Consider the following 57,671-nt stretch of genomic DNA (forward strand, 5'->3'; position numbering starts at 1 on the left):
AATTGGACATAATCAGGTAAGCTGACTATCTAAGGTTGATAAATGCTATTTGTGATACAACCTCGTATGAGACTTTCTATCCGTTCTACTCTTCGTACAGCTACGGGTTTACCCGGATGTTTTTTCAAGTTTTTTACAAAGCCCTAAAGCCTTGCCCTATAAGCATTTGAAGTTTTAAGTATAAAGATATACTGAGGTTTTTGCAGAATCACTGAAAGTTTCTTGACGTGAACGCGCAAGCAATTCTTTACAGGGGGCTGATATTGAAAGATTGTAGTTCACTGGTTCCCCGTTGAACCATCTCACAGTTTCAGCGCATCTTAACTATGAAAGGACCGGTTGGATATCCAGCCGGTCCTTTCATGGGAATGGTTTAGGGTTCAATCAATCATGCCCTAGCGAAAAGCTAGATAGTGGAAAATCGAACAACAACATCATCAAAGTCTCGATCACCAAGACCCGCTTGATCTTCGATGCCAAAGGCGTTGTCACCCAGATGTTTAATGTGGTCGTTATTGCCAGTATTAGCACCACTGTGACTAAATACGACTTCGTCCACAGTTGGGTCTATGCCATCAATAATGACAAAGATGCCCAGGTGCAGACCGCCAGTGAGGGATGCTTCAAAGGTATTTGTCTGACCGTTAGTACCCGATAGGTTGATGTTTAATCGGTTTGCGATCGCAGCCTCTTCATACCCTACATCTCCAGGCATCAAGGTTTGTCCTGTGAAGGTATCGATAATTCCACCATTGGCAAAGTCAGTGGTGTAAAAATCAATCGTATTATCCATTGCAGCCTCTCGATATACCGAGAAGCTCATGGCAAGTTCGGAGGATTGAGCGGTTAAATCAATAGACTGAGCATCGTTAACCAGCAGGTTTGTATTCACAGTTGCAGTGGCCAACTCAACACTCAAGCTGACACCATTGCTAAAGTCTAGTAGTACTTCAGAATCAGACACTGAGCTTGATGTTGCAAACAGAGTCTGACCATTATCTCGAATAGCAAACTGGAGCTGTTCACCGGGATCAATGCGATCGCTATCGACCGTAAACAGAGGCAGCGTATTCATGGCTAGCTCGTTATAGTTCAGTAACGAAAACTGGCCAATGGGCTCTCCAAAGTCCGTAGGCGATGTCCCAACACCAAAAACCATAACATCCTTAACCTCAGTTATCGTCCCCTGGAGAAACGTTAACCGAATAGTGTTGTCATTACCTAGTTCCGTCACTTCCACCCCGTTGGTGGACGGCAAGACCGTGAGTAAGCCGTTCAATGGAGGAGAATCATCATTGCCATTGTCAGGACCAGCCGTGGGCGGCTCTTCTGAAGGCTCTTCAGGGTCTGGCTTAATGACTGGTACCTCGGGATCAGGCACAGGCGGCTCCGGCACCACAGGCTCTTCTTCTTCCTCCACAGGGTCCGGGAGTTCCGGCTCAGTAATTGTATACACCTCGTCAATGGTCGGTTCGCGCAAAGTTAACCCATTGCCCACAATATCCGTAATGTCTGGATTCCCAGCCAAGTCAATGCCAACGATATTGTTAGGTGGGGCACTCGCATTAACCGTAACAGAAATTTCATAGCGAGTGCTGTCTATGGCAGTCACGGAATCGATGGTGGCTGTTGGATCCCCATTAATCACAAAATCTTCTAGGCCAACGTTAGTCACCGCCTCACTAAATGTGACCTCAAAGACCACTGTATCGCCGCTAACAACTTCATCGGTAGGAGCCTTGCGACGAATGCTCTCTAGTACAGGCGCAATCTCATCAACAACCTCGGGTGGTTCTCCCAACCGTTTCACAACAGCACCTTTAACAATAGCTCCCTCAGCATCAAAAGTCTCTCGATAGAGAACATAGGGAATATTGTTAACATCAAATTCAAGATCGGGAAAGTTCATTGGTCCAATGGAAAACCCACTGTCCCCCAGATAAACCCAAGTGTCATTCTCTAGAACTCTGACCGAAACCTTATCTTTCTTGGCTTGATCAACAATGGCCAGATGTAAAACATTATTGTTGTCAAACTCGATATCAGGGTGAAATCCACCTGCGGTGGAGGCATTATTGTTGCCAACCTGCACCCAATCAGTGCCGTTAAACCTTTCTACAATGGCTTTATTCCCTTCACCATTGCCCCGGGCGCGATAAACCACATAGGGCACATTGTTGTTATCAAACTCGATGTCGGGCGCGTAGGACTCTGCCCCAATCGAAAATGCCTCTGTGCCAACAACGCTCCATTGCCCATTGATAAACCGTTGTACAGTTACCCTATTGGTGCGGCCACTGGCCGAAAGATACGCAATGTAAGGAACACCATTACCATCCACATTCAGATCAGCGGCCTCAATTTCACCACTCGAAAATCCAGGCTGGCCAACATTTACCCAAGTAGTACCGTTAAACGTTTGAACAGTGGCTCGTCCATCCTGGTTCCTATCGGTGTAAGCAATGTAGGCCCTATCCCCATCAAAGGTGAGGCTAATATCCTTCAAACCACCTGCAGAAAACCCAGGTCTGCCGACATAGACCCAGTCATTCCCGTCAAACTTCATGACAGAGGCCCGGTTTCTGTTAGCGCTATCTTTGAAGACAACATAGGGCGTATCGTTAGAGTCAAACTCTAACCCTGCAAAACTTGCATTACCGCCAGGAAACCCTGGTGTTCCCACAGTTACCCAGTCGACACCATTAAACTGCTTGACCGTAAGTTTTAAGTCGTTGCCACCATCCTGAAAAATGATGTAGGGCCTACCTTGACTATCCAGTTCAATATCAAAGTCATTGGCAATGTCTTGAGAAATGGCACCAGATCCCACCTGAGTCCATGCCAGCGTGCCTTGATAGCCCTGTAGTGTTTCTGGTGTAAACAACGAGTTAGCAACAGGTAACCATTCACCATTACCGAGCACTTTGGCGCTAGCAATAATTGTAGCTGACGTGATCTCGGTAAGGCGCTGGATAAAGTCTTGACCCACATTGTCCTGGGCAACATTACAGGCCATCAGGGTAAGCTTAGCCTGGTTAGTCGAGGCAAACCACCGCTCTAACTGTTGTGCATAATCGTCTAAGTTCTGTAGCTCTAGTGTGGCCGATCCAAGACCCATGCCACCAGGGAAGCCATGGCCAATTAGGGTGAGATCGTGGGTTGGATTTTGCTGTAGAAATGTTGTAATTTGCTCTATGCCATCACGCTCTTTCGTCAGCACATAGGCTTGAACATTGGCCTGTAAACCATCTAACAGTAAGTTTAGGTTATCAATGTGTGGATCAAAAATAACAGTCTTTGGAGTAATAGATGTTTTTCCACGGCGGCAGGCCACCGATACGCGTGGGTTGACCACATCAACAATACGAGTGTGGGTCAGCACATTTAGTAGTGGCATAGATTAAAAACTTGGGTTAGTATTGAGTTGAACCGTCTTTGAAAATGAAAAACATAAAGCATAAAAATAAAGCATGAAAAGACTGTTTTGATGTGCAAAAACACACCACCTTTACCCAAGGTAGATAGAGCTTTTCACGTGCTTCATGTTTGGAGATGCTGATCCTTGTGCTTTGAAATTAAGAATAAAAACAGAATTTATATCTGAGAACCCGGTAGTAACAAGTTCTACAGCGTCTTAATATAAAGACATAATTATTGTGAATTTAATATTTAAAGCCAGGACATCTACAAGTAGAAAAACTTGATGAAATCTTTTAGATCAAGGCACAATAAGGCAGTAGCGGATTTTTGTGTTGTGTTTTTGGTCCTATAGTCGCTAAAGTTAACAACATGGCTCGGTAGATTTTTGCTGGTGTTTACCATGGAGTGCTAAGGGGTTTCAGGTAGAGTCATGGCATGCCATGACTCTACTACACGCCGAATTCCCTGTACTACATCCAGAAAGGCTTCGTCCTGATCATCCCATCGAGTCACTGGCTTTGCATCTTTGGGTAACGCCTGTAGCTTCTCAAATGGTGTTCCTTTAAAGTCCACCGGCTTCAAAATGATAGGAATCACCCGCGCAGTCCCAGCCTTGTGACGTTCCATGGCCTGCGCCAGTTCAATATCATGGATATAGTTTGATGCCATAAACCGAGGTGTCACCAACAACAAAATAATCTGCGCAACTTCTAATTCAGATTTGATCGCATCATCCCATTCTGTTCCTGCTTCAATCGCCCGATCTTGCCAGGGCTTAATCTTCTTTTGTCGCGTTAGTGCCGACAAGTGAATCTCTAGTTCTTCTTTAAGGCCCTCATCCTTATGGGAATAGGAAATAAATACACCTAGCGGTTCATTTAGATCAGGATTGGTCACGGGTGGAGATGCTGGTGGAGACGCTGGCTGAGTTTTGGTTTTCACATTCCCCTTCAACAATACTGGCACATCCTCATCCCCCGTACTATTGAGCGCCATTGCCACCTTGCCTGACTCAAACGCAAAGTCCACCGACTCCCCAGCCCCCAGCGCATCATAAAACCCTACTGCAAACTCAATCGCAGCACGGTCACCCATAGCGTCACTCATGCCTATCACATAGGGTATATGCTCCACAATTGCCTGTGCCTGCGCCTGCGAGTAACACCCATTTAGTAGCACACAGTTAATCGGCGATTTCTGCCCGATCAGCTGAAACAAACCTGCTAAAGCAGCTCCCGACACCAGCTGACTATTACCCGACACATCCTCAAAATACAGGCCTGCATCGCCAGCACCATGCCCAGAAAAATGAACGATCTGCGGCGATTCTTCTAGCATCGCCCGCTGCAAATCACGAGGACGTACAGCCCAGCGTTGCACAATCTCAAACTCATCACGATGACTAGCCCGTTGCAGTCCCTCACTAATATCCCGAACTTCTTCACCTATCCGTAAACGTGCAGTATCATTCGGATTCGCCGCAAGCATCAGGATTTTAGGCATTGATAGAGCATGGAGTAAGTCGCTCTTAATATAGCCTGTTAGTTTTAGCCAGTCAGTTACTAGATACAGAAATTCGGAATTTTAGCCAAAAAAAATCTGCAGAGGTCAAGTCTATCTGCAGATTTTCCCTCCTCGGAGGGGGCTGTAATCGGGGGGGTTAAACGCCTGTTCCCGTCATTTTTCTCTCATAAACAGCCATCTGTTCACCATCATTTGGACCCTTCGGAGGCTTAAACTGTTCGCTTAAACTCTTCACGATGATGTACAAAATCGGCACCACAAACAAACTCAAGAAGGTTGCCACAAACATGCCACCAAATACCGCTGTCCCCAACGACTGACGGCTGCCCGCGCCCGCACCTGTTGCAATTACCAGTGGGAAAATACTACTCAGTGTGGAAATTGCGGTCATCAAAATTGGTCGCATCCTTGACTGAGCGGCTTCTAACGACGCCTTGACAATGGGTAACCCCTGGTCGCGCAGCTGATTGGCAAACTCCACAATCAAAATCGAGTTCTTACTGGCTAAACCAATCAACATTACCAAACCAATCTGGCAATATACATCGTTCGGTAATCCCCGCATCGACTGAGCCAGCAACGCCCCAAATACCGCTAGCGGTACCGCAAAGAGAATAATCACCGGGTCCACATAGCTCTCGTACTGGGCTGCCAATACCAGGAATACAAAGATAATCCCCAAGCCAAAGATAATCGGAGCCTGACTACCCGATTCAATCTCTTCTAATGCACTGCCCGTCCACTCATAGCCAAGGCTGGCTGGCAATACCTGAGCGGCGACCTCTTCCATGGTGTCAATGGCCGCACCAGAACTGACACCAGGTGCCGCCGCGCCATTAATTTCAATAGAGCGGAAGAGGTTGTAATGGTTAATCGTTTGGGCTCCAGTGGTCTCACTCAGACTCACCAGACTACCCATGGGAATCATCACGTCATTGTTAGAACGGACATAGAGTTTGTTGATATCGTCTGGAGCTGAACGATATTGCTGATCGGCCTGAACATATACCCGATAGGTGCGTCCCTGCAACGTAAAGTCGTTAACGTAACGCGACCCGAGATATGTCTGCAATGTGCCAAAGACTTCGTCGATGTCCACATCCAGTGCTTTAGCCTTATCGCGATCGACATCAATCTCAATCAGAGGAGAGTTCGCTGCATAGGTGCTAAACACTGCATTGAGATTAGGGTGTTGATTGGCTGCGCCCAACAGGCCAAACATGTTTTGCACCAGGGTATCGATGGTCAGATTGCCACGTCGATCCTGTAGTTGAAACTGGAAACCGCTAAAGCTGCTTAAACCTTGAATAGAGGGTGGGTTTACCGGAAAGACACGCGCTTCAGTAATGCTGCTAAATTCGCCAAAAAGCTGACCAATCAAACTAAAGGATGTTATGCCCGGTGGTCGCTCTTCCCAAGGTTCTAGTGTCGTGAAGACGACACCGTTGTTAGCAGTGTTACCGTTAAAGCTAAATCCACCCACAGCAAATGTGGCTCGTACACCGTCCTGGGCCAAAATGGTTTCTTCCACCTGACGCATGACCTTACTGGTCTGGTTTAGGGAAGACCCCTCTGGACCCTGGATCAAGGTAATGAAATACCCCTGGTCTTCATCGGGTAAAAACGCTGATGGCACACTGTTATATAGCCAGCCGGTCAATACCAAAGATGCTACAAATGCTGCTAAAACAAAGACTTTGAACCGGTTGAGAATCTGTAGGGCACCGCCATACTGGGCGCGTATATTGTCAAGTAAACGGTTAAAGGGATTGAAGATAATGTCTAGCCAGCCGTGGCTGCCGGTATGTTGGCGCAGCAGCAAACCGGCCAGGGTGGGGGTGAGGGTCAGGGCGTTGAAAGTGGAAAGTGCGATCGCAAACGCAATGGTCAGTGCAAACTGCCGATATAGCGCCCCCGTAGTCCCTGGGAAAAACGCCACCGGAATAAACACCGCCATCAGCACTAGGGATGTGGCAATGACCGCCCCGGTCAGCTCCCGCATCGCCTCCACCGCCGCCAGCCTCGGCGACATGCCCCGATTCTGAATCTTCGAGGCAATATCTTCCACCACCACAATGGCATCATCCACCACCATCCCTGTGGCCAGGGTGAGACCAAACAGCGTCAGACTGTTGATGGAAAAGCCAAAGATTTTAACAATGGCAAAGGTACCGATCAGAGCCACCGGAATGGTAATCGCCGGAATAAGCGTCGTTCGCCAGTCCTGGAGGAAGAGGTAAATCACCAGCACCACCAGACCCACTGCCTGAACCAGCGTCCAGACTACGCGAGCAAGAGACTGGCGGACAAACTCTGTCGTGTCGAAACCAACACCGTACTCCATGCCCTGGGGAAACTCGTCCGCCAGCTCTGCCATCACATCTCGTATACCCTGGGCCACCTGCAAGGCATTACTGCCCGGCAGTTGGAAAATACCAAGACCTACCGATTCATTGCCATTAAATCGCAGGAATGTGTTATAGCTTTCTGCCCCCAGCTCAGCTCGTCCCACATCCTTGAGTTTTACCAAAGCGCCATTCTCTCCGGTTTGAATGACCAGTTCTTCAAACTCAGAGACTTCCTGTAAACGGCTGACAGCCCGCAGGTCAATCTGGAAGGTTTGGTCTTCCGGTGAGGGAGGCTGACCAATTTGACCCGCACCCACCTGAATATTCTGTTCTTGCAAAGCCTGGACTACATCATCAGCCGTCAGCTCTCGTCTGGCCAAACGCTGCGGATCTAACCACAGGCGCATCGCATAGGTACGTTCGCCAAAGATAACCACATCCCCAACACCGGGCACCCGTCGCAGGGCATCCACAATGTATAAATCGGCGTAGTTACTTAAAAACACACTGTCAAACGTGCCATCCTCTGAAAACAAACTCATGCCCAGCAGAATATTGCTGTTCTGCTTGGACACGACCACACCGGTCTGCCGCACTTCTTCCGGTAGCTGGGGCTCTGCCAGCGACACCCGGTTTTGCACGTCGACGGCTGCAATATCCTTGTCGCGGCTGGCGTCAAAGGTGACGACAATATTGCTAATGCCGCTATTACTACTGTTGGAAGAAATATAGCGCATCCCTTCCACCCCGTTAATCTCCCGCTCTAACACGGTGGTGACGGCTTTCTCAACGGTTTCGGCATCGGCACCAATATAGGTGGCCGTTACATTAACTTGGGTGGGACTAATGTCTGGATACTGGGCAATGGGCAGTGTAGGAATGCTCACCGCACCAATCAACAGAATGATAATGGCGCAGACGGTGGCAAAAACAGGCCGCTTAATAAAATAGTTGACCATGGAAAGATGCCAATAGGGTGGGGGGTAGGGGCTGGTCTTGTATTGTTAATTGCTTAGGCAAAAAAGGCAACGTAGGGGCTGGTCTTGTACCTACCCTAGACGTATGGGGTAGTCCTGTACTTCCCCTGGGCGGAAGAGGAATTGAAATGATCCAACAACAGACTTAAGGAGATACACCGGCCTCAGCCGCTTCTTCCTGGGGAGTAATCGGCACACCGTCCTGCAAATTTAATAGACCAGTGGTCACAATCTCTTCTCCGGCGGAGAGACCCTCTAGCACTTGAAAGTTGTTGCCCTGCATAGCGCCCAATGTAACTGGTCGTAGCTGAGCAACCGGTCCCTCAATGGGGGGCTGCCCATCTTCTGGCGGTGGTGCATCAGCTGCTACATAAACAAAGGATTGTCCCCCTAAACGGGTAATGGCCGTCGCTGGAATCAATAGACCAGGACGTTCATCTAAAATAACGCGCACGTCTACGCGCTGGTTATCCTGTAAATTGCCTGCTAAATTCGAAAACCGAGCCTTTGCCAATACGGTTTGGGTTGAGACATCTGTTTGAGGTGAAATGAAACTTAGAGCACCAGTAGCCACGGGTTCGCCAGCACCAAAGGTCAGTAGCTCCACCGGCATGCCCAGTTGAATTTCACCGAGCTGTTCAGCAGGAATATCTATCTCCAGCTCCAGCACTTCATTTTGGGTGATGGTGGTCAATGTCCCCCCCACTTGCACATAATCCCCCAGTTCCACTGGAATATCGCCAACCACACCGGCAATCGGTGCGGTCACCGTTTTATCCAGCAAGTCTTCACGGGTGGCCTCTGCTGTGGCTTGGGACTGTTCTAGAAATGCCTCGGCTTGGCTCAGACTTGCCTGAGCCGCCTCAATTTCCTCTGTGGCAGCCTCTAAAGACGCAATGGCCGCGTCGCGATCGCGTTCTACCTCATCCAGTTCCTGCTGAGACTGAGCCCCTGCCTCCACAAGACGTTGTGTACGCCCAAATTCAGTGTTTTGTAACTTCACATCTGCTTCTATGCGAATACGCTGCGCCACCAACGATTGCAGTTGAGCCCGAGAGTTATCCCGAGCCGATTGCGCTGCACTGACACTGGCCAACGCTGCACTCAGCTCAGCTTGAGAGCGATCGGCACTCAGCTCCATAATGGGATCACCTGCCGCTATCTGGTCACCGGATGAAACATAGATGCGAGTAATCCGACCATCGGCTTCCGGCTGCAGCACCACCCCCGCTTGGGCGTCTAACGTGCCAACAAACGTAGCCTGATCGCGTAAAGTTTCTGGCCGCATCTGTTCTATTGTGACAGGAACAGCACCCCCCATGGGCATACCCGATGGTCCGCCACCTCTACCTAACAATAGCCACAGTGCAAAGCCTCCTCCAGCCAACACAATCAAAGTTGCCAGCCAAATCAACCAGTTACGCTGACTTGGGACCTGAGATGACACAGAGGAGGACTGCATGGAGGATGTCTCTAATGCTGTTGAAGAACCAGAGTGTGAAGTCATAAAAGCTAAAAAACTGACAGGAGCCGCTAGCAGCGATCCTTGGTCGATAGTTCCATATTATCGAACTTTGACAGATTCAAACCGAAGTTCGGATAATGTTCAGACAATAAACAGGTGGAAAAACAATTGGATCACCTAAGGACCAAAAGACAAACCATCGTTGAATTTAACGGATGCCCCATGGCATTGAACAATTACAACAACGTTGTGTTTAAATTCTCTTGTGGGACTAAAAATAGGCTAGAAAGTAACTCTCAAAAAACTCCGTACAACAAAAAACGCGACTGGTGCAGGTTGAATAAGTCAAACGCCTAGTAAACGCTGTACTAGGGCCTGATATGGTCCACCATAGCGCATATCTATTTTTTTATGGGGCGTGTTTTTTTGATGGAATCCCATGAGTGGCATTCATGATCAGGATTGTATTCAGTCAATGCTGGTGGGCCAGGGATATTAGCGATCTCACAGTTAATTTTCAGGCAGTCAGGGCCGATTTTTTAGGTGTGTATCATGTATTACCGATATTCCCCTGACAACATCTGCTGCTAGACCCCCTCAATTTATAGTGGACTCTAGCTACTCAAAAGAAGATGCCTATTCCTCTGGTGATTATTACTTTCTCGATGAGCGTCATTTAGTGCAAAAACGTTCAAGACAGGCCTAGTTAAGCCGATCTAAGCTTTGGGTGATCTTGCATTAGATATTCCCATGACTATGGTCTCTAAGCTGACCCAGCGTCCCTGGCATGAGTTTTGGGCGGGGGCTCGGCAAACTATCCCCCTGATCGTCGGCGCAATTCCGTTTGGCATTATCTTTGGTACCCTGGCTCAGTCCAGCGGACTCTCCTTTGGGGGGGCGATGGGTATGTCAGCCGTTGTCTTTGCTGGTTCGTCCCAGTTTATTGCCTTGGGGCTGTTGGCAGCGGATACCCCCATCGGTATTATCATTCTGACGACCTGGGTGGTCAATCTGCGACATCTGCTCTACGCCGTTAGCCTTGTTCCCTATGTCAAACACCTTAGCCAGACATGGAAGTTACCGTTGGGGTTTTGGCTGACTGATGAAAATTTTATGGTGGCCATCCAACGCTATCGCCAGGATGATCCATCCCCTCACAAACATTGGTTTCAGTTTGGCTCAGCCCTGGCCATGTATGTTAATTGGCAACTGTGCACCCTGCTGGGGCTGACACTGGGTCAAAGCATTCCCAATGCCAGTGCCTGGGGGTTGGACTTTGCCATGGTCGCCACCTTTATTGGCATGACAATTCCCTATTTAACGAATCGACCCATGGTGGCTACGGTTGTCACGGCAGGCGTTACGGCTCTGCTCGCCCGAGGCTTGCCCCATCAATTGGGTCTGATGGTCGCTGCGATCGCAGGCATCCTTGTGGGTGTCCTACTCGAAAACTACTCAAAGAAGCTCAAAGAAGAACTATGACGAACGAAGTACTACTGCTGGGCGGCATGACCCTTGTCACCTTCTTGATCCGCTACCCGCTCCTCGCCATGAGTGGTCACATTACCTTGCCACCTCGACTACTGCAGGCCCTAACCTATGTCCCTCCGGCGGTATTAACTGCCATTATTGTCCCCAGCGTCCTCATAGAAGGCGGTAACCTTTGGCTCGGGGTGGGTAATCCGCGTCTGATGGGTGCTCTAGCTGCGTTAGGGGTGGGGCTTTGGAAAAAGAATCTGCTGCTAACAATTCTTGTCGGCATGGGAGTCTTTTTGGTGTGGCAAACTCTTTTTAGTTGACATCGCAGCATAGGCGTATGTTATCTCTGGGCAGGCACAAGGCACTGCCCCTACAGGGTTTTCGGGGTGGGTCTCCTCTCAACTCGCTCTAATTTCACAACTTCAGCTATGCCATTTTTCACGGTCCAAAAGACGCTGTAATGGCTGACCTGCATATTCCAGCGCTGCCCCTCTCGGCCATCTTTTCCACGTTCATATCCTGGACGTGGATCCTGCGCTAGGGTCTCTTCAATTAAACGGCGTAGTTTCTCTGGTTCAGGCTCTAGGCTTTCAATTAAAACTGATTCAGCGTTGTTATTCCAGCGCACTGGCAACAATATTTGCTGCTCCACCGTCCAGGCTCCATCAGCTGTGGGAATTGCATCTGCATAGGGCACATAGGGTTTGACATCAATAACCGGCGTACCATCTAAAAAGTCTCCTCCCTGCACCTGCAAACGCAATTTTCTCTTCTTTTCAGTCATTCCCAACAGTTTGACAGCACTCATGCCAATGGCATTGGGGCGGTTGGGGCTACGGGTGGCATAGACGCCAACACTCTTATTACCCCCTAAGCGTGGGGGTCTCACCAGGGGCTTAAAATCACCGTAGGATTGCCCATGGAATATAAACAAAACCCACAGATGAGAAAACTCCTGGATGCCCCGCAGTGCTAATTTATTCTCTTCTGTAGCCTCAAAAACAATATCTGCGTAGGCCGACTCTACCAACCCCGCCTGCCGAGGAATGCCAAATCGATCGGGATAACAAGATTGAATATAAGCTATGGGGGTAAACGTAACCTCGGCAACCATCAGACAGCGGCATCAAACACCTCCCAAGCATAATCGATGTAGGGGCGTTGCATGTAACGCCCCTACATTGCCTAAGTTCACGCCCTTAAATTGCCCCCGTCATTACCCGCACACCCGAAGGGTCAGGGTCCGTTTGACGGCCATCAATGGTGACAAATAACTCTGTGGTTTTTACCCCCTCCGGTGGTGTTTCATTGGGGGTAAATCTGACAAATATAGAACCATCGTCTCCCGTATTAAACTCACCACAGTAAATAACTGTTCCGTTCTCTAACGCTAACCACATCCGATAAACCTCGTCTGGTGGCAGCGGTGGCAAATCGCCTAATGAGACAATCACCTCTTGCCAATTACCGGGGGTAAATAATAGTGTGCCAGCCGCGTTGGTGCCATTGCCCGTCAACGCAATTAGCCGACTGTTGGGCTGTTGTAAAATGGCAGCCACTCGATCTTCTTCGAGCTGTTGGGCCAGTTGCTGCCGTAGTCTTAGATTGTCAGTGGCTAGGGCTAGGGTTGCGATCGCAACCAGCCCCACCAAAATTTTCCAAATAACTCCCTTAGAACCCTGGGGCAAAACAGGTGCCGTTTCAAGTGACTTAGAGGGTACTAAAAACCGCTCCCGTAAACTTTCCGGTGGCGATATCTGCGTTAATCCTTGGGGCAGCAGCTCAAAACTCGCCTCCAGAGAATGCAATTCTTTCAAAACTGCCGGATCATCAAGGGCCAGCTGCTCCACCTGCGCCACCTCTTCCGAGGTTAAGTCCCCCAGCACATAACCTGAGAGCAACATATATTTTTCTTCTGGCAACGGACCGGGCCTGTTGTTGCTCATCATTCAACCACATCCCCTAATCGCTTCCTCAGTTCAATGAGCCCCTGACGCGCTCGCGTTTTTACAGTTCCCAAAGGCATATTTAACTGTCGAGCAATATCTGCATGGCTAATGCCCTGATAAAAGTTCATTTCTAGAACCTGACGCTGCTGATCTTTAAGTTGTGAGAGGGCTTGTCGCAAGGTTTCTTGCTGTTCTGATAAGGTGGCATTTTCCAGGGGCGTTATGGTGCGATCCGGTAAGGATTTTAATTGCTGTAGAGAACGCTTTTGGGTACTGCGCTTAGCAATTCGATCTAAGGCTCGCGAGCGAGTCACCAGGCTTAGATACGTACTTAAGACAGACCGATTAGGGTCATACTTATCCTGTTTCCAAAAATTAAAAAATATTTCCTGGGTGAGGTCTTCAGCTTCAGCGGGTTGTTTTAAAAATCTCAAGGCAACCGTATAAACTAAGCCACCATAGCGATCGTAGAGAACAGTAAGTGCTTCCTGGTGTCCAGCTCTCAAGCTACGAATTAACTCACTATCAGAAGCATCTGTAGAAAAACGAGCCATGTATTAGGGTACTGGGGTAATTGACCGCCTACCTAACGAGTATATAAAAAGGACCACACCCCAAGGGACATGATCCTCATCTCAGTTTAAACCAATCCAAATAAAGGACTAGCCCACTGAATTAGCCCAATCCTTAGCCCAGTTCAAGTGCTTGTGCACTTCTTCAAGGGTGGCTGCTTCGGAATAGAGACGCAGTACTGGCTCGGTGCCACTAAAGCGAATCAATAACCAGCTGCCATCCGCCAGGGTGAACTTATAACCATCAATGGAAAGCACATCACCTACGACCTTACCGGCAACTTCAGTCGGTGTAGCATTTTGGAGTTGTTCCAGCAGCTTAGCCCGCACATCCATATTGGCCAGGGGCAAGTCAATCCGATCATAGGCTCCTGTGAAACCAGTCTGCTGGCGTAAAGCCTGGTGCAGCTGACCAAAATCTTTACCACTTTTCACCACAGCCTCTAGCAGATACAGCGCCGATAACAACGCATCTCGCTCAGGAATGTGATGGCCATAGCCAATGCCGCCAGATTCTTCACCGCCGATTAACACCTTAGTTTCTAGCATGCGATCGGCAATGTACTTATAGCCAATGGGCGTTTCATGCACCGATAGGCCATGGAGCTCAGCGACCTTTTGCATCAGGTTAGAGCCGCTAATGGTTTTGATCACTTCACCCTCAAAACTACGGCGTTCCTTCAGGTGCTCAATCAAAATAGGAATGAGTACCTGGGAGCTCAAAAACTCGCCCTGGCCATCCATGCCAGCTACCCGGTCACTGTCACCATCGAAGATAATACCGACCGTCAAACCTTTGCCACCAGACTGGTAACGCTCTTTGATGGCCTTGTAGAGCTTGGGAATATACTTGGGCAAGGGCTCAGGAGCCCCCCCTTCAAACAGAGGGTCTGCGTCGCCATTAATTTCATGGATGGGCATGCCAAGGATTTTTTCAAACCCGCCTGCAGCAGAACCATGCATCACATCTGCAAACAGCGTTAGCTGGCCATCAGCAATGGCAGAGCGAATAGCGTCGATGTCCACCATGCCCTGAAGTGCTTGACAGTAACTAGGCCAGGGATCAAAAGATGTAATTGTGCCCGGCTTATCAGCCACGGGCTTCCCCTGGGGCAGCATCGACTCTACTTTCTTAGTGACATCGGGGGAAACGGAACCGCCAAATGCACCTTTAACCTTTAAGCCAGAGTAGGCAGCGGGGTTGTGACTAGCCGTGATCACAATGGCACCCAACGCGCTTTTTTCGTGAGCCGCCCAGCTAAAGGCAGGGGTGGGTGCAAAACATTCAGATAACAATACGTCGTAACCAGCCTGGGCAATTGCCTCAGCGGCATGGCCTGCAAATTCAGGGGATAGAAAACGGCGGTCGTAACCCACAATCACTGTACGGCTGCCGTTGCTGCCGAAACAGTCTTCGAGAACTTTAGCGGACAGAGCGGCCACTAGCTCAACACGCTCAAAGGTAAAGTCGGCGGCAATCATGCCACGCCAACCATCTGTACCAAACTTAATCGATTTACCTACAAATACCGATGGAGATAATGCGGTTGCCATAATGATTTCAGTAATGCCACATCTAAGGAATTCACAGATGCTAAGGGAGATCCTGATCCCCTCAGCAGTTTAAACAGTGCCCTTAGCAAATGCCAGAGGGGAAAGCCCCATAACACAGTATTTTTCGAACCTAGCCTTACTGAAATAGACTGACGAGTGCTCTGAAGAGTTGCCTAGACAGCAAATTTGAGCAAATGCCGCAACCACGGCAGCATTAGTAGGTATAGCTCGCTACACAGAGCGTCCTTATACAGAAAGTCCTTCAATGGTAAATGGCGCATCGGCAAAGAGCTCGATCATGGCGATATTACTCATATTCTCTAGTTTTAGAATCTGGAGAGGTAGCAGGGCCGTTTCTGAGCTATTGGGCCACCGGAAGGCCTTATCGCTGTGGATTTGCAGCACCTTGCCGCCACTTTCTAATACCTTGAGCACCATGGGTTGTGTGCAACGACCCCAGAGGCAGAAGGAGTCGACGTCGTCGTCTAGGGCGATGGACAAGCGGTTGTCATTACCCGTTGGCATGATTATCCGCTCTCCTACTCGTGCCACAAACCTGGGGTTAGAAGGGATCAGTGCGATCGCACATCCAAAACTCACCCCGGCAAACTGGCTTGTTACCATTTCCAATGGCTTCAAAACTTGAAAATCAAACCCCGTAGGGACATTAGTTATGTTCAGTACATCTGCCTCTAATGCATCGGCAGTGGGTGAACAGTCAATATTGAGAGCAAACACGGATGGTCTCCTAAGCGGTTAACTTTCGCTACATTGGCAGACTCAGTAATTCCTTACCTGTCTGTATCAAATCGCAGCGCATAGCAACAGCAACATGAATAGTGTGTCAGTAAAGTGGGAACAACTCACACCCTTAGGGTAAGGATGCACATATGAAACCAAATTGAAACGTTAGATATATAAAGAAACTAACGAACATAGGCTTAGAACCTTGAAAAATCAGTAAAGCCCTTGGCAATCATAGTGCATATCTCAGATTTACTACGTTTCCCTCTAAGTTATGCCTATTAGCATGAACTAATAAGTCACTCTAAAAGTGAGTGTGATAACCTAGTTTGGTAGCAGTAATAACCTGTAGCAATAATTCAGGTATAAATCACTTGAATTAGCGATTGCTTAAGGTGAGCTGAGACGGGATGTAGCGCAGTTTGGTAGCGCACTTCGTTCGGGACGAAGGGGCCGCTGGTTCGAATCCAGTCATCCCGATTTTGTAACTGATCAACTGGCATGTGCATGCGTACTAAGAGTTGCCAGACAGCTGGACTGCTAGTTCAGCTGTCCTAAAAAATGGAATAATCTAGCCGACAAACCCATAACTTCTGATATGCATCCAGAAATAGCTACAGATTTTGTCATATCAATCACAAACACTCGCTCACACATTTAACTAGCATCCCTATCAACGCTAGTAAGTCTGTTCAATCAAACCCTGATGTCTCGATACTTGAGGCAGTGTAGTAATATCCCCCAAAAAACTGGTAGTAACTACTACCTACGCAGGACATGTAGATATCACCAGTAAGCCAGCAACATATATTTATGTTGGTAGTGGGTATTGCGCTAATAAAAGCGTCATACCCATAAATTTAGCATCCTCAGCAAAAAAATGAGTAAGCTGTGTTACTAACCCCTCCAACCATATATAGCGTAAGCTCAGAGCCTCAAATAATAAGGTTTTTATTTGCACGACAATTGGCGTACGTATCTCTGCTAAATGCCTAGCTTTAGTGACCATTGTAACAATTGTCCCTGGTGAGTTTCACTATGGTCCAAAATTTTGAGCTGCCAACGTCCATGTATCCCAGCGTTCATCAACAAACTTAAGGCAGGCGTATTTTCAAAGGTATAGGTCTTGCGTAACTGGGTTTGTCGCCCCAATGTACGTCCTTGCAATAACACGGATTTTCCTGGGGGCGACATCACTGCAATGGACAGATCTCCCAAAAAGCCATGGCGAATCTCTACATAAATTTGAATATCTTGCAGCGTCCCTCGCTGATTGATCGTAATCCCAGCCTTCTGCATCGCGGTTCTATCAGCTGGGATAGTTAAGGTAACGGCACTTGTCCGTTCAATCACCTTGCTGAGACGGCGATGGGCCAGATGCCGATCTTGAGCTGCTTTAACTGCCTTGTAAGCATTCACTTTCCCATAGCCAAACCATAGAGAATGGCCACGATTGTCGTAGCTGCCATAGGCCAATCCCAGCTGAGGATCAGGCGTTTTGTCTTCAATTTTGTCGGCAGTATCTTGCAAAATTTGCTTCACCTCACCCGCATCCAAGTCTGGATTGGCTGATAGCATCAAGCCCACCACGCCTGCCACGACAGGACAAGCACTCGATGTACCACCAAATGAACTGGTATAGCTGGTCCGGCTATACCCCGTCCTACCTGTGCGATCGGCGGTGGTCATGCCCAAACCAGCAAACGATCCGTTCACTAAAGGCCCGGTTTCCACCTGTCCTACATCTGGTAACGCCATACTCGGCGGTCCATTATTGCTGGGTGCTGCCACAGAGACATGTTTGCCCCAATTGCTGTAGACGGCTTTCTGATTCAAGCTAGTGCTGGCTGACACTGTGATCACATCCGGATGCATTGCAAACCCACCCAGCCATTGGGTCACTCCCCGTAAGGCATTTTTAGGCCAGCCGAGCTCACGCACCTTGCCGTTTAACGGTCGGTTGGCATTGCCAGCTGAAAACAGCACCACACACCCTTTACCATTACGTCCCTTGGTAGCAGCGCGATTAATGGCATTACGCTGGCGCAGCGACAGGGGGAAATAAACCGCTGCGGGGGACCAGCTACAGGAAATCACGGATGCGCCCCGACTAACCGCCCCTTCAAACAGCTGCTCGATCGATTCATCGTCGAGATACCCAGTCGTTTGAATCGGCATAAAGCTACAGCCTGGAGCCACCCCCACAACACCACTACCGGTTTCTTCTGCCACGGCTAAGCCAGCCACCGCTGTACCATGATTCTCATGGGCCTGACTAGGCATGGGTAAACCATCACGATGCTTCAGATCGGACGGAGCAACTAATTTCCCCATGCCTTGTAAATCTGGGTGGTTGAGATCAAAGGCATCATCGGTTACCGCAATCACCACTGAGCGGCTACCCCGAGTAATGTCCCAAGCTTTTTCTGCATCAATATGGGACTTTGAAGCCAGGCCACGTCCCCCTTGATGCTGTAAATGCCACTGTTCACTATAAAGCGAGTCTTTGGGCCGATATAGGGGAGCTGTAGACACGACCACATTGGGCTCAGCCACTAACACCTGAGCATTACGCATCAGGCGATTGGCTAGTTTAATGGGATTCTCGGCTGCTGCCTTAGTGACCCGAAAAATATAGGTACGTTCGGTCCCATCCAATCCTTTTTCGCGGATAAGGCCTAGCTCCCTTGCGAGTTCGTCAATGGTTCTTAAAGGGAACTCAGTCGTAAACTGTACAGTGAGCTGATCCAGTAAATAAATATGGGTCTTAGGACTGGCCGCTAACTCATATACATGACTGGCAAAGCGTATGCTGTCCAACTGGCGCGCCATCTGTAGAGCGTTCTCTAGCTGCTGACGATGCACCTTCAAGGCTATGAGCTGTCCCCGCGCCACTGATTTCACAGCGAGGGGACGCCATTCCTGCTTAAGGTGCTCCAGCAAACTCGACTGTTCTTCCAAGGTTTCAATCCGAATTGTCAGCCAGTTGTGCACCTTATAGAGCAAGAGTTCCTCGCCACCCCGTTGCAAAATCACCCCTGCTTGCTCTGGGCTAACCCCTTGTAAGCTTTCTCCTGTAGTCATTTCAGGTACTTCACGGACAACATCCACTTTGACAATAGGCACAATGCCTGGAAATCTAAAATCTGTGTATTGATAACCTCTGTAACGATATATTAGGGTTCTAAAACCTAGATCCCTCTGTGAACCAAATCGTTACGCTTTGTTATCCCGCCTTGTCATCAATTGCCTTGTCATCAATTTAGTCGGCCCCATGGTTTCTTTATCACACATTGTTCAACCTGGTATGTTCTCCTTTTTAGGAGCAGCCGCTAGTTTTGCTCTGTTGGCTCCTGTTGCCCCAGCAGCCTCCATAGCTACCTCAGACGCCACGGAGACTTTATCTTCCCCCACTCTGTTGGCTCAGGGAGACATCGATGCAGGCTTAGGAATTGCACCTGGGGAAGGCCTCATGGCAGAGGCAGAAGCCGCCATTGAGAGTCAGGACTATGATCTAGCCGTCCTCAAACTTCAAGAAGCCAGAGAAATTTTAAACCAAACGTCCAACAGCTACCAAAATATTGCAGCAGCCTTTACAGGGGTGGACGCAGACATCAGCAGTAGCTTGCGCATCAGTGCCCGTGATGCCGCCCAGATGCGTGATCAGGCCACCTATAGACAGGCTCTGATCTATCGGGCCCAGGGGCAGGCAGAATTGGCCGTTCCACTGCTAGTGGAAATTGTACAAAGCCAGGGGCCTAACCGCGATCTAGGTCTGGATGGCTATCAACAATTGTTTGAACTGGGCTTTGTCAGCCGACCTTATCGCCGCACAGGGTCTGAAGATCCCAGTAATGCCGTTGCCAACGTCGCCCGACCCCTGAATCAAGGGGATAGTCCTACGGGGATTCGTGCGGCTGAACTTTTGATTAACGAAGCGGATGCCGCCTACGCTGCTGCTGACTACGCCACCGCGGTGGCGCGCCTACAGGCTGCAAGGGAAACCTTAAATCAATCTTCTGGTTATTATCAAAGTCTATTGACCACGTTCTCAGGAATTGACCGTCGCGTTAGCAACGAGATGCGGCAACAAGCCCTGGAGGCAGCGGAGCTTAGGGATCAGGCCTCCTTAAAACAAGCGCGTGCCTATCAAGCACAACAGCAGCCTACGTTAGCTATTCCCCTATTAGTGGAAGTACTTAGCAGCCAAAACCCCACCCGTGCTCTGGGACAGCAGGCTTACGATCAGCTCCTTGAAATTGGGTTTGTCGCTCAGCCCTACATTGTCAATGAAGAGACGGCAACCTCCTCTGAGCAATAAGTGCTCATAACAGCTATCTCCATCTTACGTACATCGATTGGCCATGTACATGGATTGGCCGAGTAGGGTGAACCTAAGTCAAGATAGTTAGGGTAGGCAGTGTCTGCTGTTCACGTTTAATGTTGAGCATCACCCACTGTCTATATCAAGCAGCTTCGAATTTTTCTCACCGACTTTTTCCTATGATTCCTGCCAACCAAGTAGAGCAACTGATTAAAGCAAAGCTACCCGATGCCCAGGTAACCATCCAGGATCTAACGGGTACTCAAGATCATTATCAAGCCACGATCGTCTCCACCTCATTTGAGGGACTCAATCTCGTTAAACAGCATCAGCTGGTGTACGGCAGCGTTAATGCAGCGATGGTAACGGGCGATCTCCATGCGCTGACCCTTAAAACCTTTACTCCTGAGGAGTGGGCCCAGCAGGGTTAACACAATGGGACAAATCGTTCGATAAGATTACATAGAACAACTGGCGTTGCTGATTCTTAAAAGGACTCAAGCTCAAAAGGTCTGGCCAATAGCGTGTGTCCCCACAGCTTTATCCTGTAAATCAGCGACGTCAAACAGTTAGCTTAGTTATTGAGTGCTATAGCCATGTCTCCAGAAGTCAAAGAAAAAATCGACAGCTTGCTCGCATCCAACAAAATTCTTGTGTTTATGAAGGGTACTAAGCTGATGCCCCAGTGCGGGTTTTCCAACAATGTTGCCCAAATTCTTAACTCTTTGGGTGCTCCTTATGAAACCATCGATGTGCTGGCAGATTACGACATCCGTCAGGGCATTAAAGAATATTCCAACTGGCCAACGATTCCCCAGGTTTATATCGGCGGTGAATTTATTGGTGGTTCAGACATCATGATCGAACTCTATCAAAGTGGCAAGCTACAGGAAATGGTTGAAGTCGCTTTGGCATCTTAAACAGTAGAAATAGGAGGGCATCGCTGATGGATGTCCTCCTGAACGCTAAGAAATATTTGACAAAATTCCTAGCTAAACATTAACGATAGTCATGTTCGGGCTGGGGTTGTGCTGTAACGAAGTTTGAGGAATCAAATAAAAACCGATTTACTTCATCCTCTAGACGATGGATCAAATAGGGCTCTAGGGCATCCGAATGACGGAGCGCTGCTAAATACCCTTCGAGATAGCGTCGTAAGTCGTCATTACGGTATCCACGATTCCACTGATCCACTAGGGCATCGGTAATTCTCTGGTAGTAGCGAATTGTTTTTGCATCTTGAAGCATTGTGTGTGGGCCTCCTCTAAACCGCTTGATCGGGACCTATCTGCTAGCGCTGTGGATGAGTCAATAATGGGGGGCTTGCTAGTCGACTTTCTGCTAAATAACCGACATTTATCCGATGGAGACGAATCACCGATGTAGTGACGGAAAAACAGTTGTAAGAATTAGAATTGCGGGGGGTAGATACAGCTATATTTATTCTTGCACTATTTATTCCAACGCTCAGGTTTATGTAAACTTTTTTTGTTTTTTCAGTATTCTTTCTAAGATTTTATCAGCTTAATTTGAGCCATTATTCGATCCTTTGCAAATTATATAGAGTTGACTAACGGGTTTACATTGCTAACTGTGGTGGTTTCGTCTCTGTAATAGTTGCATTATGGATATATGAGTATCTACCCAAAGACCAGATATAAATACGGACGCATCATCAGCCCCGTAGCCGCAACTACAAAATATTCTTGAGGTCTTTGATACTCTTCTACGAGAGTGTTATGAAGCCTGGGCTTCTCAATTAGCTGTGGCCTCTACGTGTATTCAAATTATTGAGGGTAATCCTCACCTGAGATCGCTACTTAGTTGGCATCTTCAACAGGCAGGCTATCGAGTGAACCAGTCTGCTGACATTATGCGGGCTAAGGAAACCTTTCAGACGGCCCAGCCTAGCCTGGTAATTCTGGAAACAGAGCTGTCGGATGGTAATGGTTTAGAGCTTTGCCAATGGTTACAGCAGCGAGGGCGTCCTCTGGTGATGATCCTATCTGCTAAGTCGGGTGAGCCGGATGTGGTGGCAGGGTTACAGGCCGGAGCCGATGATTATCTCAAAAAGCCCTTTGGCATGCAAGAATTTTTGGCGAGGGTCGAAGCGCTGACGCGACGCAATCGTAAAATCACGGCCCCTGCGTCGTTGACCTATGGCGATTTGAATATCGACTTAATACAGCGTCGGGTGCGCTTTAAGGAGCAGTTTATTGACCTGACACCCCAAGAGTTTAGTTTGTTGTATGTGCTTACCCAAGCCGAAGGATCGCCTTTGAGCCGGGCTGACTTACTGCGACGGGCTTGGCCCGATGCCATCGATAATCCCCGCACGGTTGATACCCACGTGTTATCGCTGCGTAAAAAGATTGAGGTGGATCCCCGCCAGCCAAGTGTTATTCAGACCGTACGCAATGTGGGTTATCGGTTGAATATTGAGCGGTTGCATACGCATAACCATCATCCGGTGGGTGTAGGTGTGGCTAAGGCCGTCAATGCGGTTTGAGGATATCTCAATTAAAAATTGTAGGGACGTTTCTACGATTTTTCGTTCCAATCATCATCCCAATCGTCTTCTTTTTGGGCGTCTACAATGGCTTGCTTTAAGTGCCCCCAATGCACCTGACTAACGGGTTGGTAGCTTACCAGTTTGCCCCCCTGCACATATAAAACATGGGTGGCCCAATCTTTCATAAGTTCTAGCTGGTGGTTGACCATGACAACAGCACTGACCTTGTCTAGGGTGGCGAGATAGCTGAGTAAGTACTGGGCGTAACCGGTATCTTGGGCGGCAGTGGGTTCATCGAGCAGTACGATGTCAGGTTCAGTGGCCAAGGTACGTGCGATCGCAACCCGCTGACGCTGCCCCACCGATAGTTCCACCGCCTGACGACCTAGCCAATCTTGGGGAATTTTTAACCGCTCTAGCCACGGCTGTAATGTACGTCTGGCAGAGGCGGCACCGACGCCACGCAGGCGGGCCGGGTAACACAGGCTTTCTTCTACAGACTGGTCCAGTAGCGTACTATCTTGCATCACCAGACCGACTTTGCGGCGTAGGTCTATCACTGAATAGTGTTTGAGGGGTTGCTGTTGATAGGTGATCTGACCGTCACTCGGATCGCTGAGACGGTTCATGAGTCGTAGCAGTGTCGTTTTACCTGCCCCCGATGGTCCGACAATGGCAAGGCGAGATTTGGCTGCGATCGCAAACGATATGCGATCCAACAATAGACCCATACCCACATTGGCCCGCAAAGACACGTCGGTAAATTCTAGGACGGCATGACTGCTGTGCAAAACACATTACCCAGGCTAATTGACTAATTTATTTCAAACTACACCGCCGTGGGTAGCTGTCCACACGGCCCAAGCATCCATCAACAGCAAAAAGACTGTCATTACCAGCAAAAACAGGTACATCCATGGCTGCGCCAACGGTGTTACATCCTGAGTATCAATCCCAGTTTTTGCTTCCACCGTACGCACCAGTCGAGCAAACCCGACCACCCGCATTGGCAATAAATAAGCTCGGTCAGCGGCTGCAGTAATAAAGTAATAGACCGTGCCATTCTGTCCGGTTGAACGTGGCTTTAGAGCTTTAATCTCAGACCATTGCAAAAACCAACCACGCCAGGGCAGCGGTGACACCAGGGCAATCCCCTCATCGGAGGTTTGTACCTGTTCACTTAACCCTGCCCCCAGAAAAAGAGCTCCCACCAGAGCGAGTACCACCAGTAGCCCAGGGCCAACGGGGGCATCTGTTGCCTGGGCTAAAAATGGCAGTGGTAACAGTAACGCCACATAAAAACTGAGTAACGTCACCTTAATGAGTGGTGAAATACGAAACCGGTCAATTGGCTTATCCGCCGAAGACATAGGTATAGAGTCAAAAGCCACAGATTTTGAGCGTAACATTAGTTCAAAGAGTCTGGTCGTTGTGCTGCCATCCACGGGTAAATCCCAAGCTCACATACCCTATGGCAAATACTGCTGCACCACATCCCAACCGCTATAGCTAACCGCCGCAAACGCAATGAAAAGTAGGGCATTGAGTGTCACATGCAGGGTACGAGCCCAGGGGCGGCTAGAAATCTGAGTAGCAGCCGCTAATGACGCTAGCACTAAACCGACAACTGACAGCCCGGCCCACAAATGCCAGGAATGTCCCAGGTTGCCATGCTCGCCCAATGTGCCAATGATCCCAATACTCAGCAATAACAGCACTAAAGCAACCAGTACCCCGCCCAGCAAAAAATGTATCACTCTCACCCAACTAAGCTGAGGCTTTTGCTGAGTACGTGCATACCGGACAAAGCCACCTGTCATTAGCAACCCCCCATACACCGTGACAGAGAGCCCCATAGACCAGGCCGCAATACGCCACAACCAAATAAACGATGGCAAGTCCATGAGCACTCCCCTAAACTCTAAAGGTTCTGATATTTCTGAGCCTATCCAGAAATATCAGAACCTTTGTAAGCCTTACCATAGAGCAGTACTGCTAGGCCAGCTCAATCGCCTGCCTAAGAGCTAACTAAACCTGATGTACAAGCCTGCCTCTAGCCCGCTCAACTGTGACATACCAAACGTGACGACTTAAAAACTTGAGGCAACGATTTAACCAATTGCTAGAGACAGCGTCACCATTAGCGTTAGAGCCTAAAAGCCCAACGCATATGACGAGTACTAACCATGGACCGGCTGCATCGCATTCAAGGCAGCTGACGCCTCACTTTCTAAATCCAAAGCTGAGCCAAGACTCTCGTCACCCACTGTGTCTTCTGCGTTATCAATCCTTAGACGCGAACAGGGAACTGTATCTTCCAAAATAGAGCTTGCCATGGAGCCAGAATGAATCTCTAATTGCCCATCAATATGCGATTCAAACATTAATCGTTGCCCTGGAAAAACAACACGTTCAAAATACCAATTTGAAATATTTGTAATTCTAGCTACCTGAATCCTACTAGAGTCATTCACATAGCAACATAAGACTGTTTTCGTATCATCAAAGGGTACGGGATCGAGTATTTGTGTCATGGGAGGAGAAAAGAGTGTGGAGGGATGCCAACAGTATCCATAACACTAACATTTAGTGATCCCCAACAACTGTAAAAGCTGCTACCGATGAGGTTTTCAGAAAACTTTACACATTCAACATAAGGAGCTTTGATGGTTTATCAGTTTTATTACTATCTGCGAATAAAAAACGTAATTATTTTAATAATGAACAATTAAAAGCAATGAAATAAGATATTCCAAAACTCAGCCTATTACTCTTGAAACACCCAATTATTTTTATTTTTTTAGCTAATGTAAGGGAATTCACGTACTACCTTTATGAGTTTATATGAGCTTAAGAAGTGTCACTAAATGTTCAGATAAGATGACATTTATACTGCTTTAATCGATACAAAAAAATCACTAGTGGATTGAGAAGTTAAATTCCTTGCTACCTGGTTTTTCAATCCTTTGCCTTAGACACCATGGTTTTGGGAGGGTTGGTCACCTTGGGGGATGTACGGCAGCGATGAAATCTCAGAACAGCAATGTTATCGTAACGATATGTGAAAAAATTGAAAACTCACTTCATTTTTTTACGCTACGTAACATTAGGCAACCAGTGCAGTAATGGCTAACCGCGTTCTATACGTCCGACTTCCGTGTAACCCTATTTTTCCCATCGGGGTTGTGTACTTGGCAGACCACCTTCACAAGGTCTTTCCCGATATAGAGCAACGTATCTTTGATTTGGGGACATTCCCAGCCCTGGACTTCGGCTCAGCACTAGATCGCTGCATTGATAATTTTCAGCCTAACGTTTTGGTCTTTTCTTGGCGGGATATTCAAATCTACGCACCGGTTGGTGGACGTGGTGGCAATCCATTACAAAATGCCTTCGAGTTCAACTACGCCCGCAACCCCCTAGTTAAGATGCGTGGGGCCCTGGGGGGAGTGCGAATGGTTGCCACCTACATGAATGAACTCTGGCAAAATACTGGCCTGATTAAACGAGGCTTTAAACGGGCTAAGCGCTACTGCCCTGATGCAAAATTGGTGGTGGGTGGTGGTGCTGTTAGCGTTTTCTATGAGCAAGTCGCCTCATGGATGCCTAAGGGCACGATTGTTTCCGTCGGTGAAGGCGAATTACTGCTAGAAAAACTAGTTCGCAAGGAATCCATCAGTGGTGAACGCTGCTACGTCGTTGGTGAAACAGAGCCCCGCGAACGTCTCATTCATGAATGGCCAACTGCTATTGAGAAAAGCGCGTGCGATTACGCCTATATCGAAAAAATCTGGCCTGAATTTAACTACTACCTCCAGGAAAACGATTTTTACATTGGTGTTCAAACCAAACGAGGCTGTCCCCATAACTGTTGCTACTGTGTCTACACCGTTGTAGAAGGCAAGCAGGTGCGCATTAATCCATCCGACGAAGTCGTTAAGGAAATGCAACAGCTATACGACCGTGGTATCCGTAACTTCTGGTTTACCGATGCTCAATTTATTCCGGCTCGTCGCTTTATTGACGATGCCGTTGAGCTCCTACAAAAAATCATTGACTCAGGTATGAAGGATATCCACTGGGCCGCCTATATCCGGGCTGATAATCTCACACCTGAGCTGTGCGATCTGATGGTCAAAACCGGGATGAACTATTTTGAGATTGGCATTACCAGTGGCTCTCAAGAACTGGTCCGTAAGATGCGCATGGGGTATAACCTACGTACTGTTTTGCAAAACTGCCGCGACCTTAAAGCCGCCGGATTTAATGATCTAGTTTCAGTTAATTACTCCTTCAATGTGATCGATGAGCGGATGGAAACCGTACGCCAGACCCTGGCGTATCATCGTGCCCTAGAAGCAATTTTTGGTCGCGATAAGGTAGAACCCGCAATTTTCTTTATTGGTTTGCAACCCCATACCCATTTAGAAACCTACGCGTTTGAGAACAATCTTCTCAAGAAGGACTATAACCCGCTGGCCATCTATCTCCCCTGGGTTGCGAATAAACTGCTCTGGAATCCAGAACCCCTGGGTGCTTTCTTTGGCGATGTGTGCTTGCAGGCTTTTCGTCAAAACCCCAACGACTTTGGTCGAGAAGTGATGGATATTTTGGAGGACCGTCTCGGTCTGGCCCCGTTGGAAGAAGCGTTAACAGCTCCTGTGAAACCAACGTTAGTGGATAAGCAACCAGAACTCATCGCTCAATAGTCTCGATAGTGTGATTATCTTCAAAGTTGGATTCACTGTTGGGTATGCAAAAAGCCACCAAAGTAAATCATTAAGCAAATGTTAGGATCACTAGGCAGGAATTGACGGAGTGCCATGGTAGATAAACCAATTCTGAAGAAAGATCGTCCCCCAGAGGATAGGGACCGTAAACCTTCAGAGAATAAGGAAAGAGCTAAAGGCAAAGGCAGAGGTAAGGGCAAGGGTAAAGGCAAGCGCGATAAGGACGATCGGAAAAAGCCGCCTATCAACCCAGCTTTGATGCGAGGTCCTAAACCCACTCAGAAAGTTGAGCCTGAGCCTGAACCTGACGTTAGCGAAGAGGCTTCAGAAACTGAAGCTACAGAAACTGAGGCTACAGAAACTGACGCAGTAACTGCTGAAGCCGCCACCGATGAGGCTGATGGGGCTACTTCTGAAGTTGAAGCACCTGTAGCAGAGTAAGGCTGCTCCCTTCAATACTAGAAGGCACCTGGTGGGCCACCAGGTGCCTTCTGGTATTTAGCTCATAAAAATTTTTCAAACCCAGTCAAATCGCTACCAACGACTGGTTTGAGATGTCCATAAAAGCAAAAAAACTCCCCAGTGGATTACTCCACCGGGGAGGACATCAGGGTGCATCTACCAATTAGGTCTTCTAAGAAATGGACAGTGGTCAGGAGAAATCCCATAGTGTTCTGGCTACAACTTTGCTGTGATTCGCCACCAGCAACTTGGTGGCAGCAGCAGTTACTATCAAACATGGTCACACTGATTCCATAACGTACACATGCTTTTTTCCTGGTCCCAATCCTTACGGCAACTGCCCCTCGTGCAAAAAAGGATGGCCAGTCTATTGGCATTATCGGTACTGATTACTGGATGCCAACAACCTGTACAGCCTGTGTCATCCACTGATTCTCCCCATGATGACTCCCTTGACGAGTACGTAGCTCCTCCAGAGGTGTTAACGCTGATTTATGGTCGGGCTCCTGTTACCCTTAATCCTCACTTAGCGACTGGCTTCCAAGACTTCGAAGTGGCGCGTATTATCTATGAGCCGCTGGCCAGCTATGGCCCTGATGGGGAGCTTATCCCGGTTTTGGCGGCTGAAATCCCCTCTCTAGACAATGGGGGTGTTAGTGAGGATGGCCTCTCCATTACCTGGAAACTGAAAGAAACCCTGCGATGGTCAGATGGAGAAGCCTTAACTGCTGAAGATGTCGCTTTCACCTATAAATTTATTGCTAATCCCACCGTTGCTGCGGTTACGGCTCAGTACTACCAAGATATTGAATCGGTAGAAGCCACTGACGACCATACGGTAAAAATTACGTTTAAACAGCCGACAGCCAGCTGGCAAATGCCGTTTACTGGTCTAAATGGATTGATTTTGCCAGAACATTTATTCAAAGATTTCAACAGCCGTAAGGCTCGGGAAGCTCCAGCTAACTTTCAGCCGGTGGGCACTGGTCCCTATCGCTATTTAACTGAGGCCAATGGTCGTTTGTTGTTTGTCCCCAATGAGCTTTATCGTCAGCCTGTGGGGGGCTTTAAGCGCATCGAAATTTTGGGTAATGTTCCGCCCTATGTGGCTGCCCGCGATGTCCTGCGAGATGGAACAGCCGATTTTGCCCATAATATTCAGCTAGAGTCAGCAGCCTTAGTGGATTTAGTGCAAACCGGTGAAGCCGGTGGGCTCGTGCTTACCTTTGGTAGCCAGGTGGAGCGCATTATGTTGAATTTTGCTGATCCTGATCAAGAAACTGAGGCTAAAGAACGCGCGAGTAAGGAATTCCCTCACCCAATTTTGCAAGATGTGAGGGTCCGACAGGCGATTGACTATGGCATTGATCGACAGGCCATCGTTGACCAGCTCTATGGAGATTTGGGGATTCCCACCTCTCAGTTATTGATGGCACCAACGCCTGCGGAAAATGAGCTGATTGATTTTGAACATGATGTGGAGAAGGCCAAGGAGCTTTTGGAAGAAGCCGGTTGGGTCGATAGCGATGATGATGGTATTCGCGATCGCAACAACCAACCCCTACAGCTGCTCTTCCAAACCTCCATCGGCACGATTCGCCAGGCCACCCAAAGTCTTGTCCAAGAGCAGCTAGCAGCCATCGGCATTGACATCTTGATTGAGCGGGTCCGCACTGAGGATTTTTTCTCTGCTGACCCAGAGCAAACCAACAGCATCAACCATTTCTATGCCGACATGCAGGAATATGCCATCGGCAATGACATCCCTGATCCTACGATTTACATGGGCTGGTGGACCTGCGACAACATTGCGGCACTGGCCAACAACTGGCAAAAACCCAACAATGCCCGCTATTGCAATGCAGAGTACGACAAACTGTGGAATACGGCCCGCCAGGAACGTGATGCCGATAAGCGCAACGAACTATTTCGGCAAATGGATCAGATGTTAGCGGACGATGTGGCAGTGTTACCCATTGTGCATCGGGCGCTCTCCAATGCCGTTAGCTATCGTATTACTGGCTATAATTTTACGCCCTGGGATGCAAGTACCTGGGATATTGCCAACTGGCGACCCGTGGAGTCTGTTGAAAATAATGCAGACATGCCTTCAGAGGAAGCCAACAGCAAAGATATAGATATTATTGATAGTCAGGACGTAGAACAATCCTCTGAAGAATCCGAACCAGACAACGAATCAGAAGATCAAGCCCCTTAAGGAACCTCTTGAGCTTTGACATCTATGACCACGCCTTCGTCATCATCTTCGTTGGCCGGGGTCTGCTCGTCAACCATATCCTGATCAGAGGAGCTGAAGGCCCCCTGAAATAGATAAAAAACTTCGGTCAACAACAGAGTAATTAAAACCCCATCGTCAATCCAACCGACAATGGGAAGCAAATCGGGAGAAATATCAAGGGGACTTAATATGTAAGTCAATGTCCCAAAAATAATCAACCAGCGATATTTAGGATTGCGTAAGCCGCTGCGATATAAGGCGTAAAACGATTCAACCAGTTGCTTCATAGAAATCTTTAACGCATTATCTAATGATGCCATTTCCCTTAAAAAGACGAGATCATAGGGAAAAAAATTCAGCTTTACTCAATACTGATGCTATGAAATGCTCGGCTTGCTAGTTCATTGGCCTTTGCTTGATAGGGAATACTATCAGCTTATGAGCCTGTCGTTCTGCTTCAGTTGTTTTTACCTATGGGGCTATTGAGTAATCCCAATGTGGGCAGTACTACGGCTGGAGTCTATGCAACCATACTCAAGCAGCTAGAAACAGGCGGTCAGGGGCAGTTTGTCAGTAGCTTTGGCTCCCAGGCAGATAACCGGCATATCATTCGCTACATCCTTACCCACTGAACTACGGAAACGAAGGCTGAACAAGCCTTCGCCGTCTTTCTCCGGCAATAACTACCAATCATAGAAGAATTTCATATCTTGCAAAGATTAATTGAGTTCTTATTAAAGTTGCACACTCTGGGTTGTTGATACCTGTTCATTTGAAATAAGTTGGCAATATCAGGCGAGCACATCATCTCAAACTACTGCTTTTAGATGTCTACCGTTGCTGCAGTAAACGCTTTTATATATTCATCACCTCACAGGCAAATCTACCCTACAGATCAGCAAGCAGCTGTCTAAGCGCCTAAACATTCCTTAAAAACAGTCTTATGAAACCATTGTCAGCCCTAATGGGGGTGGTCACTGGTGCGATAGTGACCACGCTTGGTATGACTAGTGCAGCTTTGGCTGTCGATTTTTCCCTCCGTGGCACATTCGCTCAAGATGATGATGTACAGCTGTTTGATTTCAGCATAGCTACAGAATCAGCAGTCACCCTCAGAACTTACTCTTACGCAGGTGGTACTCAAGCAGATGGAACGTTCATTGATGCAGGCGGTTTTGATCCTGTGTTGTCTTTGTTTGATGGTGACGGGAATTTTATCTTCTTAAGTGACGATGATGAGTCTGGCACAGTTGCTAATGACCCTACCACTGGTAGGGCCTATGACGGCTTCCTGGATATTGTGCTAAAGGCTGGCGACTACACACTGGCATTGACGCAGTATAACAACTTTAGCAACACCACCAACCTGGCTGATGGCTTCAGACAGGAGGGTAATGCCAACTTCACCAGTAACTTTGCACGGTGTACAACTGACAGTATGTTTTGTGACTTTACTGGTGATGTTCGTACCAATGAGTGGGCATTGGATATCCTTGGTGTCCTACCCCCATCAGAACCTGATGAGGGAGAAACTAATCCACCGACTCAGGTACCTGAGCCTGCAACCACATTGGCATTTGCTTTAGCCGGTGTAGGTGCACTTGTACATCGCCGTCGCCAAACGTAAATTCACCTCCCAATCATGCCGTTGCTGATTCATTCTGTAGTCAGCAACGGTATTTTAGCGATGGCTGATTTAGGGGATAAACCGGTCTAGAGCCATTGCTATTGAATGGTATCTCACAACTACAGTCATCCTGAGGATCAGCAATGCCAGATTTTATATAGTAGCCTTGCTTTTGTCTGGCCTGAAACTCTGCTCCGTAGCATGTGCCAATGGATATCGCTCAAGGAACTAATATCACAACTCAGCGGCATAAAAACCTACCACAACAGTTTTTATTTACTATTGTTGCTAATCTCTTCTGTTTTTCTCTAACGATTTAAATACAACACTGCATTATTTTTTGCAACAATAACAGTGTTGTTGACTCTTTTTATTCAACCGCCAAAGAAACTCGCTTACCACCAATACCCCGCAGGTCTGCCAGGAGTTTCGCCACATCGGCATAGGGCAATGTGCGATCTGCCTTGAGCATGACAAACCCGTCTGGGTTTTCGGCAAAATAGCTTTGGATAATAGGAGCCAATGCTGGAGTTGTTATCGGCTTATCTTCATAAACCGCCTGGCCATCTTCTCGCAGACCGATTACCAATGGCTCAATCTTTTCAACTACCTCTTCATCTACACCAGAGACTGCCTGGGGCAAACTCACTCCAAAAATCTGTACACCGCTGAGTTCCATGGAGATGATGACAAAAAACGTCAGAACCGTCATCAACACATCCATCATCGGTACCAGATTTACCTCAGGCACTCCAGAATTTCCATGACGAGATCGTAAGCCCATCTTCTACTCCTCCTCCTCCGCATCCTCTAACGCCAGAGAGACCTGGTCACCACCGACCGCACGCATATCTCCTAGAAACTGCATAACGTTCTCATAGGGCAGCTCCTGATCCGGTACCAGATAAACCGTCTTATCAGGATTCTTCTGCAGGTAGTTGTCAATCTCTAATGCTAGCTGTGTACTATCAATCGGCTGGCCATTGAGCGAAGTTTCCTGATTCTCATCCATCTCTACAATGAAAATCTCATCAGCAGAGGGTAACTGGTCTGGCGGCACATCCTCTGTCTGCTCTGGGGGGAGTTCTACTTCAATCAGCTGTTCACTGCCCAAAGAAACCGAAATCACCACAAAAAATGCCAGCACACCCATCATTACCGTGAGCATCGGCACCAAATCAATGGTGGGGATTTTACTTTCTCGGCGTTTACCTAAGGGCATGGAGGTTTAGATGGGGGTATCAAGATACAGGTGGGGGATAGGTCTTGGTTATTGGGTCTTGGTTATTGGGTCTCTAATTCAGTAGAACCGAAACAAATTTGTTTGAGGCCGATAACAAATAACGAATAACAAATAACTAAATTATGATTGATAGGTTGCTGAGACTGATGGCTCTTCAACAGAGTGACCATTCTCTGAGGCTAACAATGCAGGCTCGTACCAATTTTGACGATAGATTAGCTCTAGCTCGTTACCAGCTTCTGAGAAATAGTCAGCCTGTTGGCTCTGGAGAGAGACCAAAATCCGCAGCACTAGCAGCGCTAAAATCGCGACCACCATGCCGGCGGCTGTTGTGATCAGCGCTTCACCAATACCCGCTGCGGCTTCACTGGCTCCTTCACCGCCGCTGCTGCCGCCGATATTTAAGCTGTAGAAGGTGGCAATTAGACCCGTTACCGTACCCAACAGACCTAGCAGTGGCGAAATGGCAACGATGGTTTCTAGTAGTTTTTCACCCTGGCGCATTTTAACGAATTCACGATCCGCCGCTGTTTCCATGGCCAGGCGGAAGGTTTCAGGGGAGGCGTTGTTTAACCGTAGGGGGGCAAACAAAAACCGGCCAATGGGGGTATCGTGGTGTTGATTTGCGATCGCAGCTGCCTCATTTAAATCCCGTTTAGCTGCATCCAAAACATCGCTGACAATTTTGCCTTCACGGCGTAGCAGATCAGACCAAAAACGTGTCCGCTCTAGAGCGCATGAAATTGTTAGCACCGAAGCTCCAACAATGGGTACCATCACCGGGCCACCCTTAGCTAGAAAATCAAATACAGTTGCCATAGCCGAATTTCCTGGATTACGTTTGCCTGTCCGGTCTGCCGTTTACCGATTGAAACTATTAAAACGCGATTCAAAAATGTGGATACAAACTGAATGCAGCGCCGCCGAATCTACGGGCGATCCCCTTCATTCTCCCCTGTCTCTTCACCCGCCGCACTCGACTCAGTGCCAGGGTTCGATGCCGTCGTCGATGTATCTGGGGGATCTTCGTCTGCTGTTGCATCATCTGGGGTAGCTGCGGGTGTGGCGTTACCTTCAGTCCCTGGCTGGGGTGTAGCAGTTGGGATTGCTCCAACGATCACCTCTTGCCATTCCAAATTGCTTTCGCCGTTGACTTTGACCAGCACTGACTCGACTCGACCCGCAGCTACCGTGCCAGCACCCACTACGTCACACTCAAATGAATCGCCTCGTTTATTAATGCGATATGTATCGCGACAATCCACGGCCAAGCTTTTCCCCAAAGCTTCCCTGATATCCTCTTGAATTTTTTCCTCAAGGGATACCAAATTAATGATCACCTTAGAACTGGGCACATCCCACGCGATCGTGCCCTGATCATCCTGCTGAATCACATTAATGGTGAACTGGCCACCATCTGGCAGTTCACCGACACAGCGAAAATATGCTTCCGCCTGTTGCTTGACACGATTTGGACAAATTACATCCTTCAGGGTAAGCCGCCGCCCTTGGCGCTCAATGTTATCCTGGATATCTGTCTCTATCCGAGACATATTCAAATGTCGTGAGCAACTGCTGAGAAGAATTAACCCTAGCAGTGCCCCCAACCGAACGATGGCGACCATTCTGTGATAACGCAAATGTTGACCAAGATTCACTATAACGGGGGCTCCCAGATGCCAGGTAAAGGACCGGTTAAGAGAACCTAGAGTGATTGGGGGAAACCCTGAGATTCTCCTCAAAATCGATACCTACACCGTTCCGAGATAGAGATGTTCCATGGAACGTTTCTACATTAATAACCTATCCCTTCATCTGCCGTATCAAATGCCTTAGTTCCGGCAAAATCAAAGTATCCATGGCCAGGGCAACACCATTGCTGGAGCCCGGTAGCAAAAATACCAGGGTAGATTGATACACCCCGGCAGTAGCCCTAGAGGCAATGGCTCTAGAGCCAATTTCAGCATAGCTAAGGTGACGAAAGATTTCGCCAAAGCCAGGTATTTCTTTTACTAATAGGGTTGCGATCGCATCGTATGTGGTATCCCTGGGGGCGATCCCAGTCCCTCCATTACAAATAATGACATCTACGGTCGGAGCCAGGCGCTTTACTAAGCCAGCTATTTGATCCGGCTCATCCTTCACCAACCGATACGCTTCTAATCGATGGCCTGCCTCTCGCAGTTTGACCTTAATCAGCTGTCCACTTTTATCAGTGTCAACCGTACGTGTATCACTGACAGTAATGACACCGCAGATAGCTGGGGTGAAATCTGGATCGGGATGGGGGGTAGCCATGGATAATAGTCAAAACGTCGAGAAGAGCAATCTCTACAAAACTCAAAACTAACTCTTCGTAAAGCCTAATCCTTTCTCTTCGGCATAGCGATTCATAAAGCGCATAAACCGATCCCACTCATCGCGGCTCTTAAGCAGTATACGTGCCTCTAAGCCAGCTGGTGCGCCGTTGATAAACTTGGCGTTTACTTCGCGGCTGGTCATCATGCCTTCTTCGTCTACCAGGTAAAGACCCGTTACCTCAAATCCTTCTTCCACGAGGGCCTTGGGTTTATCAAAGTAGAACGTAGCAGTGCCATCTGAACCGTCCTTAGCACGGGTGAGCCGCACGTCTGGAATGACTTCCTCAGCTACACCCTGAGCAAATTGGATTTCTGCCATTGCGCTGTCCTCTAACTAAATGACTATGGGCTATTTGTTAAAAAGCATTAAGCTCCATCATCCCATCATATGAGTGTTGTTTAAAACACTCTTTGAAAATCCTCGTCCATAGGTATTGATGTAGGGACGTTCCATGGGATGACCCTACATCTGAGGGTGCACCTGGTAGTCAGACAAGATGGGGGGCATGCGCTTTCGCAGCACTAATCCTTGATAAACCATAGCGGCCACTTCACCATAGGTGGCCACCTGGTTAGGGGATAGCAGGTCTAGGTCAGGATAGTTAAAGACTAAACCAAGTTTGGTGGCGATTGCGATCGCGCTTTCTGCATAGCGAGGGACCTGGGATTTATCTTGATAACGGGCAAGCAATCCAGCCGTATCTTTAGCGGTAAGCTCTAAGCCACTAACCAGAGCCAGCAGCACCTGAATTTTTAAGATGGGCTGCTCTGGTGCAAAGGTATAGTCGGGAAACCCTGAGAGGAACTTGGCACGATAGGCGGTGTGAATGGCCTGGGATGCCCAGTGGGATGAAGGTACATCACGAAACGCAACCGGATAACGTTTTGGTTTCGGGGCAAAGGCAGCCACCACTAAACTGGCAAACTGTGCACGGGTCATGGAGGCGTCGGGAGCACTGGTCCGCTCTAGAAAATTGTGCGCCTTGAGGGACTGCCAGAAGTCATCGGCCCAGTGGCTGTGGGTGACAATTGTATTGCTGGCAGCAGCCACACTATTACTAACGGCGGTTCTGGCTGGCTCCACAATATATGGAGACGTCAGGGACTGCATCCGACCTAGATTGGCCAGGCACTGATAAACCAAAGCCGTGGTTTCAGCTCGAGTAATGGGCTGCATCGGTCGCAGTTCTGCCACATCGGGATAGTTCACCACGATGCCTTGACGGGTAGCAATGGCAATTTCCTCAACGGCATAGGGGGGCACCTGGGCGCGATCCCGATATACTCCGAGTTCGGATGCCATACCCTGGCCCAGTCGCAAACCATTAATCAGGGCCACCAGGGACTGGGCTCGGGTCATGGGATCATTGGGCCGAAATGTATTGTCTGGAAAACCAGCGATAAAGCCCTGGGCCTGAGCCTGATAAATCACTGAACGGGCCCAAAAATTAGAAGAGACATCCCTAAAGGGCTTAAACCGGCGATTGTCACCGTCACTCGCAGGAAATGTCGCCATGACCAGAGCAGCGAACTCGGCTCTGGTCACCAATGCATTGGGGCGAAATGAACCGTCAAAAAAGCCTTTGACGAGTTCTGCTGCGGCCATGGCATCCACAAAGGGGGCGGCCCAATGCCCAATCACATCGCTAAAACGGCTATCTAAATTGAGGGTTGGGGGGGCAGGGGATTCCGGTGTCGGGGGGGCAGGTTGGGGGGGCACTTTGCCTAATAGCATTGCTGGCACAGCTACCGGATCGGGAAGTTCACTGGCCACATAGCGAACGGATCCTTTAACTCGATTGGGGTTGATATGATTACCCGCACTGGTTAAGGGTTGCCGACTCTCGTTGCGGATATCCCACTGGCCATTGTCTCGAAACTCATTTTCGCCCAGGTCCTGACTCTGGCCTACATCAGGTTGCACGGTATCCTGTAGCCATAATCCCGACGTTTCGTTACGCCGAATGTGATTTTGCCGTAGCACTGGCCGAGCGGCACGGGACAGAACAATGCCCGCTTTGTTATTCACCACCTCGTTATCAATAATTAGCGGTGCTGCTTGATCGCTAATGGCCACCCCATACCCTGTCTGTTCAAAGCGGTTTTGTCGGACTTCTCCTTTAGACCTGCGCACCATAAACAGACCGCTGGCCTGATTTTCGGTGAATTCATTGGCCAGCAACACTGGTATGGCAGTCCCGGTGGCAAAAACACCATCACGCCCGCACCCCTTAAATCGACAGCGGGTGAGTAACGCTGATCCAGCTTCTAGCCACACCCCTATACCTTGCGATTGTGGGTTCGTCACTGTGACATTGCGGATCTGGGAGCGGTCCTCTAACTTCATCGTGACGGACATGCCCCCAAATTCTTCCGTTGCCAGCACCCCTCCACCTCGAATGGCCACGGTGCCATGAATACCCACAACGGTTACTCCAGAGGCCACAATCAGCGGAAACGATTCGCCACTGCCATAGGTGCCCGCTTCTAGCTGTATGGTGGTGCCAGAACTGGCGCGATCCAAAGCCTGGGTCAAGGTTTTGAACGGCGATTGGCGAGTGCCATTACCTTGGGCACCGCTGGCATGATTGACATATAAAACAGAGGCAGTAGCTTGCACCATGGCCACTAGACTGATTGATTAACCCACTCAGGGTAAAGGTAAACGCTAACGGTTGACCTATGATTAATAATTCTGACTGAAAAATTTATCTTCGTTGTAGTCTATTTCCGAGTAAATAAGCACGTTAGCGTCTCTGTCTTCCAAAAATGGCACTTGCGATGCCTAAACTGCCATGCTTATTGTTATTGCCATAGCTAATGTTGCGATCTCGATTCTCTGCCTTGTTCTCACCTGGCATGTCGCTCGGTTTGGTCACCAGGTTGCCCAGCTCAACCGAAATCTCCAACGTTGGACAGTACTATTAGAGGACAACTTGGCCCAACAAACCCTAGCCTTTACTGTACAACGCACCAACCTACGGCAATGGCAGCTGATTCATCTGAAATGGCAGCTACAACAGCGACGTCTCATTCAAACTGCAAAATTCCTACAGCGTGTTTGGCTAATCAGCCAACGTCGCCACCGCTTCTAACCCCTCACGCCCCATTCCCTGCTCCCCACTCCCCGCATTCCCCATGGCCCAACACAACTCCGATCACTTCCTCAGTGGCCTGCTGGCTGGTACCGCCATCGGCACCGTCATCGGTTTACTGATCGCTCCCCGCAGCGGCAAACATACCCGTAGGGTTCTTAAAAAGTCAGCGGATGCCGTGCCTGACATCATTGAAGATTTATCCACTAGCCTGCAATTCCATGCCGATAGGCTGTCCAATACTACGTTGCAAAATTGGGACAGCACCCTGGAACGACTGAGAGAGGCCTTAATTGCTGGGCAAGCTGCTTCTCGAGAAGACTTTGCTCAAACGGTGGTCGAGTCCAAGCGTGACTGATCCTTTAATTTGGCTAGGGTTATCCATTCTGCTACTAGGTTTCGGTCTAGTCGCATTGGTGTGTGTGTCCATTCCTGCGTTGATTGGCCTGGCGCGGGCTGCCCGCAGTGCTGAAAAATTCTTTGATACCCTTGATCGCGAGTTACCCCGCACCCTAGAGGCAATGCGTCACACGGGTGCTGACCTGAGTGACCTGGCGGATGACATGACCGATAGTGTCAGCAGTGCTCGTAATATTGTTAAACAAGTGGATCAAAGTCTCAGTGATGTGCGTCTGCAGGCGTCTCAGGTAAAACGCTCAACTCGCAGTGTGGCTGTCGGCTTTAGGGCCGCCTGGCGGGTCCTCACCAAACCAGCTAATGCGCGTAAACGTAAACGACGACCACCACCACCCAAACCTGTTGAGCCGCCGCATCCCCCCTCATCCCAAGTCCAACCAACATCGCCCCAGCGCCCTCCCAGTAATACGTCCGAGGATCGCTTTCCTGGTCAATGATTGACGGAAACCGGGCTTCTTCTCTACATTAAAGATAGGTAAATAAGTGTAAACATCATGACCGTACGCTTTAAGGATTGGTTGCAGGCTTCCTTATTAGGGGGGCTGTTGGTTTGTTGTATTGCATTCGTCACAGGGATCACGGCACCAGCTGCGTATGCTTACAACAATCCAGAACTGCTGCCAGATGAGCCGACTATGGTCATCGACCTAGCAAGAATTCTGACCAATTCTCAGGAAGAGTATTTGAATGAACATTTACCGGAGTTTGAGGCTGAGACGGGTTGGAAACTTAGGGTTTTAACCCAGTTTGATCAAACTCCAGGACGTGCTGTCAAAGATTTTTGGAACTTAGACGATAAGAGCATTATGCTGATTGCCGACCCACGGGGAGGCAATATCCTTAACTTTAGCGTTGGTGATACGGTCTATTCACTGTTGCCCAGAGTCTTCTGGATTGAGCTACAAACTCGCTTTGGTAATCAGTTTTTTGTACGTGACAACGGTGAAGATCAATCCATCATGCAATCCATTGCATCCTTAGAAACTTGCCTCGCTCGCGGTGGCTGTTCAGTTGTGCCTGGCCTACCTAGAGAGCAATGGATTTTAACCCTCATTACATCCATCCTTGGGGGGGTTATCTGTGGCTTTGCTGCCCATCCCCGCAAAGAGGGCCAGGTCTTTTCCTGGCAGTGGATGCTGATTTTCTCACCCCTGTGGGGCATGCTGTTCATTGCGTTTGGCATTGGCCCAGTGGTTTCTCGCACCCAGGACTGGCTACCCCTGGTTCGTAACATTGCTGGTTTTATGATTGGTGCCCTGGTTGCATTCTTGAGCCCTGCGTTTGCCAACTCATCAGCCAGTGGGGAAGCTTAGAGCGGTTTTACCCGTCTACCCTTGGGCAATTCTATGAACATGTCATAGCTGAGTGTGCGCTCATCTTGAGCACTGGTGACAATTCCGATGCTTTTGATGGCTGAGACCATTGGGCCTTCAGGTAGTTTTGGAAAAGGCAGGGTGCCTTGCAAATCCTTCAGGCGATCAACATCGATAAAGAAATAACCACTGTTTTCATCAGGGGAAATGTCTAGAAGGGTCTGGAAGGCTCGATTGGTTTGGATAGATTTAGACGGTTGAGGTGCGATCGCATCCAACACCTCTGGGCCAACGCCAAAAAAGGTGACATCGTTATCCAACCAACCATGTCCCATGGCAATGCCACCGTAATAAGACACCAACTGATTAACGGGTTGCTCCGCATCCAAAGGTTTCACATCAAAGCGAAATCGACTGGTCATGACTTCATCCAGTTGCTCCCAGGTGGCCTCAGCTGCCTGACGATCGGCGACCTCTGCCACTAAGGCTAGCTGTCCCATGGGCATGGGTGATTCCGCTGCCGTGCTTGGCGGTAACAGGCCAAAGGCAACTTCACCTGACAGCCAGGGCAATATATCATTTTCAAAATCCAGTCCCGTTTGGTTCTTGAGACCCTTGGTGAGGGAGCCCGACGAGATCGGTAACAGGGCATTTAGCTGCTCAGCTTCGCTAAGGGCCTGCCAAAATGGACCAATGCTGCTGGTGGACAACATCAGCACGGTTGAGTCCGGTAACCGTTGGGGCGTCATGGACTGGGTGTTGATCATATCGACATAAATTGGCTGATCTTCCGGTCCTAGCCAGGTTGAGGCTTCAATATCCAAACCATTGGGCAATGGCTCTACAGCGGCGACTAGGCCATTAATACTGGGTAAGCTATCACTGCCCAAAAATGTCTTGCCTGCCTCAGGGATATTGAGATACAGCTGGACTAAGGCAGAGGGCATCTGTACATGCTTAACGGCTTGGCGATAGGCATCGCTATTGAGCATCGAAGTCCCACCATCAAAGCTATCGATCACAGATTCAATACCGTTAGCACCTGACGCTAACACCAGCCATTGGTTACCTAAAACGGTACTCTCAAAGGTCTCACCTGCCGTAGTTTTAATGGACTGGATGCCAACACCGTTATAGTCACGGCCAACCCAAGTAGTGCCGTCCCGTGGCTCTGCCATCAGTTCCTGGGCTTTATCTGGATCAGCAATGGGCACAATCAGCACCATCTCCGCAGCTGCTTCGCTATCACCGGCCTTGGGCAAAAAGACAAGGGTTACCTGCTCACCAATCCAGGGTTGAATGTCGGTTCTAAAGCGATAGCCGTTGGTACTGAGGATGCGATCGCGCCAGGTGGTTAAAAATCGATCCAATACTTTTTGTGACTCGGGTGTCCCCAGCTGTCGTAAACGAGTCCACTGGGTTGCATCCGTTGACAGCGTTAGGGTTGCCAGGGCATTACCGGGCACAACTTCCATCCCCGTTGGTAGCTTGACACCCGTAGAGAGCCGCTGACCAAGCCGCAGATAGGCCGCTGCCCCACCCAGTATCAGTAAAACCGCCGTACTAACTGTGACCAACAAAGGAGGCCGTTGCTTGAGAACCATGGACCAGCAAGAAACAAACAACGCTTGCTAATCTACCATTGGTTTACAAAAACGGCACGGGTGGGTTGGCCCAAACAATCTAGGGGCGTTTATTCGGCGTCGCTATCGGTGCTCTTCTTTTTACGGGTTGTCGACTTACTCTTAGCCGTCGTGGACTTCTTAGCCGCAGCCGTAGTCCCGCTGGCCGTACTGGCCTTTTTGGTGGTGGATTTTTTAGTTGTCGCCTTCTTAGTTGTAGTCTTCTTAGCCGTCGTCTTTTTAGTGGTGGACTTTTTGGTCGTCGTTTTACGACGGGTTGTTTTTTTCTTAGTAGCTGCCTTCGCCGCAATAATCTCTAAGGCTTCTTCCAAGGTAACGTCCTCAACCTTCTTACCTTCCGGCAATGAAGCATTGACCTTTTCGTACTTGATATAGGGACCGTAGGGGCCATCGTAAATGTTGATGGGTTCTTCCGACTCAGGGTGCTTACCCAATTCCCGCAACGGTTTAGCAGCTTTACGCCCCCGCCCTCGCTTAGGCTGTGCCAAAAGTTCCAGGGCTCGCTCCAGGGTCACGGTCAGAACGTTATCGTCTCCTTTCAAAGAGCGATAGTCCTTTCCTTCCTTACCTTGATCGTGAACCACATAGGGGCCAAAGCGACCCAAGCTGGCTTTGATCTTGGCACCAGTCTCTGGGTGCATCCCCAACAAACGCGGCAGAGATAGCAGTCCTACAGCCGTTTCTAAATCCACAGACTCACGCGTTACCCCCTTGGGCAGTGACACCTGTTTAGGCTTTGGATTCTCTTCTGTCTTATCTCCCAGCCGCACATAGGGACCGTAGGGGCCAATCAGAGCATAAATGGGTTCACCCGTTTCAGGGTGCAAACCTAGCTTTTCCGGACCTTCTGTTTTTTGCTTGAGGAGGACCTGTACCTGCTCGTCGTTGAGATCCGCTGGACTCACATCCAAAGGAATAGAAGCCCGTACGGTTTCATCGCCCTCTTCTTCACTGATGGCCTCAATGTAGGGGCCATACTTGCCAATGCGAACCTTGGCGCTGAGATCAGCTAAGTCAACGGTGCGGGCCTCAGCGGGATCAATCTGGCTTTCTCTGGTCTGTACCTGCCCCGCTAGACCCGTATCTCCAGAATAAAAGTCCTTGAGGTACGGTAGCCAATCCGCTTCACCCATAGAAATTTCATCCAGGGTGCGTTCCATGCGGGCCGTAAATTTAACGTCCACCAGATCTGGAAAATGTTGATCCAGTAGCTCGGTCACCGCAAACGCTGTAAACGTAGGCATCAAGCTATTATTCAGCGGATGCACATAGCCTCGGTCGATAATGGTACCGATGACTGATGCATAGGTACTGGGACGACCGATCCCCTCTTTCTCTAGGGTTTTAACCAATGTGGCCTCGGTATAACGGGCCGGAGGCTTAGTCTCATGGCCAATGGGCTCTAGCTCGGTGCAGCTTGGGGTATCTCCCACCTTCAGGGGCGGCAGGGTCACTTCACGATCCTCAAGGGCGGCATTGGGATCATCCGAACCCTCCACATAGGCCCGGAAAAAGCCTGGAAAGTCAATTCGTTTGCCAGTGGCCTTAAACACCGCATCATCCACTTCTACGCTGACGGTGATATGGGTTTGGCGAGCATTGGCCATTTGGCAAGCCACTGTGCGCTTCCAAATTAAGTCGTAAAGGCTAAGTTCACGATCCTTTAGCCCGGTTTCCTGGGGAGTACGGAAAGTACTACCAGCGGGGCGGATTGCTTCGTGGGCTTCCTGGGCTCCCTTGCTCTTGGTGGCATATTGCCGGGGCTGAGGGCTGAGGTACTCTTTACCGTACTTTTGCTCCACACAGGTTCGAGCCGCTGTAATTGCCTGCTGTGACAAATTTACCGAATCAGTACGCATGTAGGTAATAAACCCTTTTTCGTACAGAGATTGGGCCGTACGCATGGTGTCACGGGCAGACAGACGCAGTTTGCGGTTGGATTCTTGCTGCAGTGTGGAGGTGGTAAATGGCGGAGCTGGTTTGGGACTAGAGGGTCGCTCTTCTAGATTAGATACGGTCCAAATGCTGGCTTCCAAGCGCTGTTTTAATGCCTGGGCTTGGGTTTCATCCAAAAGCACCACATTGCGTCCGGCGGCAATTTGTCCGGTGTTTTCGTCAAAATCACTACCCGTAGCAACACGAGTACCACCCAAGCTAACGAGCTTGGCCTCAAATGGGTTGTCAGCCTTCTGGAGTGTGGCCTTGAGGTCCCAATAGGAACCTTGCTTAAAGGCTCTGCGATCGCGCTCCCGTTCCACCAGTAGCTTGACTGCCACCGACTGCACTCGACCAGCGGACAGACCCCAGGCAATTTTTTTCCACAGTAGTGGAGATAGGGTATAGCCCACTAAACGATCCAAGATTCGTCGAGTTTCCTGGGCCCTTACTAGCTGATCATCAATATCACGACAGCTTTCGAGGGCAGCCTGAATCGCGTCTTCGGTGATCTCATGAAACACCATGCGCTTGGTGGGCACCTTAGGTTTTAGTAGCTGTAATAGGTGCCAGCTAATGCTTTCCCCTTCGCGGTCTTCATCCGTAGCCAGGACTAGCTCATCGGCTTCCTTTAGGGCATCCTTCAGGGCCTTAACAACCTTCTTTTTATCCTTGGGTACCAAGTAAAGAGGTTCAAAATCCGCCTCTACATTCACACCCAGCTGTGCCCATTTCTCGCCCTTCACGCTGGCGGGAATCTCACTTGCCGATTTAGGCAGATCGCGCACATGCCCCATGGAGGCTTCTACACGGTAGCCTTTGGGCAAATAGTTGCGAATTGTTTTTGCCTTTGTAGGTGACTCAACAATGACAAGTGTGGACATACAGCTGAACTGAAAGTAATGGTCGAACTACGTTTAATTGAAAATTCGTCAACACCCTGATATCCAAGGCACTAACAAATCTCAAACCGCGTCTAGCGAAACGCTTGAACACTAGAGAGAATGCCCGATAAGTGGGCAATGACGACGGTTTTTTATTGGCTAACTATACATAACCATGGCATCTAGCTCAGAATTTATCAGAGGGAAGCGCCGAGGGTTAGTGACAAAAGCCGTACCTGCATGTTCGCAGAGCTTTTCGTACAGTTGCCTTTATATATCGATAGATCGAAATGGCGAATTTCGTCCACCTCTGAATTAAGAAAAGGCTTTTATTTCATGACCATTGCCATGGGGGTAAAACTAACCCCATAGGGCCAAATTTAGCCTATAGCTATCGTCGAGGCATTAATTTGGCTGGTTGTGACCCCATTCATAAAAGAAATCTAGAGAAATTGAAGAAAGTATTTTATTTAGAAAAAATGGTGCACCAGGCAGGTTGCCTGAACGAAGTTCCTCTATGGTTTACATCCATAGAATTTAATCTGATTCAGAAAATTCCCTTTGGGAAACTACAAGATGAGCGAGAATACTAGGGTAAGATCCCAAATGGAAATACCGAACCACAGCACCAATGGACGTTGTCAGCCTCGCTGCCCAATTAAACACAGGTAAAATCCTGCCTGAACTGATCATCATTGCGACGATTGTAGTGATTTTGGTAGGTGATTTGATTGTAGGCCGAGCGTCATCGCGCTGGGTCCCCTATGTCTCTATCGGCGGTTGTTTGGCTGCCGTTGGGGCATTAGCTCTACAGTGGGACACAGGCAATCCCCTCGCCTTTTTTGGAGAGTTTAACAGCGATGCTCTCAGTATCGTATTTCGAGGCATTATCGTTCTGTCAGCGGCTGTGACCGTCCCTATGGCTATCCGCTATGTGGAAAAGTCAGGCACAGCCTTAGCTGAGTTTTTAGGGATTTTGCTGACCGCAACCCTGGGGGGCATGTTTCTGGCGGGTGCCGATGAGCTTGTCACTATTTTTGTGTCCCTTGAAACCCTAAGTATTTCGTCATACCTGTTGACGGGCTACATGAAGCGGGATCCGCGCTCAAACGAAGCCGCCCTGAAGTATTTGTTGATTGGGGCAGCGAGCTCAGCCATCTTTTTGTACGGCATTTCCCTGCTGTATGGTCTGTCGGGTGGTGAGACCCGGTTGAGTGCGATCGCAGCCAACTTAGCGTCCAGCACTGGCAATAGCTCCATTGGTCTAGTCGTTGCACTGGTATTTGTCATTGCCGGTATTGCCTTCAAGGTAGCCGCTGTGCCCTTTCATCAGTGGACCCCTGACGTTTATGAAGGCTCACCTACACCTGTGGTAGCGTTCCTATCCGTTGGCTCTAAGGCTGCTGGCTTTGCCCTAGCCATTCGCCTTTTAGTCAGCACATTCCCCCTAGTGGAAGACGAGTGGCGCTTTGTGTTCACTGCTCTGGCGATCCTGAGTATGGTGCTGGGCAATGTGGTGGCTTTAGCCCAGACCAGTATGAAGCGGATGCTAGCCTACTCATCCATTGGCCAGGCAGGCTTTATGATGATTGGCTTGGTCATCGGTTCCGATGCAGGCTATGCCAGCATGATTTTCTACCTGATGGTCTATCTGTTCATGAACTTGGGTGGATTTACCTGCGTCATTCTCTTTTCCCTCCGTACGGGTACAGACCAAATTAGTGAATATGCCGGGCTTTATCAAAAGGACCCCCTGCTTACCTTATGCCTGTCACTGTGTCTGCTTTCCCTTGGCGGTATTCCACCGCTAGCAGGGTTCTTTGGTAAGCTTTATATCTTTTGGGCTGGCTGGCAGGCCGGTGCTTACAGCCTGGTACTCATTGGTTTAATTACCAGTGTGATCTCCATCTATTACTACATCCGCGTAGTGAAAATGATGGTAGTTAAGGAGCCCCAGGAAATGTCCGAATCTATCAAGAACTATCCACCGGTTCGCTGGGATTTGCCAGGCATGCGTCCGTTACAGCTGAGTTTGGTGGTAGCCGTGGTAGCCACTTCCCTAGCGGGGGTACTATCTAACCCTCTATTTACCCTGGCTAACGACGCTGTCACCAAGACCCCTTTGTTACAAGCGTCTCAGGTGGAGAGCGTTGGCGAGATTGCCAACACAGTTGCTAGCCCTGTGACGGCTACTTTTCCAACCATGCTTGATTGAGAATTCTCTTTAAAACTTAAGCATCATTGCGGGTCAGGGTTAGAGGTTTTGCGTTCAAAGCCCTCTAGTCCTGACCAATGGTATGAAGCCTATGCATTGGGAACATAACGGAGCTGCGAATCCGATTGTCTTCCAGTTTCTCTAGGATGAACTCACCCCCCAAACGGATCATCAGGGACTGACAAATCGCCAGATTTAAACCCGGCGGTCTATCCAACGGTGATTCTGCTAAATGATCCCGCTGATGATTTCCTTCGCTCAGCGCTTTGATGATAGCTTCATCGACATCGCCATCATCCGTAATTGACAGCTCAATCCAATGCTGTTCAAGGGGACGGCTCCAAACATCTACCCGACCTCTAGCTGGCGAACGTCGACAAGCTGCTGAAATAAGTTCATACAAAATAAACTCAATCTTCTGCATTTCACCCTGAAGGGCCAGGTTGCTATCGCAGTGCACCTGCGTCCAAAGCTGTTTCTTTTGCACCTGAGTTTGCACCCGCTTCATTAGACGGTTGAGTAAACCAATCAAGGGCACCTTGCGAGGATCGGACGCCATTGCCCACCGTTCTCGGCCTGTCAATCGTAATAATTCCTTTTCCATGCCTGCCAATCGACTTTCAACCGCATGGAAATAAGGTTGTTCGCTGATCTCAGGTAATTGTTTCAAATTAGCCAGCTGACGGCGCGACTCTCGAACCTGCCGCCGAATGTCATCCATGTGGTGGTGCTTATACCAATTCAGCTCTGTGAGCTGACTTTTCTGTTCGCGCAAACGATTGGTTAGCAATAAATGACGCCGACACCAGGCCAACTGATGTACCAAAACCGCTAGCATACTCATCTGTTGGTCAGAAAAGCGACGATCACCATGATCAGCCAGCACCATCGTCCCATTGAGCGTATGCTCTGGTGATGTCCTGAGAGCCACTACCAACAGCTGAGCATGGGCCGGACACCGCAACCATTGGCGAGTGACATCAGGCAGATCTTCAAATTCAAGCTGAATCACACCATCGGTTTGAATGGCCCAGTTAATCACAGCATCGCTCTCCACCAAGATCGGTGGATTATCCTTAGCTGCAAACTGCTGCTCCCGGATCACAGTGGAAGCTAACCGGGCTTCCTTTTGGCCATTTTCCCAAACGATCAAGGCCACCAGCGGCAAGCGTAAAAGCTGGCTAACGTGATGGGTGGCCGCCTGCTGAAGTTGCTCCACATCAAATGTACGCTGTAGGTTACGCAAGCCCCACTGCATGGTTTCATTCATCTGGGATTGCTGCTGAGCCTGTCGCTGCAAGGACCACTGATGCAAAACTAACCCAATTTGTCGTCCAACTGACTGCAGCAGATCCTGCTCTGTTTGATTCCAGCGTCGGCCATGGCTATCGGTCACCACCAGCACCCCTTCTGGAGCCTGACCGGGCGAAAGATTACAGGCCATCGCCGACTTCATCCCCATCTGTAAGAACTGAGGATGCCACGCTCGCAGCTTCAGATCGTTATCTAAATTTTCGATACAGACTGGTGCAGACTTTCGGGCTAGGAGCTGCCAATCAACGTCGTGAAGTGAGCGCCACATTCCCTGAGTGGGCTTGCTTTGGGTGCCATGGTGCTGATAACCCACCTCAAAACCACCACATTCTAGATCGGGTATAAGCACCAGTAAGCCATCAATTTCAAGGGTGGCAATCAGTTGCTCAGCGCATTGGGACATGACCGACTGCCAATCGCGATCGCCATGGATACTTTGGGCAATACCTACCGACAGCTGATGGTTAGCTTCTAGATCGGCCACCCGTTCCTGCAAGACCGATGTGGGCATCCCCAAGCTGACCACTTGAGCTGCTGCGGTTAAATAGCGTTTTTCTGGCACACTCCACTGACGGGGTTGGGTGGACTCCACCACCAAAAAACCCAGCAAGTCTCCCTGCATTAAAATGGGTGCCACTAATAAAGAGGACTTGCCAAAGGCCTGCTTCAGAGGTTCAATGACGGCCTCAGGATGAGAAAAGGTGTCTTCGCCAATAACAATGACATCACCACAAGATAGGGCCTGATAGACCTCTTGATAGCCACTGGCAGATAGCTGGGATACTCCAGGTTCTTGAGTCGCATAGGCATGGCGATTGTGGCCACCATTAGCTACCCGATGCCAGAAAAAGCGTTGTTGCGGCTCAAACCAATACCCACGGGTACGACTAGCCCCCACAAATCGGTGAGTGGCATCCACAATCGCCTGTAGTCTAGGCTCTAACTCTTGAATCGTCTCCAATTTAGCCAACAGCTGAAAGAATGGCTGGGAGGGACGTTTTTCTAGCTGCTGATAATAGTCTTTCTGATATCTGTGCAAGATGGTCGCAATGGTGGTGACCAAAATAGAAAACGTCTTTTTCTGCACACCAGATTTTAGAGACGCTCCCCGCCGACTGGCACCCAACAATAAAATGCCTAGACACTCATTCTGCCGCTGAATCGGAAAAATAATGGCGTCATGAATGCCGAGGCGCTTAGCAATGGCTTTCCACTCACCAGCCCGATGGGATTCTTGTAAATCATAAACAGCCGCCGGAGCACCTCGCTCTATCACCTGCTGCACGGCATCATCAGTCTGAAGGTTTATCTTTTGCCATAAAAAATTCTTACCGCTACCCAGAACGGCCATTTGAGTTGTCAAACTCTGGTCACCGGCATCATAGAGGCCAATCCAGGTGAGTTCATTGGGATAAAGCTGCTGCATATAGTCAGCAAGCTCGGTCAATTGGGTATCAACGGTATCCTGATCCCATACATTCTTGAGAACCTGACCCAAAGTGGCCAAATGCTGTTCACATGTCGCTGGGGGTATGGGGCTAACCATAAAAACTCAGATTTGGGAAACAGGCTACTGCCTGAATAGTAACGATGGAGGATATAGCTTAATTTAAGCTAGCCTGGCTCTCTAAAACATGCTATTTAATCAAATTGCTTAGGAAAATGAGTCACCATCGCGGCTCAAGCGGAATAGCTATATTGCAACAGGATATGGGTGGCATCAATCTATCGTTGACATTAGTTGGCTCTATCGTAACGGGGTCTAACGCTACTTATTGCCGATGGTTAAAAAGTCATACATCATGACTATCGTTCATCACAACTACCTAGTTATATCAGCAACCGACTCAACTAGCTGCTAACCCTAAACCAAATCAATCAACGCAACTAGTTTTCAAATTCAACGATATAATCCACAGGGCCATTTAGAAATATTGTTCGTGCTGCAAGACATCTATAAATCTAGCTTGCTTCCGTCGTTATTTCAGCACTTGAAAGCCGATCCAGAAGTGGTACATCACCAGACCATCAAGACATTGGCTTGGATAGCTGAACCACCCACCACCGCCCCCTACTGGACTCAACCTTTACGACGCTTTGCCCAGGCCTGGTGTGAAAATAGTTGCCAGGTTACTTCGCTGCGCTTGAGTCAGCAGCTATGGCAGCAATCTTTTGCCAACCCCCTGGGGTTAGCAGCTGGTTTTGATAAAGATGGGTTGGCAGCTGCTTGTTGGCCTTTGATGGGGTTTGGCTTTGTAGAGTTAGGGACGGTTACGTGCCATGCCCAGTCGGGTAATCCTAAACCTCGTCTGTTTCGTTTGCCGCAGGACCAGGCAGCTTTAAATCGCATGGGGTTTAATAATCAGGGCTCGACAGTACTCGCGGAACGGCTTAAGGCCTTACCCCTAACACCTGACTTTCCCAGGGGCATTAATTTAGGCAAGTCAAAGGTGACCCCCCTAGAAGAGGCGGCAGGTGACTATTTGCAAAGCTTTCAAAGATTGCAGGAGCACGGCAATTATTTTGTGGTCAATGTGTCGTCACCCAATACACCTGGGTTGCGATCGCTCCAAGCTAAATCCCAACTCGAACCCATTCTTGCCACCCTACAAACCGCCAATACTCAGCAAAAACCTCTGCTAATCAAGATCGCTCCAGATCTAGCCTGGGAAGACATCGACGATATTTTAGACCTGGCCCAGCAGCACCAGTTGGCAGGAATTATTGCCACCAATACCACCATTGCCAAGGACAAACTGGTGACCAAGCGTTTAGGCCAAACTGGCAATCTGGTTGTGGATGAAGCTGGCGGTATTAGTGGTGTTCCCGTCCGTCAGCGGGCAACTGATGTCATTCGATACATTTATCAAAAGACCAACGGACAACTTCCCATCGTCGGCGTAGGGGGTATTTTCACCGCTGACGATGCCTGGGAAAAAATCACCGCAGGCGCATCTTTATTGCAGGTATACACTGGCTGGATCTACGAAGGTCCATGGATGGTGAAAAATATCCTACAGGGCCTATTGACCAAGCTCGACGACCATGGCCTAAATTCCATACAAGAAGCCATTGGGCTACATACAGGACACCCCAGCACGTAGGTTGGGTAGAGGCACGAAACCCAACATTACCGATATCTCAAATACATATTTATGCGCATGAATGCATCGGCGATGTTGGGTTTCGCATGAATGCATCGGCGATGTTGGGTTTCACAAGTTCAACCCAACCTACAGGATTTTATCCAACCCGTACAAAAGGGATTTCAAGGGTAATACCTTACGAATACTCAACAACACACCGGGCATAAAACATACCCGATCCATCGCATCGTGACGCAGGGTATACACCTGGCCAGGGGCACCAAACATCACCTCCTGGTGAGCTACTAATCCAGGCAGACGAACACTGTGGATGTTAATGCCTTCCTCCGTAGTGCCACCCCGTGAACCCTGAAGGGTTTCAGTTTCGTCCACTTGAGGTGGGTTAAAGGACGGTTTTACTTCCTGAAGCATTTGAGCCGTTTTAATCGCCGTACCGCTTGGGGCATCGGCCTTGCGATTATGATGCAGCTCAATGATTTCCACATGGTCAAAATACTCAGCCGCTTTCAGAGCCGCCTGCTGCATCAAAATTACCCCAATGGCAAAGTTAGGAATAATCAAACAGCCGACGCTGGCCTTTTCTGCAAACTCCGCCAGCTCAATAATTTGTTCAGATGTTAGACCAGTGGTACCGACTACAGGCCTCACACCATAGGCAATAGCTGCTCGCACCTGCTCATAAATTTTGGCTGGGTGAGTCACATCTACCATCACCGCATTGCCTGCACTTTGGGCCATCACCAGGGTGGCTTCCAAATCCGTCGTCACTGGTATTTCCAGAGGACCACAGCCTGCGATCTCACCAATATCCTGACCAACGGCCTCAAGCTTACGATCCACGGCACCCACCAATTGCATATCATCGGCACCGGCAATAGCCTTGACAATCTCACACCCCATCCGGCCCATGGCACCATTAACTACGACAGGAATTTTCGACTGATTGCTCATGATGGTTCTGAGACGGAAGTACAGTCAGATATCTTACAACCGCAGTATGTAATTTTGAGTTTTGAGTTCTTAGCTTTGAGGTTCAGGTTCAATTGATTTCCGAGGCTACTGAGGTTTCAAAGACCTAATTCCAAACTTAAAATTCAAAACTCTACCTTCAAAACTCCCTCCTGTGGGGTCGTAATCGTTAATAATTAAGGCTGTTCATCACGCTGGAGTCGAAGCGGATGCTGGCAAATCTATTGGCGGTGATTGTTGGATTAGGTAGTCTAGGGTTTTATTTGGCAGCTTTTATTCTGCCAGAGGTACATCGTCGATCAGACTTTTTCTGGAGCGGTGTCGGCATGTTTTATGCCGTGGTGCTGTGGTATTGCGCCAGGCAAATGAGCGGCGCAGTACTGCTAGGGCAAACAGCTTCAGTTGGTCTACTGATATGGCTGGGATACCAAACTCTACTGCTCCGTCGCGAAACCACACCGACCGCACAGCAAACCCCCATCCGATTAGGCAAATCTGAACGCAGTCGCCTTAATGGCAGCGCCAGTCGTCCCATTGCCAAAGACTATGAGTTTGTAGAAGATGGCGTGGAGGACGCAGTCGATCAGGATGCAGATCCCAACAGTCCCATCTTGATCAAGCCGACGGCAGATGAATTTGCGCCCAAAATAGTTGTCCCTGCTGCAATTCCAAAGTCCCACATCGAGAAAGAAGACTCTCTGGAAGAAACCCTTCCAAAGGCGGAGAACCCACCTATTTCTCAAACAACCAAAAAGCGAGAAATACCAAATCCCATTGCTGCTGTCGGTATCTTCGTAGGCTGGCTTAAAGAAGTTGTCACGCCGAACAAGAAAGAACCCAAACCCATGATTGAGCTGCCACCCAGGCCACCGTCCATACCTAAAGCAGACACCTTGTCAGCAACAACCGACATAGCTAACATAACCAATATATTTGATACATTAGAGACCGATACATTAGAGACTTCAGCTAGTGTTCCTGATGGTGACCAGCCAAACCCTCAAGAAGAAACTCTCGACACCTCACCTTCCCCTTCTTCAGGCACAGCAGCTTCAGCCAGTCTAGAACCTAGGGGCACAGATACTGAAGACAGCAACTGGCCTGATGATGACTTTTGGGACTAGTTTTCTCCAACTAAAATCTCTTCAATTTCCATTGAACAACAACCTGCACCTAAACAAGCTGTAGAGATGTACCAGATATTTGCGAAGACGTTATAAAGTCTCTTTAATATTAAACTTCATATGAGATTTGCATAGACGTTTCTTAAGCCCTGCATGCCCGTAAATCGAACCATTTCTAGAGCTAAAAAATATACCAATCTCTCACGGACACAAACCATCTAAAAATGTTCCCCACGACTCAAACAGTCTGGCTTTACAAAGCTTATACCCAACACAATAGTCGTAAAACTTTATGAACCACCAGAGGAAAATACGCACATTAGCGTAATTATTATTTAAAGGAGCTTAAATACGAACATTCACTGTGTTCTTGTGGATTATAGTCAAATTGTTTACAAGAACGATTAAACAAGCCCGAGTATAGACAGTAAAAGTCATGAGAGCTGAAGTCGCTATCCCAAATGTAATTGTTTCCGAACTGGATAAGAAGATCCAGTTCGTTAAACAAAAGCATTTGACTGGCATCCTAGCGATTGAAAGTGACATGATCCATCAATGGCGCTTATATTTTTTGGCGGGGCAGTTAGTCTGGGCAAATACGCGTACCCATGCAAAGCGTCGCTGGTGTCGCCAGTTACTGCAACATCGTCCTGAGTTGCTCAAAAATGGCCTGAGTGCCTATCCCGCTGATTGGACCTATAGTCGGTTAGCTAGGCTAGTTATCTGTAAGAAATTCAATCGGCAGGTATTTTCACATATCGTGTCCGGGTGTATCTCAGAAGCGTTGTTTGATCTTCAGCAGCAGGGAACTTTAAGCTTTCAACAAACTGGGAAAGGATTAAAATATCGCATCAAATCTCAAAAAGCCTGCGATTTCTCCTATATAAATTTGCAAACCATCGGTATATGGGCCCAGGCAAAGCACAGGTGGCACCAGTGGGAAGAAGCCGGTCTCACCGCCATAGGTCCTAACGATGCTCTAGTGATACAAGACTTAGCCTCTCTAGAAGATCTAGCATCACCGCGACTCTTCAAATTATTGAGTGCGTTGGCCAATCGTCAGCAAACATTGCGAGATATAGCATTGAAGGCTAACCAGCCGCTACAGCCATTTGTGATGTCGATTTTGCCTCACATTCACAATCAGTCACTGCGGCTTAAGTCTGTGGAAGATAAGATTCCTCGTTCGGTAATCGCGCATCAAGAGGATGTTGTCTTTAAAATAGCGCAGGCAATTATCCCTAAGGACGCCAGAATTGTTTATGTGGATGACAGTCTGGCCAACAGTCAAACAATGGCAACCATTGTTGAAGCGGCGGGCTTTCGCTATAGCAACATTTCCGATCCGCTTGAGGTATTGAAACAGCTAGTTAAGCTCAAGCCAAAAGTAATTTTTTTGCAGCTGACGATGCCCGTGGTAAATGGTTACGAACTGTGTGCTCAAATTCGTCGGATATCAGGCTTTAAGGATACTCCCATTGTGATGGTAGGGAGTGAAAATAGTCTGGCTGAACGCATGCGGGCCAAGATGGTTGGGGCCTCGGAATTTGTGAGTAAACCAATTAAGCCCAAAAATGTGCTTAAGTCATTGATTGAACTCAACATGATTTGAGCAGTGCTGTTGAGAGACTATCTTTAAAGGCAGGGTAGCTCCGCTGTACTAGACAGATTGACATCAACCAGCTAAGACACCGTGTCACATGTGGTGGTAACCACTAAACTACGTCCAAGTTAGAACTTGTAGCTTCTTGTCAAGAAACACTACGGTTCTGAACTTGGACAATATGTATTCATAGGTCAGGCCCCAGCAGGCTTTGTATCTAGGATTTCCAGTGGCTGCTCAACGTAAAAAAACTAAAACTATTGAAGCTATAGGAAGTTCTAAGGCAGAATGACTGGAGCGTAGTAAATCCCCTTAGTTTTTTCCTTACATCGTGACTGACCCCAAAAGCGCCGACGCTAAGAGCTATAAGGACACCGTCCTACTGCCCAAGACCGACTTTAGTATGCGGGCCAACGCTGTTAAGCGTGAGCCAGAGCTGCAGGCATTTTGGGATGACAGCAAGATTTATGAAACGCTTTCCCAGGAAAATTCTGGGGATGTCTTTGTACTGCATGATGGACCGCCCTATGCCAATGGCAGTCTCCACATGGGCCATGCCTTAAATAAGGTGCTGAAGGACATCATCAATAAGTATCAGCTGCTGCGCGATCGCAAAGTCCGCTATGTCCCCGGCTGGGACTGCCACGGTCTACCCATTGAGCTAAAAGTACTGCAAACCATCGACCGCAAAAAGCGAGCCAATCTGACACCGCTGGAGCTACGCCAAAAAGCCAAGGAATTTGCCCTGGACACCGTCGAGAAACAAGCCAAGGGATTCCGTCGCTTTGGCGTATGGGGCAATTGGGAAAAGCCCTACATGACTCTGCAGCCTGAGTATGAAGCCGCTCAGCTAGACGTATTTGGTCAGATGGTCCTCAAAGGCTACATCTACCGAGGGCTGAAGTCTGTTCACTGGAGTCCGTCGTCACAAACCGCCCTGGCAGAAGCTGAGCTGGAATATCCCGAAGGCCATACCTCCCCCAGTATCTACGTCGGCTTCCCCATGGTGAGCGCCTCAGATACCGCAGAAAAAGCACTTTCCCCGTATCTCGATAATCTGGGTGTCGCCATCTGGACCACGACACCCTGGACAATTCCCGCCAATGTGGCCGTAGCGGTCAACTCAGATCTGGTTTACACCGTGGTAGAAGTCGCCTCCGGTGCCCCTTACAAATACCTCATCGTCGGTAAGGACCTGGTGGAAACCCTGGCCAATGTATTTGAAACAGACCTGACCCCCAAGGTCGACATCAACGGTGCGGACCTGGCAGGGTCTACCTATTACCATCCGCTCCACAGCAAAGAAGACAGCTTCAATCGTGAAAGCCCCATTGTGATTGGCGGCGACTACATCACCACCGAATCCGGTACTGGTCTGGTGCACACTGCACCCGGTCACGGGATGGAAGACTTTGGCGTCGGTCAAAAGTACGGTCTCCCCATCCTCTGTCCAGTGGATGAGCGTGGTAATTTCACCACTGAAGCCGGGAGCTTTGAAGGTTTGAACGTTCTAAAAACGGCTAACGAAGCACTGATCCAGGCACTGACCGAAGCCAATACGCTTCTGAAACATGAACCCTACGTCCACAAGTATCCCTACGATTGGCGAACTAAAAAACCCACCATTTTCCGGGCTACTGAGCAGTGGTTTGCCTCTGTGGAAGGGTTCCGCGATGAAGCCCTGAAAGCCATCTCGGATGTGCAGTGGATTCCGGCCCAGGGCGAAAACCGGATTACACCGATGGTGGGCGACCGTTCTGACTGGTGCATCTCTCGTCAGCGCAACTGGGGTGTGCCCATCCCAGCCTTCTACGATGAAGAGACTGGTGAAGTATTGATGAATCAAGAAACCATTGCCCATGTCAGAGGTATTTTCGCTGAGCATGGTTCTGATGCTTGGTGGAGTATGCCCGTTGAGGAACTACTGCCCGAGAGCTATCACAACAACGGCCATACCTATCGCAAAGGCTTCGACACCATGGACGTATGGTTTGACTCAGGCTCTTCCTGGGCAGCAGTCGCCGATCAGCGAGATGCCTTGAAATATCCGGTAGACCTATACCTGGAAGGCTCTGATCAGCATAGGGGTTGGTTCCAGTCGAGCTTGCTCACCAGTGTGGCTACCCATGGCTGTGCCCCCTACAAAACTGTACTTACCCATGGCTTTGCCCTGGATGAAAAGGGCCGCAAGATGAGTAAGTCCATCGGTAACGTGGTGGACCCCTATGAAATCATTGAGGGTGGCAAGAACAAGAAACAGGATCCGCCTTACGGTGCTGACGTACTACGGCTGTGGGTCTCCTCAGTGGACTATTCCTCCGATGTCCCCATCGGTAAAAACATCCTTAAGCAGCTGGCGGATGTGTACCGTAAGATTCGTAACACATCCCGATTCTTGTTGGGCAACTTGCATGATTTTGACCCAGCCAAAGATGCAGTGCCCTATGACCAGCTGCCCAGTTTAGATCAGTACATGCTACATCGGATGACCGAGATCTTTGCTGAGGTGGAGACTGCCTTTGA

The 57,671-nt window shown here is 48.9% G+C and carries 47 protein-coding genes and 1 tRNA gene (1 of these 48 only partly in view); 21 read left to right on the forward strand and 27 right to left on the reverse strand.

The genetic code is table 11. The features are described from left to right. Positions 1-406 precede the first annotated feature (406 nt). From QGP82_RS31165 to QGP82_RS31180, 4 genes are all read right to left on the reverse strand, one after another. Complete coding sequence (locus tag QGP82_RS31165) at positions 407-3,397, reverse strand: DUF4347 domain-containing protein (protein ID WP_499061963.1); 2,991 nt, start codon at positions 3,395-3,397, stop codon at positions 407-409. A 431-nt stretch (positions 3,398-3,828) separates the two neighbouring features. Further along, the gene (locus QGP82_RS31170; RefSeq protein WP_163671383.1) at positions 3,829-4,923 is read right to left on the reverse strand and encodes a TIR domain-containing protein; all 1,095 of its coding nucleotides are present in this window, start codon (positions 4,921-4,923) and stop codon (positions 3,829-3,831) included. 157 nt (positions 4,924-5,080) lie between these two features. Next, positions 5,081-8,251 (reverse strand): efflux RND transporter permease subunit, encoded by a 3,171-nt coding sequence (locus tag QGP82_RS31175; protein WP_499061964.1) that lies wholly within the window; start codon positions 8,249-8,251, stop codon positions 5,081-5,083. A 163-nt stretch (positions 8,252-8,414) separates the two neighbouring features. Next, the gene (locus QGP82_RS31180; protein WP_163696288.1) at positions 8,415-9,731 is read right to left on the reverse strand and encodes an efflux RND transporter periplasmic adaptor subunit; all 1,317 of its coding nucleotides are present in this window, start codon (positions 9,729-9,731) and stop codon (positions 8,415-8,417) included. A 753-nt stretch (positions 9,732-10,484) separates the two neighbouring features. On the opposite strand from QGP82_RS31180, the gene QGP82_RS31185 reads away from it, so the two are divergent. Both QGP82_RS31185 and QGP82_RS31190 read left to right on the forward strand, forming a co-directional pair. Then, positions 10,485-11,216, forward strand: a complete 732-nt coding sequence (locus QGP82_RS31185; protein WP_163671386.1) for an AzlC family ABC transporter permease — start codon at positions 10,485-10,487, stop codon at positions 11,214-11,216. Then, positions 11,213-11,533 (forward strand): AzlD domain-containing protein, encoded by a 321-nt coding sequence (locus tag QGP82_RS31190; RefSeq protein ID WP_499061965.1) that lies wholly within the window; start codon positions 11,213-11,215, stop codon positions 11,531-11,533. Before QGP82_RS31185 ends, QGP82_RS31190 begins: the two co-directional genes overlap by 4 nt. A gap of 50 nt (positions 11,534-11,583) precedes the next feature. On the opposite strand, the gene tsaA is transcribed toward QGP82_RS31190, so the two are convergent. From tsaA to QGP82_RS31215, 5 genes are all read right to left on the reverse strand, one after another. Next, positions 11,584-12,327 (reverse strand): tRNA (N6-threonylcarbamoyladenosine(37)-N6)-methyltransferase TrmO, encoded by a 744-nt coding sequence (gene tsaA, locus QGP82_RS31195; RefSeq protein ID WP_163671388.1) that lies wholly within the window; start codon positions 12,325-12,327, stop codon positions 11,584-11,586. 85 nt (positions 12,328-12,412) lie between these two features. Then, complete coding sequence (locus QGP82_RS31200; RefSeq protein ID WP_499061966.1) at positions 12,413-13,162, reverse strand: anti-sigma factor domain-containing protein; 750 nt, start codon at positions 13,160-13,162, stop codon at positions 12,413-12,415. Beyond that, on the reverse strand, positions 13,159-13,716 hold the full coding sequence (locus QGP82_RS31205) for a sigma-70 family RNA polymerase sigma factor (RefSeq protein ID WP_163671390.1): 558 nt from the start codon (positions 13,714-13,716) through the stop codon (positions 13,159-13,161). Before QGP82_RS31205 ends, QGP82_RS31200 begins: the two co-directional genes overlap by 4 nt. Positions 13,717-13,824: 108 nt before the next feature. Next, entirely contained in the window at positions 13,825-15,288 is a 1,464-nt protein-coding gene (locus QGP82_RS31210) for a phosphoglucomutase/phosphomannomutase family protein (RefSeq protein ID WP_499061967.1), read from the reverse strand. Between the two features lie 246 nt (positions 15,289-15,534). Next, the gene (locus QGP82_RS31215) at positions 15,535-16,026 is read right to left on the reverse strand and encodes a hypothetical protein (RefSeq protein WP_163671392.1); all 492 of its coding nucleotides are present in this window, start codon (positions 16,024-16,026) and stop codon (positions 15,535-15,537) included. A gap of 412 nt (positions 16,027-16,438) precedes the next feature. Here QGP82_RS31215 and QGP82_RS31220 point away from each other — a divergent pair. Next, positions 16,439-16,512, forward strand: a tRNA-Pro gene (locus tag QGP82_RS31220). 504 nt (positions 16,513-17,016) lie between these two features. On the opposite strand, the gene QGP82_RS31225 is transcribed toward QGP82_RS31220, so the two are convergent. Next, a complete protein-coding gene (locus tag QGP82_RS31225) occupies positions 17,017-19,116 on the reverse strand; it encodes a S8 family serine peptidase (RefSeq protein WP_250565490.1) in 2,100 nt (699 codons plus the stop codon). Between the two features lie 190 nt (positions 19,117-19,306). On the opposite strand from QGP82_RS31225, the gene QGP82_RS31230 reads away from it, so the two are divergent. The 3 genes from QGP82_RS31230 (at position 19,307) to grxD (ending at position 21,276) form a co-directional block, all read left to right on the forward strand. After that, entirely contained in the window at positions 19,307-20,353 is a 1,047-nt protein-coding gene (locus tag QGP82_RS31230; protein ID WP_250565973.1) for a hypothetical protein, read from the forward strand. 182 nt (positions 20,354-20,535) lie between these two features. Further along, positions 20,536-20,787 carry a BolA family protein gene (locus QGP82_RS31235; RefSeq protein WP_163671395.1) on the forward strand — a complete coding sequence of 84 codons (252 nt, stop codon included), beginning with the start codon at positions 20,536-20,538 and terminating at the stop codon, positions 20,785-20,787. A 165-nt stretch (positions 20,788-20,952) separates the two neighbouring features. After that, the gene (gene grxD / locus QGP82_RS31240; protein ID WP_006518443.1) at positions 20,953-21,276 is read left to right on the forward strand and encodes a Grx4 family monothiol glutaredoxin; all 324 of its coding nucleotides are present in this window, start codon (positions 20,953-20,955) and stop codon (positions 21,274-21,276) included. 79 nt (positions 21,277-21,355) lie between these two features. Here the strand turns inward: grxD and QGP82_RS31245 are convergent, their stop codons facing one another. Then, entirely contained in the window at positions 21,356-21,604 is a 249-nt protein-coding gene (locus tag QGP82_RS31245; protein WP_163671396.1) for a DUF6761 family protein, read from the reverse strand. Positions 21,605-22,121: 517 nt separating this feature from the next. Here QGP82_RS31245 and QGP82_RS31250 point away from each other — a divergent pair. Then, positions 22,122-22,865 carry a winged helix-turn-helix domain-containing protein gene (locus tag QGP82_RS31250; protein WP_163671397.1) on the forward strand — a complete coding sequence of 248 codons (744 nt, stop codon included), beginning with the start codon at positions 22,122-22,124 and terminating at the stop codon, positions 22,863-22,865. A gap of 32 nt (positions 22,866-22,897) precedes the next feature. On the opposite strand, the gene QGP82_RS31255 is transcribed toward QGP82_RS31250, so the two are convergent. The 4 genes from QGP82_RS31255 to QGP82_RS31270 form a co-directional block, all read right to left on the reverse strand. Next, positions 22,898-23,659 carry an ABC transporter ATP-binding protein gene (locus QGP82_RS31255; RefSeq protein WP_499061968.1) on the reverse strand — a complete coding sequence of 254 codons (762 nt, stop codon included), beginning with the start codon at positions 23,657-23,659 and terminating at the stop codon, positions 22,898-22,900. 33 nt (positions 23,660-23,692) lie between these two features. Further along, a complete protein-coding gene (locus QGP82_RS31260) occupies positions 23,693-24,238 on the reverse strand; it encodes a hypothetical protein (RefSeq protein ID WP_163703657.1) in 546 nt (181 codons plus the stop codon). Between the two features lie 99 nt (positions 24,239-24,337). Further along, positions 24,338-24,772: a DUF4079 domain-containing protein gene (locus tag QGP82_RS31265; RefSeq protein ID WP_499061970.1), complete on the reverse strand. Its 435-nt coding sequence runs from the start codon at positions 24,770-24,772 to the stop codon at positions 24,338-24,340. A 276-nt stretch (positions 24,773-25,048) separates the two neighbouring features. After that, the gene (locus QGP82_RS31270) at positions 25,049-25,402 is read right to left on the reverse strand and encodes a DUF1830 domain-containing protein (protein WP_490795774.1); all 354 of its coding nucleotides are present in this window, start codon (positions 25,400-25,402) and stop codon (positions 25,049-25,051) included. Positions 25,403-25,993: 591 nt separating this feature from the next. Between QGP82_RS31270 and QGP82_RS31275 the strand changes: the two genes are divergently transcribed. The 3 genes from QGP82_RS31275 to QGP82_RS31285 all read left to right on the forward strand — a co-directional run bounded on the left by QGP82_RS31275 (position 25,994) and on the right by QGP82_RS31285 (position 30,278). Further along, positions 25,994-27,577, forward strand: coding sequence for a photosystem II high light acclimation radical SAM protein (locus tag QGP82_RS31275; protein ID WP_163671402.1), 1,584 nt, complete (start codon positions 25,994-25,996; stop codon positions 27,575-27,577). A gap of 114 nt (positions 27,578-27,691) precedes the next feature. Next, positions 27,692-28,039: a hypothetical protein gene (locus QGP82_RS31280; RefSeq protein WP_490795042.1), complete on the forward strand. Its 348-nt coding sequence runs from the start codon at positions 27,692-27,694 to the stop codon at positions 28,037-28,039. 379 nt (positions 28,040-28,418) lie between these two features. Beyond that, a complete protein-coding gene (locus QGP82_RS31285) occupies positions 28,419-30,278 on the forward strand; it encodes a peptide ABC transporter substrate-binding protein (protein WP_499061972.1) in 1,860 nt (619 codons plus the stop codon). Here QGP82_RS31285 and QGP82_RS31290 read toward each other — a convergent pair. Beyond that, a complete protein-coding gene (locus QGP82_RS31290; protein WP_163671405.1) occupies positions 30,275-30,586 on the reverse strand; it encodes a YkvA family protein in 312 nt (103 codons plus the stop codon). The two genes, QGP82_RS31285 and QGP82_RS31290, sit on opposite strands and share 4 nt — an antisense overlap. Before the next feature lie 186 nt (positions 30,587-30,772). Between QGP82_RS31290 and QGP82_RS31295 the strand changes: the two genes are divergently transcribed. Both QGP82_RS31295 and QGP82_RS31300 read left to right on the forward strand, forming a co-directional pair. Continuing rightward, positions 30,773-30,931, forward strand: a complete 159-nt coding sequence (locus QGP82_RS31295) for a hypothetical protein (protein ID WP_499061973.1) — start codon at positions 30,773-30,775, stop codon at positions 30,929-30,931. A 311-nt stretch (positions 30,932-31,242) separates the two neighbouring features. Beyond that, positions 31,243-31,926, forward strand: coding sequence for a DVUA0089 family protein (locus QGP82_RS31300; protein WP_499061974.1), 684 nt, complete (start codon positions 31,243-31,245; stop codon positions 31,924-31,926). A 370-nt stretch (positions 31,927-32,296) separates the two neighbouring features. Here the strand turns inward: QGP82_RS31300 and QGP82_RS31305 are convergent, their stop codons facing one another. From QGP82_RS31305 to QGP82_RS31335, 7 genes are all read right to left on the reverse strand, one after another. Then, positions 32,297-32,710, reverse strand: a complete 414-nt coding sequence (locus QGP82_RS31305) for an ExbD/TolR family protein (protein ID WP_163671408.1) — start codon at positions 32,708-32,710, stop codon at positions 32,297-32,299. A 3-nt stretch (positions 32,711-32,713) separates the two neighbouring features. Further along, positions 32,714-33,148, reverse strand: coding sequence for an ExbD/TolR family protein (locus tag QGP82_RS31310; protein WP_163671409.1), 435 nt, complete (start codon positions 33,146-33,148; stop codon positions 32,714-32,716). A gap of 141 nt (positions 33,149-33,289) precedes the next feature. Next, on the reverse strand, positions 33,290-33,988 hold the full coding sequence (locus QGP82_RS31315; RefSeq protein ID WP_163671410.1) for a MotA/TolQ/ExbB proton channel family protein: 699 nt from the start codon (positions 33,986-33,988) through the stop codon (positions 33,290-33,292). A 110-nt stretch (positions 33,989-34,098) separates the two neighbouring features. Beyond that, on the reverse strand, positions 34,099-34,794 hold the full coding sequence (locus QGP82_RS31320; RefSeq protein WP_499061976.1) for a DUF4333 domain-containing protein: 696 nt from the start codon (positions 34,792-34,794) through the stop codon (positions 34,099-34,101). 178 nt (positions 34,795-34,972) lie between these two features. After that, a complete protein-coding gene (locus QGP82_RS31325; RefSeq protein WP_163671412.1) occupies positions 34,973-35,467 on the reverse strand; it encodes a MogA/MoaB family molybdenum cofactor biosynthesis protein in 495 nt (164 codons plus the stop codon). 48 nt (positions 35,468-35,515) lie between these two features. Continuing rightward, positions 35,516-35,848 (reverse strand): photosystem II reaction center protein Psb28, encoded by a 333-nt coding sequence (gene psb28, locus QGP82_RS31330; RefSeq protein WP_163671413.1) that lies wholly within the window; start codon positions 35,846-35,848, stop codon positions 35,516-35,518. Positions 35,849-35,992: 144 nt separating this feature from the next. Next, positions 35,993-38,152, reverse strand: coding sequence for an S-layer homology domain-containing protein (locus QGP82_RS31335; RefSeq protein ID WP_499061978.1), 2,160 nt, complete (start codon positions 38,150-38,152; stop codon positions 35,993-35,995). A gap of 172 nt (positions 38,153-38,324) precedes the next feature. On the opposite strand from QGP82_RS31335, the gene QGP82_RS31340 reads away from it, so the two are divergent. The 4 genes from QGP82_RS31340 to QGP82_RS31355 all read left to right on the forward strand — a co-directional run bounded on the left by QGP82_RS31340 (position 38,325) and on the right by QGP82_RS31355 (position 40,354). Beyond that, positions 38,325-38,624 (forward strand): hypothetical protein, encoded by a 300-nt coding sequence (locus QGP82_RS31340; RefSeq protein ID WP_499061979.1) that lies wholly within the window; start codon positions 38,325-38,327, stop codon positions 38,622-38,624. A gap of 43 nt (positions 38,625-38,667) precedes the next feature. Continuing rightward, positions 38,668-38,982: a YtxH domain-containing protein gene (locus QGP82_RS31345; protein WP_163671416.1), complete on the forward strand. Its 315-nt coding sequence runs from the start codon at positions 38,668-38,670 to the stop codon at positions 38,980-38,982. Further along, positions 38,975-39,478 (forward strand): hypothetical protein, encoded by a 504-nt coding sequence (locus tag QGP82_RS31350; RefSeq protein ID WP_250565872.1) that lies wholly within the window; start codon positions 38,975-38,977, stop codon positions 39,476-39,478. The genes QGP82_RS31345 and QGP82_RS31350 overlap by 8 nt, the downstream gene beginning before the upstream one ends. A 198-nt stretch (positions 39,479-39,676) precedes the next feature. Next, positions 39,677-40,354 carry a TPM domain-containing protein gene (locus QGP82_RS31355; protein ID WP_225920435.1) on the forward strand — a complete coding sequence of 226 codons (678 nt, stop codon included), beginning with the start codon at positions 39,677-39,679 and terminating at the stop codon, positions 40,352-40,354. Here QGP82_RS31355 and QGP82_RS31360 read toward each other — a convergent pair. Together QGP82_RS31360 and topA are read right to left on the reverse strand one after the other, a co-directional pair. Further along, positions 40,351-41,958, reverse strand: a complete 1,608-nt coding sequence (locus QGP82_RS31360; protein WP_163671417.1) for a DUF3352 domain-containing protein — start codon at positions 41,956-41,958, stop codon at positions 40,351-40,353. The two genes, QGP82_RS31355 and QGP82_RS31360, sit on opposite strands and share 4 nt — an antisense overlap. An 89-nt stretch (positions 41,959-42,047) precedes the next feature. Then, positions 42,048-44,816: a type I DNA topoisomerase gene (gene topA / locus QGP82_RS31365; RefSeq protein WP_499061981.1), complete on the reverse strand. Its 2,769-nt coding sequence runs from the start codon at positions 44,814-44,816 to the stop codon at positions 42,048-42,050. A gap of 631 nt (positions 44,817-45,447) precedes the next feature. Here topA and QGP82_RS31370 point away from each other — a divergent pair. Continuing rightward, a complete protein-coding gene (locus QGP82_RS31370) occupies positions 45,448-47,031 on the forward strand; it encodes an NAD(P)H-quinone oxidoreductase subunit N (protein WP_499061982.1) in 1,584 nt (527 codons plus the stop codon). Between the two features lie 64 nt (positions 47,032-47,095). On the opposite strand, the gene QGP82_RS31375 is transcribed toward QGP82_RS31370, so the two are convergent. Beyond that, entirely contained in the window at positions 47,096-49,891 is a 2,796-nt protein-coding gene (locus tag QGP82_RS31375; protein ID WP_163671420.1) for a GAF domain-containing protein, read from the reverse strand. 394 nt (positions 49,892-50,285) lie between these two features. Between QGP82_RS31375 and QGP82_RS31380 the strand changes: the two genes are divergently transcribed. Continuing rightward, positions 50,286-51,449, forward strand: a complete 1,164-nt coding sequence (locus QGP82_RS31380; protein ID WP_499061983.1) for a quinone-dependent dihydroorotate dehydrogenase — start codon at positions 50,286-50,288, stop codon at positions 51,447-51,449. 129 nt (positions 51,450-51,578) lie between these two features. On the opposite strand, the gene dapB is transcribed toward QGP82_RS31380, so the two are convergent. Continuing rightward, positions 51,579-52,403, reverse strand: coding sequence for a 4-hydroxy-tetrahydrodipicolinate reductase (gene dapB, locus QGP82_RS31385; protein ID WP_163699368.1), 825 nt, complete (start codon positions 52,401-52,403; stop codon positions 51,579-51,581). A 227-nt stretch (positions 52,404-52,630) separates the two neighbouring features. Between dapB and QGP82_RS31390 the strand changes: the two genes are divergently transcribed. The 3 genes from QGP82_RS31390 to ileS all read left to right on the forward strand — a co-directional run. Continuing rightward, positions 52,631-53,545: a Ycf66 family protein gene (locus QGP82_RS31390; protein ID WP_499061984.1), complete on the forward strand. Its 915-nt coding sequence runs from the start codon at positions 52,631-52,633 to the stop codon at positions 53,543-53,545. A 436-nt stretch (positions 53,546-53,981) separates the two neighbouring features. Further along, positions 53,982-55,157, forward strand: coding sequence for a response regulator (locus QGP82_RS31395; RefSeq protein ID WP_163671424.1), 1,176 nt, complete (start codon positions 53,982-53,984; stop codon positions 55,155-55,157). A gap of 394 nt (positions 55,158-55,551) precedes the next feature. Beyond that, a protein-coding gene (gene ileS / locus QGP82_RS31400) for an isoleucine--tRNA ligase (RefSeq protein WP_499062083.1) crosses the window boundary here: on the forward strand, positions 55,552-57,671 show its 5' portion. 724 nt of this gene lie beyond the right edge of the window; 2,120 of the gene's 2,844 nt are visible here — the first part of the coding sequence; its start codon is at positions 55,552-55,554; its stop codon lies off the right edge, out of view.

It is taken from the genome of Leptothoe sp. LEGE 181152 (assembly GCF_032906605.1).
In the GTDB taxonomy this organism is placed as follows: domain Bacteria; phylum Cyanobacteriota; class Cyanobacteriia; order Phormidesmidales; family Phormidesmidaceae; genus Leptothoe; species Leptothoe turfae.

What these genes read in the sequence shown, in the direction of transcription:
- QGP82_RS31310 (WP_163671409.1), bottom strand. Translation starts at nt 33,148, where the DNA reads ATGCCCTTAGGTAAACGCCGAGAAAGTAAAATCCCCACCATTGATTTG.
- QGP82_RS31360 (WP_163671417.1), bottom strand. Translation starts at nt 41,958, where the DNA reads ATGGTTCTCAAGCAACGGCCTCCTTTGTTGGTCACAGTTAGTACGGCG.
- topA (WP_499061981.1), bottom strand. Translation starts at nt 44,816, where the DNA reads ATGTCCACACTTGTCATTGTTGAGTCACCTACAAAGGCAAAAACAATT.
- QGP82_RS31235 (WP_163671395.1), top strand. Translation starts at nt 20,536, where the DNA reads ATGATTCCTGCCAACCAAGTAGAGCAACTGATTAAAGCAAAGCTACCC.
- QGP82_RS31170 (WP_163671383.1), bottom strand. Translation starts at nt 4,923, where the DNA reads ATGCCTAAAATCCTGATGCTTGCGGCGAATCCGAATGATACTGCACGT.
- QGP82_RS31375 (WP_163671420.1), bottom strand. Translation starts at nt 49,891, where the DNA reads ATGGTTAGCCCCATACCCCCAGCGACATGTGAACAGCATTTGGCCACT.
- QGP82_RS31395 (WP_163671424.1), top strand. Translation starts at nt 53,982, where the DNA reads ATGAGAGCTGAAGTCGCTATCCCAAATGTAATTGTTTCCGAACTGGAT.
- QGP82_RS31305 (WP_163671408.1), bottom strand. Translation starts at nt 32,710, where the DNA reads ATGGGCTTACGATCTCGTCATGGAAATTCTGGAGTGCCTGAGGTAAAT.
- QGP82_RS31280 (WP_490795042.1), top strand. Translation starts at nt 27,692, where the DNA reads ATGGTAGATAAACCAATTCTGAAGAAAGATCGTCCCCCAGAGGATAGG.
- QGP82_RS31190 (WP_499061965.1), top strand. Translation starts at nt 11,213, where the DNA reads ATGACGAACGAAGTACTACTGCTGGGCGGCATGACCCTTGTCACCTTC.
- QGP82_RS31325 (WP_163671412.1), bottom strand. Translation starts at nt 35,467, where the DNA reads ATGGCTACCCCCCATCCCGATCCAGATTTCACCCCAGCTATCTGCGGT.
- QGP82_RS31275 (WP_163671402.1), top strand. Translation starts at nt 25,994, where the DNA reads ATGGCTAACCGCGTTCTATACGTCCGACTTCCGTGTAACCCTATTTTT.
- QGP82_RS31260 (WP_163703657.1), bottom strand. Translation starts at nt 24,238, where the DNA reads ATGTCTTCGGCGGATAAGCCAATTGACCGGTTTCGTATTTCACCACTC.
- QGP82_RS31245 (WP_163671396.1), bottom strand. Translation starts at nt 21,604, where the DNA reads ATGCTTCAAGATGCAAAAACAATTCGCTACTACCAGAGAATTACCGAT.
- grxD (WP_006518443.1), top strand. Translation starts at nt 20,953, where the DNA reads ATGTCTCCAGAAGTCAAAGAAAAAATCGACAGCTTGCTCGCATCCAAC.
- QGP82_RS31210 (WP_499061967.1), bottom strand. Translation starts at nt 15,288, where the DNA reads ATGGCAACCGCATTATCTCCATCGGTATTTGTAGGTAAATCGATTAAG.
- QGP82_RS31340 (WP_499061979.1), top strand. Translation starts at nt 38,325, where the DNA reads ATGCTTATTGTTATTGCCATAGCTAATGTTGCGATCTCGATTCTCTGC.
- QGP82_RS31370 (WP_499061982.1), top strand. Translation starts at nt 45,448, where the DNA reads ATGGACGTTGTCAGCCTCGCTGCCCAATTAAACACAGGTAAAATCCTG.
- QGP82_RS31315 (WP_163671410.1), bottom strand. Translation starts at nt 33,988, where the DNA reads ATGGCAACTGTATTTGATTTTCTAGCTAAGGGTGGCCCGGTGATGGTA.
- QGP82_RS31335 (WP_499061978.1), bottom strand. Translation starts at nt 38,152, where the DNA reads ATGGTGCAAGCTACTGCCTCTGTTTTATATGTCAATCATGCCAGCGGT.
- QGP82_RS31300 (WP_499061974.1), top strand. Translation starts at nt 31,243, where the DNA reads ATGAAACCATTGTCAGCCCTAATGGGGGTGGTCACTGGTGCGATAGTG.
- QGP82_RS31390 (WP_499061984.1), top strand. Translation starts at nt 52,631, where the DNA reads ATGCTGGCAAATCTATTGGCGGTGATTGTTGGATTAGGTAGTCTAGGG.
- QGP82_RS31165 (WP_499061963.1), bottom strand. Translation starts at nt 3,397, where the DNA reads ATGCCACTACTAAATGTGCTGACCCACACTCGTATTGTTGATGTGGTC.
- QGP82_RS31200 (WP_499061966.1), bottom strand. Translation starts at nt 13,162, where the DNA reads ATGATGAGCAACAACAGGCCCGGTCCGTTGCCAGAAGAAAAATATATG.
- QGP82_RS31175 (WP_499061964.1), bottom strand. Translation starts at nt 8,251, where the DNA reads ATGGTCAACTATTTTATTAAGCGGCCTGTTTTTGCCACCGTCTGCGCC.
- QGP82_RS31205 (WP_163671390.1), bottom strand. Translation starts at nt 13,716, where the DNA reads ATGGCTCGTTTTTCTACAGATGCTTCTGATAGTGAGTTAATTCGTAGC.
- QGP82_RS31225 (WP_250565490.1), bottom strand. Translation starts at nt 19,116, where the DNA reads ATGACTACAGGAGAAAGCTTACAAGGGGTTAGCCCAGAGCAAGCAGGG.
- QGP82_RS31285 (WP_499061972.1), top strand. Translation starts at nt 28,419, where the DNA reads ATGGCCAGTCTATTGGCATTATCGGTACTGATTACTGGATGCCAACAA.
- QGP82_RS31185 (WP_163671386.1), top strand. Translation starts at nt 10,485, where the DNA reads ATGACTATGGTCTCTAAGCTGACCCAGCGTCCCTGGCATGAGTTTTGG.
- QGP82_RS31230 (WP_250565973.1), top strand. Translation starts at nt 19,307, where the DNA reads ATGGTTTCTTTATCACACATTGTTCAACCTGGTATGTTCTCCTTTTTA.
- QGP82_RS31355 (WP_225920435.1), top strand. Translation starts at nt 39,677, where the DNA reads ATGGTCATCGACCTAGCAAGAATTCTGACCAATTCTCAGGAAGAGTAT.
- dapB (WP_163699368.1), bottom strand. Translation starts at nt 52,403, where the DNA reads ATGAGCAATCAGTCGAAAATTCCTGTCGTAGTTAATGGTGCCATGGGC.
- QGP82_RS31265 (WP_499061970.1), bottom strand. Translation starts at nt 24,772, where the DNA reads ATGGACTTGCCATCGTTTATTTGGTTGTGGCGTATTGCGGCCTGGTCT.
- QGP82_RS31320 (WP_499061976.1), bottom strand. Translation starts at nt 34,794, where the DNA reads ATGGTCGCCATCGTTCGGTTGGGGGCACTGCTAGGGTTAATTCTTCTC.
- QGP82_RS31345 (WP_163671416.1), top strand. Translation starts at nt 38,668, where the DNA reads ATGGCCCAACACAACTCCGATCACTTCCTCAGTGGCCTGCTGGCTGGT.
- psb28 (WP_163671413.1), bottom strand. Translation starts at nt 35,848, where the DNA reads ATGGCAGAAATCCAATTTGCTCAGGGTGTAGCTGAGGAAGTCATTCCA.
- QGP82_RS31180 (WP_163696288.1), bottom strand. Translation starts at nt 9,731, where the DNA reads ATGCAGTCCTCCTCTGTGTCATCTCAGGTCCCAAGTCAGCGTAACTGG.
- tsaA (WP_163671388.1), bottom strand. Translation starts at nt 12,327, where the DNA reads ATGGTTGCCGAGGTTACGTTTACCCCCATAGCTTATATTCAATCTTGT.
- QGP82_RS31270 (WP_490795774.1), bottom strand. Translation starts at nt 25,402, where the DNA reads ATGACACAAATACTCGATCCCGTACCCTTTGATGATACGAAAACAGTC.
- QGP82_RS31295 (WP_499061973.1), top strand. Translation starts at nt 30,773, where the DNA reads ATGGGGCTATTGAGTAATCCCAATGTGGGCAGTACTACGGCTGGAGTC.
- QGP82_RS31290 (WP_163671405.1), bottom strand. Translation starts at nt 30,586, where the DNA reads ATGAAGCAACTGGTTGAATCGTTTTACGCCTTATATCGCAGCGGCTTA.